This window comes from Gracilibacillus orientalis (assembly GCF_900114645.1).
GTDB classification, from domain to species: domain Bacteria; phylum Bacillota; class Bacilli; order Bacillales; family Amphibacillaceae; genus Gracilibacillus; species Gracilibacillus orientalis.
The window spans coordinates 631988-689658 of sequence record NZ_FOTR01000001.1; the positions used below are offsets into that span (position 1 = coordinate 631988).

Genomic DNA, 57671 nt, shown 5'->3' on the forward strand with positions numbered 1-57671 from the left:
ATGATTGACCGCTAATTCCATCCCTTTTGCCTCATCCGTTCGCACACTATGACAATGAAGACCATCAATTTTTCCGTTAATCATCATAACAGGCAATTTATCCAAAACTTGCGATACCTCACTTACCTCTACTGCATCAGGAAGTTTTTTATTAATTCTGCCACCCATTAAAATAATACCTTCTACCTGGCGTTCGGAAAGGATTTTTAAGTATTTGGATTCCATTTCACTAGTGTTCATCGAATTACATAATATAAGCGTATATCCCTTCGTCAATGCATATTTCTCAGCTTCGATAAATACTTGCGAAAAAAAAGGATTCGTTATATCTGGCAAAACGAATCCTATCATTTTTGTTTCCTTCTTTGTTAAACTTCTCGCTACCGCATTAGGCTGATAATCATATTTATCAATGAGATCAAGCACTTTTTTTCTAGTTTTTGCACTCACCGGATAATTTCTTGCTATCACCCTCGAAACTGTAGCGGAAGAAACTCCTGCTTCTTTTGCAATATCGTATATTGTAATTGATTTTTGTTTCATTTTATCTACTCTTTCTTTAAATATGAAATCGGTTTCTATAAAATTATATGAATGAAATAGAAAAAAATGAAATAATTTTATCTACGTACTCTTAAATCCTTTTTCTTTTTTCTAGTATCCTTTCACTTAATGTTTTATTTTCTTTCACTAATTTGTTATGTATACTGTGCAATAAATATAAACTTCTAATCAGTAAAGCTAAGATTAAACTAAAGGTAATTAATGGGAGAAATACACTAATGTCCAAAGAGGTAAAAATAAACCCTATAGTAAGTAATAACAAAAATAATAGTATTGTATACATTATATATCTCCTTTTTTGATATAAACTTCAAGACAATTATAACAAATTATTTCTTTTCCATCTTGTCAATTAAGTCTCTATCAATTCAATTTATATCAAAGATACAGCAGGGGCAATTCCTAATATTATCTTTTGACAGCAAGGCTTATCAGAAATCTCCGGATGTAAACGCTCGATTATTCAATTGTTAAATCATGGATCAACTGTTTCCTAAATACAATTAAACGATTATACTTACTATGTAGAAACAAGATTAACTTAAACAAGGAGAATAAAAAATGAAGAAGTTTAAATTAGCTAGTATCGGATTATTATTAGGGATAATGCTGATTGCTTGCAGCAACGATAAGGATAGTGGACATGAGGAAAATAACACTCCTGAAGAAACTATCTCTGCTGATCAATTTGCAAATGAATTTTTAGCAAATAATTTCGAAACCATTTACAACCAAACAAGTGAGTCGTTTCAAGAAATGGTATCAGTAGAAGAATTTAAAGAACTTGGAAGTGACTTTAACCAAGGGGTTAACAGCTATGAACTCGTATCCGAAATGCCTATTCAAGATCTAACAGAATATCGATGGATCAGTGACGGAGGAGATAAAGGAATTTCAAGTCACTTTGCAGATGATCAAACAATAGAAGCGATACAACTCACACCAGTCACTAGTCATCCGGAAAGTGATGAAGTCTATACCGAAAATACTTACCAGATACCAATGACTGGAGAATGGTTCACTTTTTGGGGTGGTACGAATGAGCTTGTTAATTATCATTATGCAGTTGAAAGTCAGAGATATGCGTATGATTGGGTTATTTTAGAGGAAGATTCCACTTATGAAGGGGATCCAACAAAGAATGAAAGCTATTATGCATTCGGAAAAGATGTTGTTGCACCGAGAGAAGGAACAGTTGTCTCAGTAGAAAATGACATACCAGACAATACACCAACAGTTGATACAAATGCTGAAGAACCACTTGGAAACCATGTTATCCTAGAACATGAAAATAATGAATACAGTTTTATTGCTCATTTCAAACAAGGATCCCTTGAGGTGGATCAAGGAGATCAGGTTACTGCCGGTGATTTATTAGGAAGCGTGGGAAACTCAGGTAATTCCAGTGAACCTCATATTCATTTTCATGTGGCGGACGGAGCTGATCTGGAAGCATCTACTTCTATCAGAATTAAGTTGAAAGATGGAGAAGAACCTGTTCGAGGAGATGTAATTGAAGGGTTTCAATCAGATAGTCCTTGGTGAATTTTGTTTTATAAAATTGGACTGGGTGTTTTTTGATTTGAGACGTAGAGCTTGATTTTCTTTACAAACAAACGCGTATAATCATCAGCACAAGAAAATGATTATAGACAAAATGTGATTAAGTATCTTAAAGCACCCAATCTAACAAGAAATCAGCTGGCCTTAATTTAGGAGCTAAATCTTTATCTTTTAAACTTTTTTAGTTTGTTTTACTTTAAAAAAATCTCCACCTTTTTGGTTTTCGTCATCAGTTCCTCTACTAATTTTTTTGTCGAATTGTTGTAGTTTTGGAATATGCTTGGAACAGTGAATATAAGCTTCATCAACTTTGATAATCACCCAATGTTCTGGTCTATTTCCTTCATTTTCTTTTATATCATTAATCATCTTCTGTGTCATTTTTAATGAATTCAATTCATTATTATCTATGATAGAAGCTTTACCATTGACATGTAACCCAATATGATACTCAAAAAAATCTATAAACATTAATCCGATATGAGGATTTTCATAAATGTTTCCTAAGCTTGCCATAACACCATTTCCCTTATATTCAGGATATATTAATGTTTTCTCATCAATAACTCGCATAAAACCTGCTGGTCCGGCTCTGAAAGAAGAGTCACAGTTTCCGCCAGAATCAGCAGTTGCTATAAATACCATACCTTGCTTTGATATAAACTCGGTCATTCCCTCATTTAAATAATGAAGCAGTTGATTTTTATAAAATGAGGCAGCTCTTTTTGTTGTACCATATAGTTCTTGAAGTTTTTTTTCACCTCTTGGCAATTATTTCCCAACCTTTCATTGATTCTTGTATTTTAAAACCTGTAAATGACTAGATTATTATTTAATTCTCTTATTAACCTGTCTCGTTCTTTAAATCAATTTCTTCACAATCAATAATTTAATTTTAACATGAATGAATATACAAATATAATACTCTTTATAAAAAATTAACCCAATTTATATGGGTTGTCCCTATGATGTTCTTACTATGTTTGTTTTCATCTCTTCGTCCTACCCAGGTTTAAAGTTTTTCTCTTACAAGGATATCTACGCCGATTTGCAGGATTTCCTTCTCCTTTATGGGATATTCTCAACCATTATTACTAAACCTCTGGCCACTAAAAGGAGCCAGAAGCACCAATTCTTCATATTGATAACATATCAACTAATAATCTATTTCTTTAAATAACACTTTTCTTTGACCACTTTCCATTTCTGTCACGCTTTGGATTACCAGCGTTTCACCCTCCACCTTAAGAATGTAGTCTACTAAACTCTCACGCAAATGTTCTTTTACCTTACTGTGAGATTTCAGTTCAATTAAATTGGTTAATTCATAAGGATCTGCTTCCAAATAGTATAAAAATTCTTCTTGATAAATAGATGCCTTATCATGTTCAACAGGATCGATAGACAAATTGGAGACACTGTACTTCCATCTCTTTGTACGAATAGCTCTACCTACTTGTGATTCACTGATTTGAATAAACACTTCATTCTTCCACTCCGTATCTTTATTATTTACCAAAGGCAAAAAAGATTGTCCCGACAGTTCATTAGGTACAGTGATTCCAGCTGCATCTAATAAAGTCGGTGCAAAGTCAATTAAACTCACCAATTCTTTTTTACGTCCACCTTGAACAAAACCAGTTTTTTTACTCGAGCGTTAGATATTAAAACCGTACCATCCAGCGCCACTTTACGCCAACGGATGGACCAAATGGCCAAAGTAGAAGGCTGGAATTCCATTTTAATGGAGGAGTCCGCCTTCCTTCTTAAGCAATTTGAACAACCCGTTACACCAATGATTCTAGAGGATACAAATGCTTATGTTCCTTTAGATTTAGATGTTTCGTCATTCGATAATTCAAACACAAAGAAAGAAGGTATTGGTCGTACTTATAAAGGGTGTGATGGCTATGCTCCAAACTTTTGTTACCTAGGTCAAGAAGGTTATGTTGTCAATGTTGAATTAAGAGAGGGACAAACACATGCCCAAAAAACACCGACCTCTTTCTTCGAGATGCTATTCACTATTCCAAGCAGATTACGGATCTTCCTCTTTTAATACGAATGGATGCAGGTAATGATAGTATCTATAATTTAAAAGTGTGTGAAAAGGAAGGCGCAGACCTTATTGTGAAGCGTAATCCAAGACGAGAAAAGCCAGGAGCCAGAAATGTGGTTTTAATGATTGCCGAACAACAAGGAAAGCAGCTACCATCTCGTGAAGGAAAAAGAGTATTTATTGGCTCTATTTCCGTTACACCTAAAGGGTTGGACAAACCATTACGCCAAGTGTATCGGGTTGTCGAACGCACCATCGATAAACATGGACAATTTCTATTGGTACTAGAGATCGAGTTTGAAAGCTACTGGACGAGTTTAGACATCGAACCAGAAGAAGTCATAGAACTTTATCATGCGCATGGAACCTGCGAACAGTTTCATAGTGAATTAAAAACAGATTCAGATTTGGAGCGCTTCCCGTCTGGTAAATTCGCAACCAATGATCTCATCTTGTACCTTGGTTGTATCTTACGAATCATTGGTCAAGAAAGCTTAAAAGGAAACGATGCACCAGTACATAAGAAAGTATTTCGCAGAAGAGTAAAGACAGTAATCCAGAACCTCATTACGCTTGCCTCAAAGATGGTCAGGCATGCTCGAAAACTGTACTTAAAGTTTGGGAATAACAGTCCATGGTTTCCTACTTTTAAACGAATTTATGATGCCTTCTCCTAAAAAAAAGCCTATAAAATTTACCCTTAGGCCTGTTTTAAAACAACAACGCAACAGGCTTTGTTAAGGTTTGCTTTAAATAACAAAATGGACCTTAACACCAACATTTTGCTTGCCTTAAAAGCGATTTTTAAAGCATATTGTTTCTATTGTAAGAAAAATATCAATTTAGAAACTTATCACGGATTCAGGTTATACATAATTGTTTTAGGCTTCTTTTAAAGAAAAGTGTGTCATCATTCATCAATTTTGACCATACAATTTATAGTGGGGGAGTGGTTTAGTGAAAGTTGCAATATTAACAATGTTTAATGGATTATCAAGTACTTACTCTTTAGTCAATGTGGTAGCTGAACAGGTACAAATGATGTTAGAAGCCAATATCGACTTTACGATATTTGTTTCAGAAAACTGTCCAGATAGTGATCGTTCAGGTATATTCCTTGATGAAAGAATACAATGGAAAAAGATAGTGAACCAACTCAACGGTACACAAATAAAATGGTATGACTATTCAAAGCCTTTTGGTAAAGTACATTCCACTTTCTATCAAGAGGTAGATGTAATAGCTGATGATTTAGAAGAAAAGTTACTAGGTTTTGATGTATGTATCATGCACGATATTCATTATCAAGGCTGGCATCTCCTTCATAATGTGGCGATACGAAAAGTGCAAAAAAAATTAACAGGCTTAAGGTTTATTGCATTTACTCACTCAGCACCAGTAAATCGTCCTACTAAATTAGAATGGCCATTTTCAGCGAGATATACGAAGATGCCTAACACAATATATGTATACCCCACGCAATCAGGTATTCCACATTTAGCTAAGCAATACGATATATCAGAAGGGATCTGTAAGGTTGTTAATAACAGCTTTGATTTATTGAACTTTTTAGATCCATCTGTTAAAAAAATAGCTCAGACAGTGGATCTGCTTTCACCAGAGATTCTGGTTATTTATCCTGCGCGTCTGACCACAGGTAAGAAATTTGAAAAAGTAGCTAGTCTTTGTGGAGTTATTAAAACGATATCTAATAAACAATTGAAACTTATATTTTGTGATTTTCCAAGTAGTGATATTCAACCAACTCGATATAAAAGACAAATAATTCGAGATGGTATGAAAAATGGGATGGACAAAAGTGATATAGTCTTTACAACAGATTTAGGTTACGAATTAGGCTTTCCACGTAAAGGAGTTTTGGATTTATTTACTGTCTCTAACTTGTTTATTTGTCCGTCCTATTCAGAATCATTTGGATTAACCGTCCTGGAAGCTGCTAGTAGAGGGAATTTTATCGTTGTTAATGAAGCGGTGCCTGCATTAAAGGAATTGGGTGAACAATTGAAAACATATTTTTTAAGATGGGATGCACGAAACTTTGGTTTTGACACAAAAGAAACGTATCATCCTACAGAAGAAGCCTATTTCCAAGAAAATGCTTCAAATATTTTGCAATTAATGACAGAAGATCAGACATTGTATAGTAAAACAATTACTAAACAACATTATTCACCTAATTGGATTTGGAAAAACCAATTAGAACCAATAATTTTCGAAAATGATAACTAAGCAAGGTGCCGCATGAATACAAATATAATGGACACCTATACTCAGTCTTTATGTTCCTGTACAAAACTCTATATCAGAGCTTGGGATATTAAACTCATAAGTAAAGTTTTGTAAGAGATAATCATACACTATATCAGTTGATACGCAAAACATCTCTTCATTCATGGTCTGAAGGGAAGAGTCTGCGTCAATACTTTGTAAATGTTCTCGGTTTAATGAACAAGAAGTCGGAAAATCTTCTCTTGGTAAACAGGGAGAGCCTGCAATCGTGACATTGCCTCTTGTTATGGACTGAATCTCAGCACAAAAAGATAAATGTACGGAAATTGATCCAAGATCTCCTTGATTATTGCACCCGAGTGTAACATCTCCAGAAAAAGAAGGAATTTTAACATCAATCGGTATATGACCTGGCGCGCATAAGATAAAGGACTGCGGGATTTTACAAGGAATTGGATTACTCACACATACATGATTATTTGAACTAATTCTAATGTTGATCAAACATTCAAAGAAGCCGTGTATCTGTTGTAAAATAACCTGTCTACCGTCGATTGTAATTGGTATATTTGTTCTTCGGGATTCGTGATAAGCTACGTCGGAACTATTTTGAATTTTTAATAAGTTATTAACGAGTTGGACTTGAATATCATTAGCGGAAGATGAACATGGATTACAGGGTAAACAAGGTGGATTTGTTGTAGTAGTAGAAGTAGAGGTTGTAGAGTTGGTTGTAAAAGTCATAGTTGATGTAGAAGTTGTCGTTGTCGTAGTAGTTGTCGTAGTAGTCGTTGTTGTGGTGGTTGGATCACAGACTTCAGGTAATTCACCTTGAAATAGAAAATTGTGCGTTTCAGTTGACCCTTCGAAGGAATCCGAAATTATGTTCCCTTCAATGTTACCACCTAGGCCATTATAATTTGATAATGGAGCGAGTATAGCACCTTTCACACTAATATTTTCTTGAAATAGATTCGTAGCTTCAGGAAAATTCCAAACGATAAATTCACCATCATCTCCAGTTGCCGCTACTCCATTTCTAAAAATAGAATAACTACCAAATCCAATGTTATCACCAAGAATATTTATTAAGATGGTAGATCCTACTGGTGAAATAATATTAATACCATTTAACTCATTAAGTGCTAATCCCGAACCAGCAATATTTGTTCCATCGATTGTAAAAATGTTTAAATTTGGATCAGTACCCGTTAAAACGAGTTGACCAAATTGAACTTCAGCTGATCCTGTCGGAGGTAACGCTCCCCATTCGGTTGCAGCACAAATTAAATAATCTTCTTCTGCTTCGAAATCAATAAGGTCTCCAATAAGAGGCTGGTCTGGTACACCGTTAACATTCGTCATGGTATATTGAATAACAGTACCGGTAGTGCTGATAAATGTGTTTCCATTATTTTGGCCTCCTGTAATATCAATGGATCCCCCGACAATTAAATCTGCCCGAATTGTAGAAATAGGTAATGAAGCACTGACAGCATAATTACTATAAATTGCATTTCCTCCAACAGCAACTCTTCCCTCAGAATCAGTATTATTCTGTATATGATCTCCAAACACAAATATGTTAAAGTCATTAGCTATTCCAAAATTTGTTGCCACTTCGCATTGCTCCTTTCCAATCGTTATAAAATCAAGTCATCTTAAACTCTAAGGAAGTATGTTAGCAGTTTATACATAATTGATATTTTTGTGTACAACTAGTGCCTATTTTGCTTGCTCAAGCGAAATTTGGTATATAAAACATTACCTAATCTGCATACAAGCTTACCTGCCCTGACATATGTTAAAATATTTGATTGCTAGAGATTTTTGGATAGAAAGGGTGCTAAAATGAAAATATTAATTGTTGGAGCAAGTGGAGTGATTGGTCAAGCAGTTGCGCAAGAGCTTGGAAAAAGACACGATATAATTCATGCAGGAAGAAATGGACGTGATGTAAGTGTGGATATTACGTCGATTGAAAGTATCAAAAAAATGTATGAACAGATTGGAAAAGTAGATGCAGTCATTAGTGCAACAGGCGGTGCCCATTTTGCTTCTGTTTCAGAATTAACACCAGAGTTAAATGATATAGCGATTGAAAGTAAACTGAAAGGACAAGTCAACTTGGTACTTTTAGGCATGAATTATGTGAATGATGGTGGAAGCTTTACATTAACAACAGGAATTATGATGGATGACCCTATCCCTCTAGGAGCATCAGCGGCGATGGCAAATGGTGCTGTTCGAGCATTTGTAAAATCATCATCTATTGAAATGCCAAGGGGAATCCGTATAAATAGTGTTAGTCCTAATGTATTGCAAGAGTCACTTGGAAAATATGGCGAATTCTTTAGAGGGTTTGAAGCAGTACCAGCAAGGCGCGTAGTTCTAGCATTCCAAAAAAGCGTTGAAGGCGCTCAGACTGGGCAAAGTTATCAAGTCTACTAATTCGCTAACTATATAAGTGAATAATGTAGTACCACAAAACAGAAGGAGTGTTCAGTCATGAATAAACGTTTAGCAATGTTAACGAATTGGTTAAATGAAGAGAATATTGACGTTCTATTTATCAATTCAATAGAAAATGTTTACTATCTATCAAATTTCTATACGGATCCACATTTTTGTTATAATGATAAAAAAAGGAAGTGATTATCGTTAGAAAAATTTTATTTTCATTTTTCATTCTAGGATGCCTTTTATTATTTGGGTGTAGTGAAGAAGATGAATTCGCTCGTAATTACACTCATTTAATGCCAAGTGAAAACAGTGATTATTCAATTTATTCAGTAGGTTATAAAATTAATCCAGAAGAACTAACAAACCAAGGGATAAATACTGATAATTATAAAATTATTTACGAAAGTTCGCTTGAAGGTGCAGATAATACGTATCCTAAATTAGAATTAAAAGAAGAGCCAGCATTTGTTGTTTTTGATAAAAATGGTCTAGTGTTAAAATCATATAATTTTGAATCTCTAATTAAACATTTAAAAGAATTTGATTCTGATAATTAGAAAAAGAATAAATTAAACATTGTGGTAGTTTAAGAAGGCGGCGTACCTCTGGTTGTTGGTAATTAAACGCTGTTCTTTCATTCACTTTTTATAAAATCTTATAATTCCTATTAAAACCCTTTATTAACGTAATAAAGGGTTTTTGCAATTCTACTAAAACAAGAGCTCTGGAGGTGATTAAGATCAAACCAAATAAAGTCTAGGAGCTTTATAAAGATATTGCTGCTAAGGTTTATCCACATTAATCCAAAACTAATGGGTCTGCCCCCTTTCTATGCGGATTTTGTCATAAGGATCATCTTCTTGTATTTCTTATTTGGCGGTAAATTTACACTTAATTAACAGAATAAGATAATGTCGTTTACAAATATCCATTATAATTATTATTGTCCGAAAGAAAGACATGCCATAAATTGTTCAAAAAAACAGGAGGTTATAACTATGAAGAATAAACTGAAGTCCTTAATTTGTGGCTCGCTCGCTGTAATCACACTATCACAGAGTATTATGGCCGTTTCAGCAGAGCCAAATAAACATAAAAGAGACGATGGCAGATGGATGACCGGCGAATATCATGTCCATACGGTACAGTCCAACGATGCGTCAGAGTCTTTCATGAACCTGGAAAATGTGCTGAATGCAGCCTTCCGCGAGAATCTTGACCAACTACCTCCTGGATCTGTAGCTAGTTTGACCTACGGAGATCCATTTGATTTTCTTGTCCTAACGGATCATTTGCGAAATTCACCAAGAGATCCAGATGGGAATGACAAGTCAACCGCACGGTGGGAAGCTATTCAAGATCAGCAAGCTAAGATTGACGAGCTAAAGGCATCTGGAAAATACGCTGGCAAGTTGATTTATCCTGGTTTTGAGTGGGACATGATGGGATTGGATCATGCTTCTGTCGCTATTATGGATTCCAAAAGTGATTCTGTCCCAATAGATGCGATTCATGAGTTTGAATGGAAATACAGCTATGATACAAGTGCGGATAGGTTTCATGCAAACGAAACCGAATTATGGGGAGCTCGACCGACAAAGGACGAGTTGAAGCCAAACAAGGAGAAAACCTTTGAAGCTATTCAATGGCTGAAGGACAACTATCCTGACAGCTTCGCATTGCCAAATCATCCGTCCAGACATAATGGAGGCGATGGAGAAGTGACGATAGAAGATCTCCGTAAAATGAATGACATTGCGCCAAACATCGCCTTTGGCATGGAGGGAATGCCGGGAAATCAGATGGCAGCAAGTCATAACCGAGCTGAGATGTCTGATATCTACGGTGGTGTGGATGCAATGGTCGCTCAGGTAGGAGGCGTATGGGATGCGTTGCTTGGTGAAGGTCGACATTTCTGGAATTTTTCTAATTCAGACTTCCACTTCAAAGTCAGCAGCAATCGTCAATACTCCAGCGGATACTGGCCAAGCGAGTACTCTAGAAACTATACATGGGTCGAGGGCGATGACTTCAAGGACGTCGTTGAGGGCATGCGTTCAGGTAAATCCTTCTCCGTATATGGGGATCTTATTAATGCACTAGATTTCACTGTAAAAAGTAAAAATAAGAAAGCTGAGATGGGAGAACATTTACAAGCAGATGACGGAAAAAAAACAACCATTTCCATTCGCTTTAAAAGTCCAGAGTACAACAACTATGTACCTATTAGCGACCACGAAACCTCCGTTACAAACAAGGTCAAGGTCGATCATATTGATTTAATCTCTGGTGAAGTAACGGGCAAGATTGATGAAAGCCAGTATGCCAGTAATAAAACGAATGATACGACTAAAGTCGTCAAGCGCTTTACTAAGGACGACTGGGGAAAACCTGATAAAAATGGTTATTATACTATTACTTACAAAGTAAAGGCTGATAAAGACCGATATTATCGTTTACGCGGCACAAACCTTGGTACCGATGTAGAAGGCTATACGAGTAACGGTGAACCATTGAAGGATCAATCTTTTGATTATGAGGGAACTCAAACACCAGAGCAGCATGAAGAGCGATTTAACAATATCAATGACCGTAACTACACAAGTATGTGGTTTTATTCAAACCCCATTTTTGTTGATGTAGTGGAGAAAAAGAACGCTCATTAAGTCTTTTAGGCTTTAGAATCAGGAAATAGGGAATGGTTTGATGTTACTGAAAATAGTTTAGCTTATTGGAAAAGGATGGTCCAAATGAAAGTTTGGGACCATCCTTTTTTCGAGTTTGCTGCTACTCTGCAATGTATAACCTTACCAAATCCAGGGTTCGCTTATTTAGTATTTATTCGATGGGCAAACATTGCAATGATACCGACTGAAATCCCAAAAACAATATACATAAATAAAACTGGAATTATTCCTTCGATTGTCATAGTATTATTTAGAATGATAACAGTAAGCATAAATAAAGTTATGAAAGTAAAGAACAAGCCTAATCCTATACTTTTTCTACGGAAAGCAGATATTCCAGACACTAACATATTTGCTGTTACCAAACCCAAAATTAATTGTATTAACGGAAGCAATAGTAACTCATCATTATGTGTAGTTAAAGCATAGCTTGAGAAAAATGTTGCGAATACTCCAATAATAATTGAAAAAAGTTTTTTTAATTCTTCTCATTTTTACTTTAAGTTTAAATCTTCACAATTTCTCTCTGTACGTCACAAAAAACGGAGTTAACAAAGAACCAATTATGAGCAGGGATAAACCTATGGCAAGTGTCACAAAGAAATTTTCGAAAGGTGAAAGAAAGTTAGTGAAAATTAACATCGGTACAATGATCAAAAATACACATGTGAACCGTCCAGAGATGGTTATTCTATGTTCTGTACCACATTTATTACACTCAATTGGTTTATATGACCAAACAAAAGAATTATAGATTTCCGCCCATCTAAAGTGCCTGTTGCATTTACTACATTTTTGCAAAATATCCCCCCTTTTTTTTATAAGAACTACCAAATCTTATAAGGACTTTATAAAAACTCCTCTAGTGAGACAAAGGAGCACATTTTCTTATTTCGGATAAGCACCCGTTTGCTTTACTTTTGCTTCCTTCTAGAACTTACACCAATAGTAGCTATGGAGCCACAATAGAAGTTTTCATCATATCAACTTCTTTTTCTTTTGACTCGTAAAATTATTTATGGCCCAATTGTTGAACAAACATTATTTTGCATTGCTATGTTTGCTGTCAATTTCTTTTGATATTTTCTCAGCCTGACCATTTAAGTAATTTATGCTAAAAAACCATAATACACTTATTCCTATATACCAAATTGCCAAAATACAAAGGTTATCTGTTATGTTATCCAATAAGGTCTTGGAAGTGAAAAAAAATCCCCAAGCAATTGATACTACTAAATAAATAATAGGTGCGATTATATGCACTAAAGCGTATAAAAATTTCTTAACTTTATACTTACTCAAAGACAACCCCCCCCTATTCATTATTACTGCCCTGTTACTTTAAGTGTCTCTTTTACAATCTCCGTTCATCTTACCATGAATTTTTACTCTTTTTTGAATTATTTACATTTTTGTCATAAAGTGAACCGCAAACTCTTAGGGTCTGTTTTATGTAACATAGCAGTTTCTCCATTCACTGTTATTTCTTCAACAGTTTGATTTTTGTAAAACAATTCAACTACTAATATATCTTTCTCATTTGTTGGAGCCATGCTCTTACATCTTTAACTTCTTGCGTTTAAATTTTAGGAACTCACTATTTCCTCTTTTTCAAAGATTCGATACAGTAGTAAGAAATTATTCTTCTCCAAAATGATTGATCAGTGGCGTTTTTTATCATTATTGAATATCTTCTTTTAACCCCAAAACAAGTTCCTGAAAATAACGAAATGGACTACTTATCCATAAATTACGATGATAGACAAAATGAATTTGTCTTTCTAAGTCTTGATTCTGGAATTCAATATATGATAAGTGATCCTCCTTTTCAATCAACCTTTTAGAAATAAGAGCAACTGCTTTACCGTAAGACAACATCTTAATTATCGTAGATACTGAGTCTAGTTGAATCATCTCCATTTTTAGCTTTTTCTCCTGTAACCACGATTTAGAGAAACGTCCTGTTGAACTGGATAGTCTGTGCACGAGTAGTGTTTGATCATATAAATCATTTTCTGCCAAAGCTGTCTTACCAGCAAACGAGTGGATCTTGCTAAAAGCTAATACAATCTTATCACTCGTGATTGGCTCATATACAAGGTCTGCCTCTTTATTACCCGTTTCCATCACTAAACCGCAATCCAGTTCTTGTAACAGCAGCCTCTTTTCTATTTCAGGGGCTGTTTTAACATCTAACGATACCTTTATTCTTGGGTAGCGTTCTGCCAGTTGATGAATAAGTTCTGGCATAAATAACTGAGCCGGTACACCACTTGCACCTAGTTTAATAGACCCTTTCTCTCCATTCTTATAATCTTCTACACTTTTTTCCAGTGCACTATTTGTTTGGCTTAACTGCTTGGCATAATGATAGAGCATTTCTCCCCCATCTGTGAGTCTGTATCCTCCAGCATTTGTGCGAAAAAGCTTAATGTCATAATCTTCTTCCAAAGATTTAACATGAAAAGAAACAGTAGGAGTAGATAAACCAAGTAATTTTGCTGTATCTGTCATTTTTCTCGTTTCTACCAATGTGATAAAAACATTTAATTTTTGAATATTCACTTTATCACCCTAAAGTATTTTAGATTTTATCTAACAATACATCAATTTTATCAGATTCTTTTTAATTTAATGTTAACAGTTAGTTAATATTTTCTAAACATTACTTCTCTACACTAAGAAGTGAGGAGAAAATGAGGAGAGGATAACATGATCATTCGCTTAAAAGACATCGAGAAGAAATATGACAATGTACAAGCAGTAAAGCCGATTGATGTAACGATAGAAGACACCTTTGTTACGATCCTCGGCCAATCAGGTTGTGGCAAAACGACCTTGTTAAAGATGTTAGCCGGGCTGACAGAACCTACATCTGGAGAAATCCTTTTTGATGACCAGACAATTTTTTCTAAATCACAGAAAATCAATGTGAAGCCGAACAAACGTGAAATTGCGATGGTATTTCAAGATTTCGGGCTTTGGCCCCACATGACTGTCTTTGAAAATGTCGCATTTGGTCTTCGAGGGAAGTTATCCAAGACAGAACGAGCTGATGTCGTTCGTGATGCATTGTTGAAAGTGAAGCTTGAGGCTAAAGCATCCATGAAACCAGGAGAATTATCAGGTGGCCAACAGCAACGAGTTGCATTGGCACGAGCTATCGCTGTTAATCCAAATCTTATCCTTTTCGATGAAGCTCTAAGTGCACTCGATGCGATTTTGCGTGAACAAATGCGTGAAGAGATTTTGACGATTGTACAATCGATTGGTTCACAAGCCATCTTTGTCACACACGATCAAACAGAAGCAATGGCTATGTCAGACAGCATGATTGTAATGGATACGGGAGATGTTGTACAAACAGGTTCACCTGAAGAAATCTATTACTCTCCAGCTAATCCATTTGTAGCTAACTTTATCGGAAAAACCAATTGGATAGAGGATAATGAGAGGATGATTCGTCCTGAAAACGTTCATCTCTATCCACAAAAAAATACGACATGTAGATCGGGGGTCATAAAAAAAAGCATGTATGCAGGAGACCGTTATGTAATCTTTGCCGAGACAAACGGCCAGTTGTGGAAGTTTTATGATAATCATCCTCATCAACAAGGAACTAACATTAAGCTTTATGTGCAAGAAAATAATATTCATTCTTTAACTAAACAGGAGGCATAACCATGAAAAAATTAAAATTAACTGCTATGGCAGGAATCTTTACATCCGCATTACTATTAAGTGCATGTGGTGCTGAATCCAATGAAGCTTCAGGCGCTGAAGATACTAATTCATCTGACGATAATACCATTACTGTTTATTCTGCCGGACCGGGTGGACTAGCAGAAAATATTCAAGAAGCCTTTGAAGAAGAAACGGGAATCCAAGTGGAAATGTTCCAAAGCACGACAGGAAAAATTTTATCCCGTTTAGAAGCGGAAGCAAATAACTCCGTTGCAGATGTTGTCGTACTTGCTTCTGTCCCATCTATGGAAGGATTAAAATCTGAAGATAAACTACAAGCATACCAATCTGAGAATGGCGACAGCATCAACTCGGAATGGAGCGATCCAGACAAACATTATTATGGATACAGTGCCGCTGCACTTGGTGTTGCTTATAACACAAGTCAAATCGAATCCCTTGATGCTGATTGGAATGAATTCAGTGAGCCAGAATGGCAAGGACGCGTAGCCATGCCTGATCCTACTTCTTCTGGATCTGCTGTTGACTTTCTATATGGTTTAACAAATGCAAATGAAGATGGTTGGGATACAGTTCAAAGCTGGATGGACAATGACTTGCTTATAGCCGGCGCTAACAAAGAAGCATTAAATACTGTCATTACTGGGGATAAAGATGTCGTCGTTTCCTCTGTAGATTATATGACATATAAAGCGAAAGATAGTGGTGAACCAATTGATATTTACTATCCTGAAAGTGGTACAGTGATCAGCCCTCGTGCTGCAGGAATTTTAGCGGATGCTCATAATGTGGATGGTGCACAAGCATTTATTGACTTCCTTTTATCTGACACTGCACAACAATTGGTTGCGGATGCTTATATTTTACCAGGCAATGATGCAATTGAATTAAATAATCGCGCTGCCTTAAGTGATATTCCAACGCTACCTTTAGAATTGGAAAATATTGAAGAGAAACAAACAAAAACATTAAATGAATTTTCAACTATGAATTAAGACTTCTATCACTATTAGTACACCTGTAGTGCTGAAGTAAACCATAATGGAGGAATTACGTATGATTGTACGTAGACATGCCCCTTTTACGGCTTTGTTTATCATACTTACTATATTAGCTATAGCACCACTTCTTGCGGTGCTGGGCTACACTTTTTTTGAAAATGGCACTTTGTCATTTGAATCATTACTATCCGTTTTACAAAACAATAGTATTGTAGAAACGATGCAAAACTCGTTATTACTCGGCCTTTATGTGATTGCCTTTACTACATGTATAGCACTCCCATTAGCCATCATTAGAACGAAAACTTTTCTAGTGAAAAGTGAATGGTTAGATATTGTATTTATCATTCCTTTTATGACACCACCGTATATCGGTTCAATGGGATGGATTTTGTTCATGCAGCACAATGGTTATTATGAGCAACTATTTTCTGCTGAAGCTCCTTTTTCCTTTTTTAGTGTAGCGGGAATGGTATTTATCATGAGCATGCACCTTTACCCATTTCTTTATTTAATGCTTAAAAACGCCTTAATGAGAATTGATGGTTCTTTCCAGGATGCAACATTGATTTATGGGGGTAACCCGGTTCTGAATTGGATTCGCGTCATATTGCCATTACTAATATCCAGTTATATCATGGCAGCCTTACTCGTCTTTATCAAAACATTAGCAGAATTCGGAACACCTGTCACTTTCGGTAAAAGAATCGGCTATGATGTCTTTACGACGGAGATCCATGCTTATTTATCACGTTGGCCAATTAATATTTCAGCCGCTACCAGCTTATCATTAGTATTGCTTACTGTCTGTATGGTGATCTGGTATATCCAGAACATTATCAGCCATAAATATACGTATGGCATTCATTCTGGTAAATCAGCAAGTTCGAGTCAACCGAAAGATTCGCTTTCTATTCGGATTTTCTCCACCGGATATGTACTTATCATATTAGGATTATCTATTGGAGTACCTTATTTTTCGATTATTGCTACCTCTTTGTTAAAAGTGCGTGGTGAGCCATTAAGTTTCAACAACTTAACAATCAGTCATTATGAAGAGCTTTTCACAATTGGCTCGTCTAGCTTCACAGCACTAATGAACAGCATTAACTTTGCCTTTGTAGCTTCTACTATAGCAGTTCTTATTGGATTTTGTATTGCACTATATGTGAGAGACGCCAAAAGGAAGCCACAACAGCTATTGGATTTTACCAGTCTGTTGTCCAATATTATTCCCGGTATTATCTTTGTCGTAGGTCTGATTCTATTCTGGAATGCAGCTTGGCTTCCAACGACGGTTTACAATACAAACTGGATGCCGATACTTACTTATATTGTGCTGTTCTTACCTTATTCTGTTCAATATACCAAATCAGCATTATCACAGCTTCACCCATCCATTCACCATTCCAATGCGGTGTTTGCCCAAAACAATAGGATGATTCTGTTAAAAGTATGGCTTCCACTATTAGGACAAGGGATTTTAGCCGGGTGGATGATGACCTTTATTATTTCTATGCGTGAGTTAGTTGGTTCCCTACTTATTCTTCCTCCATCAGTTGAAACTAGTGCCACCTTTATTTATAGCCAATTTGAACAAGGTGATGTATCAAAAGGAATGGCAATGGCGGTAATCACCGTACTGTTAACGGTACTCTGTATTTTTCTGATTGAACTTTTGCAACGAAAGGCATTACATACACAATAATGATTGATGTAACCGTCCTTGGAGGAGTAGGAGAATATGGTCGAAACTGCTTTTTAGTTACAGACCAAGCAACCAACACACGCATAATGCTTGATTGTGGCGTTCGAAATGGGAACCCGGAACTGTATCCACCAATCACTGAAGAAATAGCGCAATCCATTCAAGCTGTATTTATCTCACACGTTCATAACGATCACACCGGAGCACTACCATTATTAGCAGAAAAGGGCTTCACAGGTGACGTATGGATGAGTGAAGCAAGCTTAAAACAATTGCCAACCATCATTCCAAAATGGCAAGAAAAAGCACCTCATACATCGATAGACGATTTACATTTTCGCTCTTTTCCTCAAAATACAAGAGGAAAGCGAATGAAAATAACGGAGGATCTTTCTATTACTTGGGGCTATAGTGGGCACATGCTCGGAAGTGTATGGTATACCTTTTATCTAAGAGAACAATCTATCTTTTACTCTGGAGATATAGCACTTGCTTCTCCCCTGTTAGTTACGGATATGCCGGATAAGATTGCTTATGATATCGCATTGATAGACAGTGGACATGGCGCTCAAACGATGTCCTATGAAAATAGTATTACTAATATTGTGTCAGCGATGAAAGCTCCATCTGACAGATACCTAATTCCGATTACGATTTCAGGAAAAGCTTGTGATCTCTTATTCTCACTGTTTAAAGCACTTCCTGACCGAAACTTTTTTATCGATAATGCTTTATATGAACATTTACTTAGCTATCTGACGCACACAGATAACATATACAAAGAAACAATGGATCAATTAAAAGCAATGTTAGAAAGCAGACGTTTACAAATAAAGCAAGGAATGAAAAAAGCGGGTGTCTACTTATTATTAAGCAGTCCAAGTGGATTTCACGAAATAAAGACCAGTGTATATAAGGGTGAGCATTCCCCTTTTTATAAATCACATCCTGATCAGAAAGATGTAAAAGCATTAGTGAGAACAATCGATGCAAAGAAATATATTTTTTTCCATAGTAAACATCAAGATTTAGAAACTATTTTACATGCGTTACATTCAGAAAATTACTTTATTGGAGGGTTTGTACGATGAAAAAAATAATCGTTTTGTTTACCTTGTTGTTAGCTGTCATGGTTAGTGTTGCTACTCCATCCTATGCTGAAAGTGAAATTGAACCTGGTTATGAAGTGAAATTTAATCTTGATTTGGATTCTTTTCAAAGTACCAATGAAATGCTCGATATTTTCGACGCTGAACACGACGAAGATTTGATGGTCTATTATTTTGATACACCTGATCAGACATTTCGTGAGCTAGGATACATCCACCGTCTTCGTGTTTATGCAAGTGACAAGAAAACAAATATCACATACAAGAAAGTATTCCCAGGAGTGGCTATCACTGATGCGATTGAGGAAGCAAGTGCAAAAGATTTTCACGGTGATATGTCCAATTACAAATTTGAAAATGACCGAAAAGAGGGAATAGACACATTTTCAATAAGTCGCAAGGAGAAATTTGAGAAAAATGATTCATTACGCTTTGATCTAATTGATCCGCAGTACGCTGTTAACCTTTTCCAGGAAGAAGCTTCTAGAAAGTATAGGAATTGGGACGATGAAGACTGGTATCAAGAAACATTGGGCAACACTGTCCCTTATGGTCCAGCGTTAGCACACACCTACGAAGGTGATTTTCTTGATGTCGATGCAGATGTAGAGATTTGGTCTTATAAAGGCGAGAAAATCGTTGAGGTTTCAACGAAGACCTCCGAAAAAGATGAAGCAGATCAAATTGAAACAGCATGGTTCGAAGAGTTAACAGATTCAGGTTGGCTAAGTGATGAGCAATCCTCTAAAACCGGATTTGTAATGGATCGATAGTAATGTGACAGGGAGCCTCAAAACAGGCTCCCTTATTTACATCTAGGTACCATTATATTTTTCACTCATACCAAGCCTTTTTAGGCCTGTTTTCTGGAAACCCCACTTTTTTACGATAGGCTTTTCTTTCTTCAGTGAAATCAAACCATTGTTTATTACTCTTAGGATTATTTGCGTAGTTAACTACACAACGAATTTGGTCTTCAACACAACTATCTATCCATACACCTTGCTTTTGTTCTAATTGTTCAAAAAGTTCGGCACCATCCTTGTCCTTGATTTCTGATAATGAAATAATGTTTAACTGATAAACCAACCTTTCAGCTAATTTATATCCAACAGAAGGAACTTTTTGAAAAGCAGCTAACCCCTTTAAATTCTTAGCCTTTTCGACTGATATATTTAGCATCTGAGCAATTTGCTCTTTGTTAAAAGAATGTATTTCGCTAATTTTCACTTTTGCTCTTCTAAGTTTTAATCTTTCAACGTCTGTTAAAGGCAATTTAGTATTGGAACCCAATAATATCCCTCCTTTAGTATAAGTACATTTCCTCACACATTCTGTTAATCTATTCTATCATGATATGCAGTTAAACATCACAAAAAGCCACACCACCTCAAAATGGGAGTGGTGTGACTTTTTTTATGGTACATTTACTTTTTATAACCCGTTCTCTAGTTCAATATTAGTAAAAGTCGCCGTAGTGTAGTGGATTAACTGATTAGGGTTTTGTGAGCCATCGACTGCGAAGCCGATATAAATTTTGTTGGACATGTTAATTTGTTTCTGACCGACTTCCACCCAGTTTTCTCCGTCTTCAGAGGCATAACCTGTAATCTGATTGCCTTCCCGTTCTATTTTTAACCAATATGGAATGTCCGTATTTAAAAGTGATGGAATTCCATTCTCTTCCGGTCTGTCGTGTTCACCCGGAGCAACGATGTCAGTACCTTTCTCGTCTCTGGATGAGAAGTGGATAGCGTATAATGAATCTTGATTATCTGCTTTGATGACCGACGTACTAATCATTGCAGTTTCGGCATCCGGTGCTAGCTGATCCCTTACCATTAAACCGGAGATCGCATTATTGTTTAATTTGGTTATATCAGAAACTTTTGCGATTAAAGAACCATCACCTTTTAATTTCTGATAAGCAAATTGGAATTCATCTGTATCTCCCATTATACGGCCGGTACCTTTTACTGTTAAGGCATTATCTTCAAGACTGGCGTTACCTTTTACTTCCACATCCCCGATATCTTTCGATTTCCATTCACCACTTTGATTTTTCGTATTTACATAAATAGGTGCGGATGTTGTCTGGGTAGCATTACCATCTTTATCAATAGCTTTTGCAGAAACATACCAGGTCCCTTCTGGTGCATCTTCCCATGTAAAAGAGAAAGACCTTCCTGAACCTTCGCCAATTTTTTCATCATTTTGATAGTATTCCACTTTTTCAATATTTCCTTTGTTTGCCAAGTTCGCTTTAAATGTAATATCCTTACCTGCCTCATGTAAACTGTGCATAGCTGGAGACGCTAACTCAACCTCAGGATTTGCTGGTTCATGCTCCATATCTACTAATGAATTCAGATACAGTTCCAAATTAGAATATCCTGAATCAGTAATCTCTTTGCCATCTTCTGCATTTTCAGGATCAAGTCCATTTTCCAACTCCCATGCATCTGGCATTCCATCATGATCAGAATCTTGTGGCGCTTCCTCTGATTTCATTTCTGGGAAACCGCCTACCTCCCACTCATTATTAATGATACGACCAGTACCATCCTTAACATCATTCACGATTCTTGCATCTACTGGATCTCGTTTCGGCAAAGTTGCACCTGCTCTTTTTAACACAAGATCATATGCTTGTTCAGCAGGTTTTACATTTAATTCGTCCTGATAGGCGACAGGATAAGGTTCATCCCCAAACGTCACATCCTCTTTAATATCTTCTACCCCTAAATAATTATCAGCCGTTACTGCTTCATTATTATGCATCACATTACCTGCAATATAAAACCACCCTGGTTGACCATCTCGACCAGGACTGATAATACGTTGGCTGACATTGTCATACGTTGCCGGACCTGGTTTGTAGTAGTTATTGATAATGTTATTTTGCTGGTTTTCCCCGCCATACATCGAGTTAAATCCCCAATTATAAATAACGTTATTAACGAGCTCATCATTGGCTACCGGATTAATTGTATTTCCGCTATTACCAAGCGCGGGATTACGACTTATATGGGTTGCGATTAGATTATTACTGAACGTCGCATTGTGTCCGCCCCAGATCCCGCCATAGCCATGTCTGCCTTTTGAGTGTCCGGAGATGAGCAGGCTTTCACTAATCACACTCCATTGTACGGTTGTATTTTCATTTCGATATAAAGAAAAAGCTTCATCAATACCCCAACTTGCTGATACATGGTCAATAATCGCATCTTTTATATCCCGTCCACCAAATGCATCAAACTCTGTGTGAATATTGGCACTACCTGGACGAAATCTCATATATCTAATCACAAGATTTTCTGAATTACTTATATTGGTACCATATCCTGCAACTGTAATACCGTCACCTGGTGCAGTCTGACCTGCAATCGTCAGGTTTTTCCTGTTAATTCCTAGTGGCTGCTCCAAATGAATGGTACCGGATACTCGGAAAACTATTGTTCGATTATCCTCACTTACCGCATCCCGTAGTGACCCTTCAATCGGCTCTTCCTCTTCACCATAGTCTTCTGTTGTTGTTACTTCATACACATCATAACCTCTACCACCTGATGTATATTTCCCCCCGCCTTCTGCTCCAGGGAAAGCTAATACTTTCTCGTCCTCAGTTGCTTCTGCGTTTACAGCATCCACTTCCATCAAAGGGACAAGTAAAATCACGATGACACCAATCAACCAGATTTGTCGCATGTTTTTCAACTTTTTCATTCCACTATTCACCTCCATCATTTATTAGTTTAATTTTACCAATTGATAGATTACATTTTTTTACGCCTTGATAGTAAAACGCTTACAATTTTCTACTTCCTGTTCTCGATAGTTATTCGGTGACATACCAGTGAATTTCTTAAAAATTCTCCAGAAGTGGACATGATTGGTGTAACCGACTTTCTTTGTAATTTGATTGATTTTTAAATTAGTTTCCGTTAGTAATCTCTTCGCTTCCGTAATACGCACCGCATTCATGTATTCTGTGAAGCTACATCCAATAGATTGCTTGAATAACTTACTTATCGATTGCTCATGGAGAAAAAACTTGTCAGCAAGGATCGACAACGTGATGTCTTGATGGAAACGTTCATTTATATACGTAATCATACCATCTATTAATTCATGTTGATTACAAGTAGCCTTTGAATATTCCGACATGGACGTATGACTACAGATCAGACGTTTACATTCAATTAAAAATTGTGACAGGAGTAACTGTAAGTAACGATCACCACCAGTATTATCCATATGATATTCTTCTAACATTTTTTCTAGTATCATTTGAAATGTGGTCGGATTCTTAACTGAGAGCATAAGAGGGCCTCTTTTAAACAAAGTAGAAAGGAGGATTTGATCATCTTCCAAAAGGAAACAATCTCGGAAATTCAGAACAATTCGCTGATATTTATGATCATTGACGATCGTTTTATGTAGGATATTTTTATCAATCAGCATAATCGTATCTTTTATTGCTACAAATTTCTCACCGTTTATCAGGAAAACTTTCTCCCCTTCAAGTAAATAGAAAATCTCATAATCCTGATGAAGATGATAATTCTTCATATCGCGACTATTCTCATAACCACGGGAATAATCGATGTAAAAAGACCGGTTTCTTAAAGATACATTTACCTTCTCTGCCAAAACTATCCCTCCTCCAATTTTTCGGAAAGTAATTTCAGCATACCGAATTCCCACTCATATAGAAAGTGCAATAATACCTATGCCTAAGTAATTAATCCAATCAGAAAGACAAGGAAAATATCCCGCTTATTCTAATTAAAGCGGGACATTAAACTCATATAGTTACTCATTATATTCCTTAATCACGTCATTTCCTCCAGCCTCTTTCCACTTTTCAATTGCTTCGTCAAATCCTTTTTCATCAATTTCTCCCAAGATGTATTGATACGTAGCATCTTCGATAATTTGTTGTAATGAAGCAGCATTTTGATTGTACGTTTCAGAGTCCAGCCCGATTGTGAGATCATTGACAACATAGTTATCATTATCTTTGTATAATTTATTTGCTTTAGTGGCTGGCTCATAGTCGAAATAAGATTCATATCTGCCATTGGTAAGTGGTTCACCAATCTCAAATGGCGTATATGGCTTAATTTCGATATCAAATTTGTTCTGGTCAATTACTTTTGCCTGGTCATCCACTACTTCATAATGTACTCCTTCCTGTCCCCAAATGAGTAAATTAGCACCTTCTTCTGACATTAAATAATCAAAGAATTGAAGTACACTTTTCAGTTCATCTTCAGATTTTATGGAAGACTTTGGAAACAGGATAAGACTGCCATATCCAGGTATAGCACGGACGCCAAACTCCCCGTCTGGTCCTTCGATATAATTGTGTACATCAAATTCCACATCTGGATTGATGACCTTTGCATCCTGGTAAATGCCATGCACATCTTGCATGGATCCAATGTAAGCGCCTGCTGTTCCATTTTTCATCATTTCCTGTTGATCTGTCTTACTAGTTACCGGTGCATCTTTGTTCATATATCCATTGCTATGCAAATCTCTAAAGAAGTCCAATGTCTCTTTATATTCTGGAAACATAAATTCAGGTAACAACTGACCATCTTGTTCGCCCCATTTATTAGGTCCTCCAAGCCAGCTAGAAACCGTAACAAATGTTCCTAAATTCCCTCTATCCGTGAGACCAATTGTGTCATCTTCTCCATTACCATCCGGATCATCTTCCGTAAAAGCACGCAACATGTCATAAAATTCATTTGTAGTAGTAGGTGTGTCGATTCCTAAGTTGTCGGCCCAATCCTTTCTGTAAATAAGTCCTGAACGTGACAATGGACGCCCCATATATAAAGAGTATAATTTATTGTCCACTTTGGAGTTTTCCAATGTACTTTCTCGGAGCTTACTTAAATTTTCAAACTCCTCTAAGTACGGACCAATCTCCCAAAACTGTTCATCTCTAATTGCATCTTTAAATTGCGTAAATTGTTCTGTTTTGACTAGAACGGCGTGAGGTAACGAATTGGTGGAAAAAGCGGTGTTCACTCGTTCTTCATAGTTACCGTCTGGAATCCACTGAATCTCAAGTGCTGTATTCGTTTTTTCTTCTAGTAACTTCTCTAATTTATCTTGAGGTACCTCTGGTGTGTGGAGATTCAACATAATAGACAGTTCAAATGGTTCATCTGAATTGTTTGACTCATTACCATCAGAATTATTTTGTTCCTCTTTTGAAGTACTGTCATCACTACACGCTATTATAAATAAAAAGATGAATGATACCAGCAAAAGCATAATTAACTTTCTCATATTCCACTATCCTCTCCTATTTTGAATAAAGACTTCTATCCATTTGATTAACCCCGTGACACAAAATCTTGTGATGCAATTGACTACTCCCCTTTCCAATATCTCTTTGCAGTACTCTTGTTCCATTTAATATTGTTATTACTTTTATTTTACTAATTAAGAGGTTACATAATTTTATACTTTCATCGTATTTCGCTTACATTTCTAAATTTCTTTTTAAATTTTTAATAAAAATGATATAAATGAAGTGAATTGACATAATAATTATCTTATAATAGTATACCAATATATCATTTAATAACTATAAGATGGAGGGAAAAGAACATGTTTTGGACTGTTGAAAAACTAGACAAACAAGTAAGTGAATTACAACCTTATCGATACCGGAATATTAAAGCAATTACATCGTTTAACTGCCTATTAGATGAAGAAGGAAAAGTCGGAGAACGTCCTCCTGCTAATACAAATGATTGGCAAACCATAAACATTAATGACAAATGGGAAGGAAGAGATAAATACCTTTGGTTAAAAACAGATATCACTATCCCAAAAACCTGGAAAGATGCCAAAATAATTGGTGTTTTTGACTTTGGAAAAACTGGTGGAGGTCATAACTCTGGATTCGAATCGTTACTATATGTGAATGATCAGCCCTACCAAGGAGTGGATTCCAATCATCAAGAAGTATTTTTTAACCCACAACTAGCTGGCGATGACGTTACACTTTGCTTTCGTCTCTGGTCAGGGCTTGAAGGTGGTGGCCAGCCTACCATTCAGGAGCATCAGTTAAAAACTGCATTTCTAGCATGCTTAGATCCAAGATTAGATGATTTGTATTTTACGTCAAAAGCAACGATAGAAACCGTGAAATACTTAGAGCAAAATCAACCAGAAAGAGTAGAATTATTAAAGGCATTGGATATGTCTTTTCGTGAAATTGATTGGTCTAGTAATAATGAAAACGATTTCTACCAATCTACTTATCTTGCCTTATCTGTTTTAAAAGACAGACTAGAACAAATTCCAAATCACTATCCGGTAACCGTTAATGCCATAGGTCATACACATATAGACGTCGCTTGGTTATGGCGCTTAAAACATACTCGGGAGAAAGTGGCACGTTCTTTTTCTACTGTATTACGTTTAATGGAGCAATACCCAGACTATATCTTTTTGCAAACACAACCACAATTATATGAATATATAAAACACGACTATCCTGACATTTACCAACAAATGAAAACACGAATAAAAGAAGGACGCTGGGAGCCCGAAGGTGGTATGTGGCTAGAAGCGGACTGTAATTTAACGTCTGGGGAATCATTAGTTAGACAGCTTTTACACGGCACAAGATTTTTTAAAGAGGAATTCGGAAAAGACTGTGAATATTTATGGCTACCTGATGTATTTGGCTATAGCTGGGCATTACCACAAATATTGAAAAAATCGGGAATCCATACATTTATGACAACGAAAATAAGTTGGAGCCAGTACAATAAGATGCCGCATGATACATTCAAGTGGCGAGGTATTGACGGAACAGAAATTTTAACCCACTTTATTACAACGCCTGAAGATGATCGTTGGTTTTACACGTATAATGGAAAAATTAATCCTAAATCGGTGAAAGGTATATGGGAAGCATATCGAGACAAAGACGTAAACAACGAATTGATTTTATCTTATGGTTATGGTGATGGCGGTGGTGGTGTAAACCGTGAAATGCTGGAAATGATAGACCGATTAGATAAAATGCCTGGTTTACCGAATATCAAAACTGGCAGAGCTGATGACTATTTCAGAAAACTGCATGAAACGGTTGAAAATACAGATCAATATGTTCACACATGGGACGGAGAATTATACTTAGAATACCACCGTGGAACCTATACAAGCCAAGCCTATAATAAACGAATGAACCGTAAGATGGAATTGTTATTAAGAGAAGCAGAGTGGATAAACGTTTTTCATTCGGTTATAAATCAAGATTGGGAACAATATCCTCAAGCTAAGCTTAATGACAGTTGGAAGATTGTTTTAAGAAATCAGTTCCATGATATTATCCCTGGTTCATCGATAAGAGAAGTATACGAAGATAGCTACCAGGAGTATAATGAAGCTTATCAACTGGCACAAGAAGCTCATGATCAGGCATCTACTCGTCTGGTAGATAACCAACTCGATTTTTATACCGTTACGAACTCTGCATCCTTTATGAGAACTGATCTGGTCGAAATAACAAACCAAGAAGATGAGCTTCAATGGTATGACTATCAAGGAGAAAAGTTGGAATCTCAAAAAACAAAGGATGGCAACTGGATGGTGAAGGTAAATGACGTTCCCGCGTTAGGCAGTAAATCTATTTATGCCAAAAGGGAGAAAGACGTGTCATCTGCTGTCTTTTCCTATACTAGTGATAAACTATCAACACCTTTATTGGAAATCGCATGGAATGAAAATGGCCAACTCACCAAAATATTTGATAAAAAGGCAAAAAGAGATGTCCTCCCTTCCCAAGCGAAAGCCAATATCTTTCAAGTGTTTGAGGATAAGCCAATGCTATTTGATGCATGGGATATCGACATCTATTATCAACAAAAAATGAAAGAGATACAGAAGTTAATCTCTGTAGAGTTAATAGAAGATGGACCAATTCGATCTATTGTGCAATTTCAATGGGAATATGCTAATTCGACCATCAAACAGAATATGGTCGTCTATAGTGAAAATCCGCGTATTGATTTTGAGACATATATCGATTGGCATGAACGAGAGCAACTATTAAAAGCTGCATTTCCGGTCGATGTACGATCAACAGAAGCTACTTATGATATACAATACGGAAATGTTACACGCCCAACCCATTGGAATACAAGCTGGGATCTTGCCCGTTTTGAAACCGTTGGACATCAATGGGCAGATTTATCCGAAACAGGATATGGAGTCAGCTTACTAAATGACAGTAAATATGGTTACGATATCAAAGATAACATCATGAGACTAACACTATTGAAAAGCTCTACAGATCCTGATGTCAAGCAGGATCAAGGCGAGCATTATTTTCAATATGCCATTTACCCGCATCAAGGAGACTGGCGAAATGCGAAAACAGTTCAACAAGCATGGAACCTGAATAATCCACTCGTTGCTGTCGAGGGGAAGATGGATAACAAATCCTTATTTTCGATGGATACTGATCACGTCATGATTGATGCTGTGAAAAAAGCAGAAGACGACAATAAAATCATTGTTAGACTGCATGAATTTACAGGAGCCAGAGAAACGATTCATATCAACAGTGATTTCCCTATTCATTCCTGGCAAGAGTGTAATTTATTAGAGGAACCAATATCAGAAAAAGTGAAAGATGAACCATTGTATTTCACTATACATCCATATGAAATCAAAGCATTCATTATTGAACTAAAAAGTTAATTAGATTGTTTTTCCAGACCTTTTTGGTATGATTAATATATATAATCATATCAACTAGGTCTTAATGAAGGAGTATGCACAATGGAAGCACTGTATCAACAAGTATATCAATCCATAAAAGCTGATATCACAAACGGCAAATTCCAAGTAGGAGACCGTATCCCATCAGAGAAGGAATTATCTGAAAAATTCCAGGTCAGTAGAATTACCAGTAAAAAAGCACTAGAGATATTAATGAATGAAGGATATGTATATCGACAACGAGGACGAGGAACTTTCGTGGATGAATTCTCCACTAATCAAAAAAAGCAGCCATCTGATACCAAAAAGCCTCTATTCGGACTAATTGTGACGTCTCTTGATGCAAGTTTCGGAAATAATTTGGTAACAGCACTAACCGATGATACCGATGAAGGATTTTTCATCATTTTAAAAATATCTTTAGGGCTACCAGATAAAGAAGAACAATTAATGCAGGAGTTAATGGAATTAGGAGTAGACGGAATGATTGTAGCTCCAGCACATTCCGATCATTACAGTTCAGAAATATTAAAAATGGTTGTGAATAAATTTCCACTTGTTTTAATCGACAGATCCATAAAGGGAATCGGCGTAACCTCTGTTTCAACTGACAATCAAGAAGCTGCACAAACAGGTGTTAACTATTTATTTGAAATCGGTCATAAACATATTTCCGTACTTATGCCGTCTAACTATGAAACAACAACTATTGAAGACCGTATTGCTGGCATTGTACATGCATATGCAGAAAAAAATGTGATGGTAAATAAAAGTCAATGGCATGCTGATATTCACAGTACTTTGCCTTATCCGCTAGCTTCTAAAGAAGAAGATATTGAAAGGATTAAAAAACATATTCAAAAACACCCAGAAATAACCGCTATTTTTGCCTTAGAATATAACATTGCGTTATTAGCCAAAAAAGCCATAGAAGATTTAAATTTGAACGTTCCAGAAGATATATCTATTATTTGCTTTGATAGTCCACCTTATAATGACCTAGAATTAAACTTTACACATTTAAAACAAAATGAAAAAGAATTAGGACAAAAAACAATCAAACGACTAATGGATATGTACAAAGGGGAACTCCAAATCAAGAAGGATGAAATTAGCGCTACTCTTGTTGAAGGAGAGACACCTCGTACTCTTAAGCTATCCAAACAAAAAGAGGGACATTAATATGTCTCTCTTTCTGTATGAAATCTCCAATACCTCCTCATTCGGAACATATTCGTCATCAAAAAATATAATAATATGAATTTATTTTTTGTAATGAGGAGTGCTATGGTATGTCAGCAATAACAGGGGAAGAATACAAAAATCGAATAAAAAAACACCAAGTAGAATTGTGGCATAATGGAAAAAAGGTTAAAGACATCCTAGAACATCCTGCATTTAAAGGGGTTATTAATAGTCAGGCTTCCCTTTATGACCTACAGCATAAAAAAGACATCATGACCTATCCCTCACCTGTTACAGGAAGTTTAGTTGGAACCTCATACTTAAAGCCAATCACAATGGAAGACCTTATTAAACGAAGAAAAATGATTCAACATTGGGCGAAGATAAGCGGAGGCATGCTTGGTAGGAGTCCTGATTATATGAATACCATTTTAATGACCTTTGCTGCATCAGCTAAATTATTGAGTGGAAAAGAAAATTGCTTTCCACAACATTTGATTAACTTTTATGAGAAGGCCAGAGAAGAAGATCTATCCTTTACACATACGTTTATAAACCCACAAGTTAATCGTTCACAACTTTACTTTGAAGACTCCAAAGAACCGATCGCAGCGAAAATGGTTGCCGAAAAAGAAGAAGGAATAGTGATAAAAGGAGCTCGTTTACTAGCAACCCAGGGTGGCATTACCGATGAAATCATTGTATTTTCTCCTGGCGGCATCACTGATAAAGCTTTCGCATTTGCATTTGCCATTCCAAGTGATACAAAAGGATTGAAATTCATTAGCAGAGATTCCTTTGTTGGTGGTGAGTCAACTTATAATTATCCACTCAGCTCTAGGTTTGAAGAATCAGATAGTTTGGTGGTATTCGATAATGTGATCGTTCCGTGGGAAAGAGTATTCTTTTATAACAATTTAGAAGTATCCAATAACTTTAAAACTGCGAGTGCATTTGCGCCCTTTACCTTACACCAAATCGTTAGCCGACAGATTATCAAAACTGAATTTATGTTAGGACTGTCAGAGGCTATTGTAAATACCATTAATATTAATGAGTATCCAAATGTCCAAGAAATGATGGCTGAAATGATTTCAGCGCTAGAAACCATGAAAGCCCTATTAATAAAAGCAGAAACAAACGCAAAAATAGACGAGTTTGAGCTAATGCGCCCAGAACTCACTCCTCTACAAGTAGCGACCTCTACTTATCCCAAAGTATATGCTCGACTATCAGAAATTGTCCAACTATTAGGATCTAGTGGACTTGTGTCCATTCCAACCGAAGCTGATTTTGAGTCCGAGATTAAAGTAGACCTAGATCAATATTTACAAAGTGCAACACTAGAGGCACAAGACCGAATACAATTGTTTCGCCTGGCTTGGGACGCAACAATGAGTGCGTTTGGCAGTAGACAAACGCAATATGAACGTTTTTTCTTAGGAAGCCCAAATCGACTATCAAGCGAGCTATACAAACAATATGATTTTAAAAAACATACAAACTATATTAAAAAATTTTTGACATAGTTACGAGGATAGAAGAAGGACCGGACATAACCAGTCCGGTCCTTCTTCTAGTTATTTTGTAATGAAATAGGTAAAATCATTTTTTGAAAATTGTAGAAAATAAGAATAATTATAAAAAATTTTATATAAATATTTCAGTAGATAGGATGAAGGTGGAGGGGATTGAATTGATACTATTAAAGTCTCAAAAGATTTTTGTTTTATTGGTTGGATTACTTTATATGTTATTTCTCTCTATAGCATTTTTTATAAACGTAGAAAATCCTATGCCAAGGACACCATTTTTAGGTGATATTTAGAAAAAACAGGAAAGCCCACCCGGTCCTTATCTTTAACTCAGATGCTGTTCGTAAACTCCATGTAGTAATGTTGACATGTTTATCACGGTGCTAACCGTCTGTAAGCCCCCAGCTTCAAGTAACACAAGGAAGCTAAGTGGGGACTAACAGACGCTAACACCCTGATAAGTTTCGCTAATGATCAGTGGGGGTCAATACCCCCACTGATCATAGTCTCACTTTATACAGTAATCTCCCCCGCTTCGGCTGCCCACTCCCCTTTCCGTGGGGTTTTTCCCTCAGCTAACTTTTTCGCGCAAAAACCGCTCGAAAAAGTGGATCTTCAGGAAAAACGAGTCCCACAGGAGTTGAAGTGGGCGGCCTACGCTGAATCATGCTCTACAACATGTGTCAGACCTAGAATCTTGGGTTATTATCCCTGTGGAAGTGCAAAGCTATGGCGTTGAAAATCACGAATAATGGTTATAAAACCAATATGCTTTTTCTGATATTCGTTGTAGAAAAAGATATAGCGGAGGCCGACCGTTTTCGACTCCTGAGGGATTAGCATGATCTGAAGATCCACTTTTGCAGGAGCGAACTCCTCCTGCAAAAGTTAGCTGAAGAACATGCCCCTAGGAAAGCGAAACGGTCAGCCGCAGCGGTCGGCTTGCACAAGCTATCTTTCAAAATGACAAACAGGTGGTTTGATTGGGTTTTATTTATATTTTAATCACATAAAAAAATAGTATTGGTTTTAAAAGATAGATATGTGTTATTCTACTTACGAGGAAAAGAGATTGATATAGTTATTAAGGAGGACATGATGAAAAAACATACTCCATTCGGTAAAGTAATCTTTTGGTTAGGTTTTCTACTTTTCATTCTCGGATCAGCCTTTAATGAGACATTAGGTATAATTACGAATGCACCTGAAAGTTTCTATTCTTTCTCCATTTCTGCCATTATAATTGGCATAATTCTACTCATTATTTCTAATGTCTTTATAAAGGAGAAAGATTAGTTTGTTTCGATTTACACAACTCCTTTGTGCAATTAATCGGTTTGGTCAGTTATCTTCGGATTACCAACCTGTTAAATGTTATAATTTTCAATCGCTCTATACCTATTTTTTAAAAATCTATCCCCATCAAATTGGCCATGAATTATATTCTAAACACGACAAAAAGGATGGGGATATTTATTCTAATTTCTTTAGTTTTGACTGGCAATTTCCTGATCACGATAGGATGCTTTTATATTACCTTGTTTATCTGTTGCAAATAAAACAGATCGTTCTTTCTCTAGGGTGAATTGAAATACTTGACCAGTTACAGTATCTTTTACTTTTATATTGGTATCAACTGCATATTCGGAGACAAATGTATACAGATATCCATCTCGGAAAGTCAATTTCCTTCCATAAACCCCTGGAAGATCCCCACCTTCAATCCATTCCAGTTCCGCTTCTATGCCTGCCTGAGATATTGCTTTTTGATATAAAGCCGCTAGCACATCGGTACCTTCATTCAATTCAACAGGCAACGGGCACCATAGTAAGGTTCCTTTGCCCATCTCTACTTCTATTAAACTTGCATCATCCTTGCCAGCTATAATCTCTTTATTTACTTCGCCAATACGACGATCACCAAAAGAAACTGGATAATTTACACCATCAATCGTGACTAACTCTTCACGTAAAACATTAGATAGTTCATACTCTCCTAGTTGGTCTGTTAATTTCCGAGAATGCTCCCAATACGCATCCAAACCAATTGGACCTGTCCATAGAAGAGTCGCACCGGTCTTTTCAACATATTGGAATATTTTATCAGCCGCTTCCTTGCTAAAATTATGTGCACTAGGTACTATCAACAACTTTGGTGGCTGTTCTTCTATTGCCTGTAGGTGATATTCACCCATCGCTCGAAATGGCACATTCATTTGATAGGCGAGAACTCTTGTTAATTTACTGGTGGCATCAAAAGCAAATTTACGATTAGAAAAGTCATTTGAATATGGAAACACAACCGTAACCTCTTCTAATTGACGATCAACAAATAGATCACGAATTTCACCGATAAACTTTCCAAAATCATACGATACATCTGCTTCCGGTTTTTGCGTACCATCTGCTCGCAATGCACCAATATTAGATTCATTCGTATTATCCATGTAAAAATTAGTATTCCATAACCATTGGACTGCACCAGCTCCACCAGTTGAAAAGGCATATGCATACTTTCGTTCAAGAATATTACGTAATTCTTTTTCCGATCTTTTTGCTTTACTGTCTGCTGTTTCGACATACATAATACCAGTTTCCTGAATCAAATTTGGTTTATATGGTGCTTTGGTAAAAATACCATCCCATACAAGCTGATCCATCAACCACCATGAGTGGACAGTTGTATAATCAACTGCTTCCTCATAGAAGAACGGTGTGGGACGCTGACTGCTTAAAGCCTCGTCTTGACCGACAGTTACTAATTGTTTTTCATTGATGGACTTAATTGTTGCTGATAATTCTTTTGCCCACTGATTATGCATTTCCATCGTAAATAATGTATAATCCAGCCAGCGCAGTCCTTGTTTGGGTTGCTTCATATCCTGGATATCAAAATTAATTTCTTCTTGCTCAGGTAACGCCACTGACTCAAAGTCCGGTAATTCTCTAGGTGTCATGTCCCAACGCTCCTGAAGTATGGTAATGGACTCATGTCGCTTTTTTAGCCATTTTAAAAATGCGGCATGCTCAAAGCGATCCTGTGCAGATCGAGGACCTTGAAAATAGCGTTTCGGGTCAAACATAGATGGCTCATTAATTAAATCCCATTGCACATTGGTCGTTGTTGCATGTCTCGATACTAACGCGCTAATAAAACGTTTTTGTGCTTTTACACTACGCGGATCAAGATAAGGGTTCTCCCCCTCAAAAGCAATTGGTGTAAAAGCGAAAAAGTTAAAGGTTACTTCCATATCATACTTTTTTGCAGTAAGCAGAAAGGCATCAATTGCACGCAATACCTCTTCAGATGCCTGTCCATCGATAAACATCATATGACGCCATCCTGTCCAAAGTCCCGTACGAATTAAATTGATCCCTGCATCTTTCATTGTTGCCATATCTTGATCCCAAGCTGCTACGTTGGGCATAAAAATAAACTTACGTGCAACGTCAGAAGTCATATAGGTTTGACCAACAATCGGAAACGGCCGGCCGTCTTTCCAGAAGTAATCTCTCCCTGCTTCCATGACACTTCCTTGCTGTAATAAATCAGGATCATTTCCCCAGAAACCTTGTGTATAGATGCGCTTTTCTCCTGACTTAGAAGTAGCAAGACATTCCAATTGATATTGTCCTTTTTGAATAGCTATGTTTACCGGTATTCTTAAAAATTGCAACTCTGCTGTTGCGGTTAAATTATCATTCGCAGTCCAGACTATTTCCGATTCGTGCATAAGGGTAATGTCAAACTGCCACTCTTTTGGAAGCTGTTCATTTCTACCTATTTTTTCTGTCTGAATCGTAATGGTTGCCCTGTCGCCTGGTTCATATGTTGCGTAATTAGGCTTCACCCAGATTTCCGTCACACCTTCACCAATAAAAGCAGCCCACTCTGAAATAGCATCTAATCCGCCATTTTGCCAGAAATGATCGCTAACGGTTTGATTAATAAATAACCATCGACCACCAGCAAAGCTACCCTTCGTATTTTCAAGTAATACTGCTGGAGCAGCTACTTCCCGATCAGCTTTAGATATACCTTTTAGCAGCGGATAAACATGAGCATCCATTGGACCACTGGAGCCATTTTCTTCTGGGCGATCTCGATAGCGTGTTACGTGCAAAATCAGGTTATGAGTTGGTTCAATCGAAAACAGCGACTCTTTTCCTTCAAAAACCGGCAACTTTCTATCTGCCGTCAACTTTGTGATTGGCTCAGGATCAACCGGCAATATTTCATGGATTTGTAATTGTCGGTGATAAGCGGTTTGTGTTCTTTCTATTTGCCAATCCCCTTGTTTGGATTGATTAACCGGATTGCGAAAAGGAGCACCACCTATATGTAATAGACCATGTCCTTGTCTAAAGAAAGCGAACAAACTAGGCCATGCTTCTTTCGGAAAATAGGGGCCATGTAAATGCACATAACTACTAAAATCATGATTAGCTAAAGCTTCGGATAAGTGATTCGCATCTACCACCTCGTACTGATCCCTCATTTGATCTAGCCATTCTTGAGAGGGCCTTGTGCCCTCATAAGGAAATTTCTCATCATAAAAAATCAATGTTTTTGTCACAGATACCCCTCCTCTTAGCCTTTTACAGCACCTTGTGTCATACCATTCACGATTTGTTTTTCCATTACTAAATAAAACAAAATAGTTGGAATTAATACCATCGTTAACCCTGCCATTTGAGCCGTATAATTAGTAGAATACTGACCTGCAAAGTTTGCTAATCCTAATGGTAAAGTACTTAATGCATCATCATTAATTAGAACTAATGCAAATGAAAATTCATTCCAGTTATTAATGAAGTTTAATATTACTGCTGTCGCTAATGCTGGACGGCTCATCGGCAAAATAATTGACCAAAAGATCCGAAAAGGGCCACACCCATCCATAATAGCTGATTCTTCAATTTCTTTAGGAAAAGAACCCATAAAACTCGTTAACAAGAAAATCGTAATCGGCAAATTAAAGGCCACGTATGGAAAAATTAAGGCCAAATGGGTATTAATGAAACCGAGCTTTTGCATTAAAATAAACATCGGAACTAATGTGGCATGAATTGGCACAAGCAGACCTACTACGAAAAAACCGTATAATAAATTTCTGCCTTTGAATTGAAAGCGGGACAGAAAATAGGAAGCTAATGCGCCAACCAATATACAAATAAACAAAGCAACAATACCGACAAATAAACTATTTAAGAAATAAGATCCTATATTTGCCGTCACCCATGCTTCGACATAATTGACGAACACCCAATCATCTGGCAGGCCGAATGGATCAAAGGAAAATTCCTGACCTGTTTTAAAGGAATTCATAATCATCCAAAAGATAGGATAAGCATTGATAATGGTAAATACCAATAGTATCAAATAAATAGTACTTCGTTTGAACCTCTTTTTCTTGCGAGCATTTTTCGAAACGGTATCGTAGTTAACCACTGATTCACTCATTACCTACACCTCTTTTCTTCGTAGTAATTTAGTAGTTATTAAGATAAGCCCGATACTAAATAAAAAGATTAAGACAGAAATCGCACTACCGTACCCATAGCGAAGTCCTTCAAATGTTTTGCCATACATATAAGTAGCCATTACCTCCGTGGAATTCGCAGGACCACCAGATGTCATAACATAAATTAAATCAAACGTTTTCAAACTTCCACTAATACAAAGCACGACTGAAATTAGAATGATATTCCATATCGACGGTAGAACCACATAGCGCGTTTTTTGCCACTCTGAAGCCCCATCAAGATCTGCCGCTTCTAAAATTTCGCTCGGAACCGTTTGCAATGCGGATAAGAAAATAATAAAATAAAGCCCAACAAACTGCCAAATAATCGTAATACAAACTGCAATGATTGCCCAAGTTGGATCACCAAGCCAATTCTGCTGTAGAAAACCTAACCCTATTGCATCCAAAAAGTTATTGATCATACCATATTCCGAGTTATAAATCATACGCCAAGTTATCGAAATAACTACCGTTGAAATAACTACTGGCATAAAACCGATCGTACGGAAAAACTTAGCGCCCTTTATTTTTCGATTTAATAATAACGCTAGTCCCAAAGCAATCGGTATTTGTCCAAACACAGAAGCCAGAACTACTAAAATGTTGTTCCGTACCGATAACCAAAAAACAGAATCTTGAAGTACCTCTTTAAAGTTTTCCAGTCCAATAAACTGCATCTCAGAAAAACCATTCCAAGACATAAAAGAATAATAAAAAGAAATAAAAATTGGTAAAATACTAAAAATCAGATAGATTGTCAATGCGGGTATAACACCCACCGCTATAATCCACGGTTTTTTTAGTAAATGCATGTCATCACTCCCTACAACTGCTAACTTTCCTTTATTATAAAAGGGCTTACATATTTTCGAAATCCTATAAAGTTAACATTATATCTACTTTTCTATGGAATGAATCCGACGAAATTGAGTAGGCGTGATTCCAGCATAGTTTTTAAATACCTGAACAAAATATTTATATTCCCGGTATCCGACATACTCCGCTATTTCAAACACTTTGTTCGAGGTTCCTGTGAGCAATTCTTTCGCTTTATTAATACGTATTGTATTGAGATATTCAGAATAGCTGTAACCTGTCTCTTGTTTAAATAGCATACTAAAATAATTAGGTGTAATATAATGTTCTTCCGCTACTTCTACTGCTTTGATATCTTTTTGATAGTTTTTCTCGATATACTGTTTAGCGTGTTGAATAATCCAATGATTTTCGCTTGAATGCTGTAAAAAATTGATCATCAGCTCAAGATCATCCGACAGCACCGCTTGAAGAGCATCTATACTATTATAAATAAGTAAATCGAGTTCCTGCCCCAACGTAAATTCAAGGTTTTCGAAAGTTGAAGCCTGACCCCTTTCTTTAATTGAGTTAAGCAGAAAAATGGCCACACCTTTGATTTGTACCAACGTTAACTGATTTTGCTCCAAATCTATAAAGAGCTGGTTCACTACTTTATCCACTTCTAACTTATCCTGTTGAAAAACAGCATTACTTATTGAATCCACTATTTGTTTGTCCACATCGAAATGCTTTTCAGACGGCATATTTTCTTTATCAGTAATCACTTGTTTAGCTGAGCCTCGATAGAAACTGAGGCGCTGATTTAATTCCTGATAAAGCAGTGAAACATGATGTAAATCATGATAACTAGAAGATATAGCCAGGGAAACCTGGTTATCAAATGCTTCCGTGATCACGGTAATGAACTGATTAATATTGTCATTAGAAACATCCTGCTGATCATATAGAAATACCACCAATTGATTCTCATGTGTTTCGATACATATCGATGAAAGTTCACATGGTGCTATTACTTCTTTCAAATGGTTAGCCAATTCCATCTCTGTATCTTTTGAACAAACTGCCATATAGTTTTTTCTTTCGATCATCAATAAACGAAATGAATATGCTTGCATTTTAATTTTTTCCTCAAGATTATATGAATCCGGTAAATCGAATACTTGTTGAGATAAATAGTTGGTCAACATTGTCTCTTGCTGATCCTGCTCTTCTTTTCTTGTCTTTTCGATTTGCTGCTTTACATCTTTGATTAATGCAAACAATTCATCGATATCTACCGGCTTTAATAAATAATCTTCAACACCAATTCGAATCGCCTGGCGCGCGTATTCAAATTCCTCATATCCACTGATCATAATAATGGTCACTTCAGGAAAACCTTCAGCAAGTGCCTTTGATAAATGTATACCATCCATTTCCGGCATATACACATCGGTAATGACAATATCCACCGGCTCTTGTTGAATTATTTCCAATGCTTTTTTACCATTATTTGCAGATCCAACAATATCAATATCTATTTCCTCCCAAGGAATGGTGTTAGATAGTCCCTGGCATATTAATGGTTCATCATCAACGATCAACATCTTTAACGTCATTTGGCCTTTCATCTCCTTCTATCAGTCGGTTCAGCATCAATTCATCTTTAATCCATGGTAAATATACTCGGACACAGGCACCTTCCTTCACATCTATGATCTTAAGTCCATAATGATTGCCAAAAGCATTGGTAATACGATCATGAACATTTTTTAAGGCATAACTGTCTTGTTCTTCTGTCGAGTGCAACAATTGCTTTACTCTGTCGATATCCATTCCGATACCGTTATCCAATACATCAATAATGATTATTTCACCTTTAAGATAGCAGCGTATCGTAATCTGTTTCTTTTCTTGTAATTGCTGAAAGCCATGTTTAAAGCTATTCTCCACAAGTGGTTCCAACATTAGTTTTAGAACAACACTTTTGGATAATCCCGCTTCCATAAAAATCGCATACTGAAATGTTTCCCCTAACCGCTTTTTTTGCAGTTCCATATAGCTTTGGACGTACTTTATTTCATCCTTTAATGGAATCCATACCTTTCCTTGACTAAGGGTAATACGAAATAAAGTAGATAAATCTTCGATACTCTTACTTGTCTCCGGTGCATGTTCCAAACGAGCGGTCCAACGAATCATGTCTAGTGTATTATAAAGAAAATGGGGATTGATTTGACTTTGTAACGCCTTCAATTCTGAATGTTTATGTTGAATTTCCAACTTATATTTACTGTCAATTAATCTCTGAATCTGTTCAACCATCGAATTGAATCGATAGCCAAGTTGCCCGACTTCATCTTTCGATCGGATTTTAACTCTCGCTTTAAAGTCCCCGAGTTCTAACCGTTTTGTTTCTCTTGTTAATTCCAGTATGGGACGGACGACAAAGAAAACAAATCCTGCAAATGTCATTAATCCCATAAATACGGCGATCAAAATCATATATCCAAATGTTGATTGAGTATCCTTCATTTCAGATAAAACATACTTTTCACTGACAACTGATACTAAATGCATATCAATTTGCTCAATATATCTCGATACACCGTAATAAACATCTCCATCTGACTCCAGTTGAAAACTTTCTCCTTCTGAATGAATATTATCCATAAAGGTTTGGTAGCTAAAGTCCTTTGCTTCATCAGATCCAGTAATATCCTGTTCTTGGTTATGTACAAAAAAGGCTTGATGCTGTTCATTTGTAAAACCTGCCGTTACATGCTGATACAATGCCTGCTGATCAAGGCGAATACGAACAAGTCCAATTGGCTGCTTAATGTCATAGAGATGATTAATCACTCGGTAGAAGGTGATCACCTTTTCATCTTCATTGGTTGGTTGATTATGCATCTTATATGGTGTGCTCCACAGTATTTCCCCTTCCATCTCCATTGCTTTGTTAACCCACTTCTCTTCCTCCCCTTCAACAATCTCACCAACTGACAACACTTGCTGATTCTGTCCTTCGATTTGCACAGAATGAAAGTAATCTTTCTCTGATTGATGGAAGACAAAGAAACCATTTAAATTACTCCGGATTTGATTTAAATGGTTATAATCTTCACCAGTAACTGCTGGATAGGTCATAAAGTCACGGAATTCATTGCTGTAAATCATATATCGCGAGATCTCCTCAATTTCTTCGATAACGTTGTTTAGTTGTGACTCCATGTTATTGAGATTACGGTACGTAGTGTTAATAACTTGCTCTTTTAATATATTGTTAGATTGATAAATAACGATCGAACCGATTAAACCACTTGGAATCGTCACAAGCAAAAGGAAAATAATAACTGATTTCCATTTTAAGCTGTTTTTAATATATTGGATTAATTGCATGTTTAATTTCTCCCATACTTCATAATTAGTAGTAAGAAGATTATAACATTTTGCTTATGCGCAAAAAGTAGAGTATCCCGTAAGACACTCTACTTACCATTCATACTATGAACTACTCTAGTTCGGTTTCTGCAACACGTTGAATATTTTCAGCTGCTTCTTCAGGTGTTGAACCACCAACCGTTATCGATTGCAGCTCATTTTCTAATTGATCATTTACTGCTGGTGTTAACGTAGCATCATAAACTGGCGCTGGTTCAGATTCAGCAATAACTTCTAACATTTCTTCTGTTAATGGGTTAAGTTCTGCATCATCCGGTACTTCTACGTTTGCAATAATGGGACGACCTACTTTAATTAACTCTTCCCATAGTTCCTGATCGTAGACATATTGTAAAAATGTATGTGCTGCTTCGAGTTTTTCGCCCTCTAATTCACTATTAATAGCAACTCCCGTTCCTGCAACAGTGGATATCGTTTTCTTATCATTTAAAGGAATCATCGAAACACCAATATTTTTATCTTCCGGCTTATTTTCTAGAATGGAAGAAATCCCCCAGTTACCATCAATAACCATGGCTGTTCTTCCTTGAAGAAAATAATCAACCATTTGTGTACTATCAATGGTATTAAGATCTTCATTAAATGCTTCTTTCTTCACTAACTCATCAATCACTTCCAAGGACTGTACAAAGTCTGAATCTGTAAATGCTCTTTCTCCATTTGCAACATCTTCCAAGAAATCATTGCCAGTAAATCGATCAGCTATCGTTGAGATATAAACAGATTGCAATACCCAAGCATCTGAGTTACCTAATGCGATAGGTGTAATATCATTTCCTTTTAAATCATCGATCAGTTGTAAGAACTCATCATACGTTTCAGGAAACTCATCATATCCGGCATCTGCTAACATATCTTTGTCATAAAAGACCATGTTTGTTGGGTTCGTGTTAGCAGGTACAGCATAGGTATCACCCTCAACCGAAAAATCTTCAAAGTCTTCTTCATCTAATAAGCCAGTCTCCTCTGTCCAATGGCTGACAATATCATTGATTGGTTGTAAGACACCGCCATCTACTAGTGGTTCTAACTCTGCTCCAGGCCATACTTGGAATACATCAGGTAATTGTCCACCAGCTGCCTGTGTATTTAGCCGAGTTCGATAATCAGCATTTGGAGTTGTATCTACCTGAAGATCAATTTTCGGGTGCTCTTCATCAAATTTCTCTACCACATCCATAAATGCTTGGTAATCCGCTCGACCAACATCTTCTGATTTCCAGAATTTAAGCTCGACAGCATCATCATTTGTCGATTCTCCATTAGATGATGTTTCCTCTCCGTTATCACTTGAACATGCAACTAGTACACTAACCAGTAAAACAACTAAACCTAAAAATAAATTATTACTCCTCTTTCTCATAATCAACCCTCCACTTTGTTATCGCTTTCATTAAGGATTATCTCACAGAAGAATAAGCAAAAAAATCCAACAAAGTTAATATAATATCCAATATTTTATGCACCACGAAAATTATCCCCATAAAAATCTCACAGTATTTCTACATTGTGTATCTCCTTCTTTATAAGAAATGTATTGCTAAAACCTTCTCCAACCAGAAAGCTTCAGCAATACATTTTTGTTTCTAAATTTAATTTAAACCTTTGCTTCATCATAAGGTGAATTAACCTAATGCCACATCAAGAATCATCATTAATACAAAACCAATCATTAAACTCATGGAAGCCAAGTCTTTATTGCCTTTCTCTTGTGAACTCGGAATAACTTCTTCGACTACTACAAAAATCATCGCTCCAGCCGCAAAACTTAATGCATAAGGTAATAATGGTTCAATAAAGGATACTGCAATTGCTCCAATAACCGCAGCAATTGGTTCCACCATTCCGGAAAATTGCCCGTATTGGAAACTCTTACTTCGAGATATCCCTTCTGCTCTTAATGGCATAGAAACTGCAACTCCTTCTGGAAAGTTTTGTATGCCAATTCCAAGCGCTAATGTGATGGCTCCAGCTAAAGATGCTTCCGTTCCACCATTTGCAAGAGCACCAAAAGCAATTCCGACCGCTAACCCTTCTGGGATATTATGTAGAGTAATGGCGAGTACTAGTAGTGTACTTCTTTTTCTTTTTTCCTGATAGATTCCTTCTGCTTTATCAACAGGGGTATTTGGATGAAGGTGGGGTAAAACCTTATCTATTCCCCATAAGAAAATACCACCTAATAAAAATCCAAATGCTGACGGAAACCAAGTTCCGATGGCGTTATCACCCGATAATTCAATAGCTGGTCCTAGTAAAGACCAATAACTTGCTGCAATCATAACACCGCCAGCAAATCCCAACATACTATCCATTAGTCGCTGATTGATGGTTTTGGTTGCAAAAACGAGACTAGCGCCTAATGCAGTCATCCCCCAAGTGAATAAAGTAGCTATCAACGTTTGTGTTATAGGATTAAAATTCTGAAAAAAATCAAGCATAATGAAGAAAGATCACCTTCCTTAAAATAGGTTGCTATTACATTCTAACGCTAATTCTACTATTAACTAAATTTTACGTATTAAATTCTGAGATAAAATTCCGCAAAAAAATATACACTACAATAAATATCGGAAACATTGTAATCAGTTGATTATATACGGTAGCGACAAGGATAACAAACATATTATCATTTTCTATAATATTTATAATGATGGACAGAATTATTTTATTTTACGTAGTTTTGTCCTTCATCAGGCTTATGATAGACACTTTTTTCCGATTTGCTCTTCTTTTGTCCTTCATCCTACTTTTAAGAATAAGGGGACAACATGTATTTGGAAATCGAAATACTACTTTTACTACTATAGTTTACACTAGATTCTTACAAAATGTAATTTGTACATATATCTTCCCTAGATTACAATATTTCACCAGAAAACTTTTAATATATTTTAAAAAAGCCTGTCACAAATGGAGAAATGAGCAGAGAAACCATTGGCTCTGCCATGAAACCATGGGAGTAAGAAGGTAAAGAAGTTGTCCGGCATGAAGTTGATACATTTATTGTCAATCCTCTTCCGTCACAGCCGAAAGAAGTTAGTACTGTAAAAGGATTAGAAAAAGGGAGCAAGCGGTCGCCTACTCCCCTGTTTTCTATTTAGTTTATTTAATATAATTTAATTCAACTGCTCAGCGATAGCTTCTGCTTCTTCCACTAATGTTTCTTTTGCGTCCTCTGAAATATGCTTCTGCATCGATGATTTCTCGATTTGAGTCAAATATTTTTGGATAAACTTAAGTGCTTTAGCTTCTGACTTTTTCTCATAATGATGAACCACTTGTTTATACGTGTTTGACAATTGTGCCGCCAATGGGCCGTTTAAATCTTCAGATTCTATATAGCTATCCATTAATTCCTGGAATGCTGATGTATTGATTGGCAAAGCTTGAAATGTAAAGTAGTCAAAGTCAGCATTAATATCTCCAGCTAAAGTAGATGTACCATATAATCCAACTTTTATATTATCGAGTGAAACCGTCATTGGATCTGCCGCTTGAATCCATTCTGATCCATCCCAATAATATGAGGTCACTTGGTCATTAACTTTTGTCAACTTCAAATAAACGGTATCTGTTTCTGGATGTGCGACCATATTATCAGGTTTTGAATACGTACCATCTTCTTCTTTAGCTGTTTCTATGCTGTAACCATCAGTAGTACTAGTATCCCAAACATGACCTAGTCTTACATAGTTATCCTCATCTTCCCAAATATACAAACCTGCTTGTTGGTGATTTTGGCGGATTGGAGCTGTAAGCTTTGTAGTAATTTCAAAATCACCTTCAGGAGCATTTCTTAAAAATAGATTTTTCAAAGAGTTGGCTTCTTCGTGTGAATCTCCTTCAGATGTTAGAATTCTTAACTTGCCAGGTACTTCTGTTAAACTCCATCTTTCCTCTACTTCTCCATAAATGGACCATTCTTCTGATAATGAATCACTATCAAAATGATCAACATTTGCACCTAAAGCAATGGGCGGATTCACCTGATCTTTAAATTGATCAACTGCTTCTTCTAAAGCTTCTATTGCCTCTTGTAGCGATTTATTAGATGGATCATCCTGTTCCAAAACTTCCTGAGCACTAGCTATTGCTGAATGTAATGCATCTACAATATCTTGCTCATATTGCCCTGGTTTTTCACCTATTTCGGCATTATCAAGTAACTCTTGAGCTTCATTGATTAGCTTTTCTAAATCACTATTATCAACAAGGCCAATTAATTCTCTATGTGCTTTACGTAATCGTTCAAAATCAGCCTTTTCGATTTTCCTATCATAGCTTAACAAGCCATTAATTTCAGTCTCCACGTCAGTAATTTGTGTGTAAACGGCTGCACTTAGACCTGGATCTTCTTTTAGCTGTTTGATACCATCAATTAACCCTAGATAGCGGTTTGTTAATTCTTCCTTACTGCTTTGCATTTCATAATTAAAGACATTTCCACTCCATTCATTGCCAGGAACATGTAAGCCAAGACCACCATATTCTCCAAGTACGGCAATACGATCTTCCGTAGGTGTTGGTGAATCTGGACCTACATATGCATGGAAATCTATTACATCACCTTCACCCACATCAGTCCATCCACTTGCATTAGAGACAAGACGGGTTGGATCTAATTCTTCTACCCAATTGGTTATTCTTTCTGTATCATATTGACCCCATCCTTCATTAAACACTGTCCATAAAAATAATGAAGGGGAATTGTAATGCTCATCGATCATTTCTTCAAATTCATGTTCGAATTGTGCAGCATCTTCTGGAGATGGATTAGTATCAAACATGCTTGGCATATCTTGCCATACTAACATACCCATTTTATCCGCCCAATAGTGAAAACGTTGTGGCTCTAATTTGGCATGTTTACGGATCATGTTAAATCCAAGAGATTTTGCTTGTTCTATATCGAACTTTAACGCTTCATCTGTTGGTGCTGTATAAATACCAGCTGGCCAATATCCTTGGTCAAGCGGTCCCATTTGAAATACGAATTCGTCATTTAGTAAAGGGCGTAGCGTTCCATCAACCATACCCTTTGAAATCTCCCTCATACCAAAGTAACTAGACACTTCATCAACAGTCGTATTCCCATCTTTCAGGCGAACTTCTAAATCATACAAAAATGGATCTGTAGTTGACCACAATCTAGGATCTGGTATTGGAATTTGAATATTTTCTCCAACAGCACCTACCACTCTACCAACTTCTTCACCTTCTTTGTATGCAATTGCTTCCACTTCTTGATCGGCATGATTCGAAGCCTCTACCTGTAACTCTAAGTACTCGTCATGTATTTCCGGTGTCATTTTCAGGTTACTAACATGTGTGTTAGCAACAGGTTCTAACCATGGTGTTTGCCATATACCTGTAGCAGATGTATAAAAGATCCCACCAGGAATTAAACGTTGTTTGCCAAGTGCTTGACTTAATGACGTAGAGTCTTTTACTTCAACTATTAGTTCATTATCTCCTTCAACTAAATGCTCACTAATGTTAAAGCTAAATGCATCATAGCCACCTTTATGTGTACCTACTTCATTACCATTCACATAAACATTGGATTCCCAGTCCACAGCCCCGAAATGTAATAACACATCATTATTAGACCATCCTGAAGGAATCGTAAAACTACGTTTGTACCACATATGATCTTCATGTCTTTCAATACCTGATAATTTAGACTCAACAGCAAACGGTACAAGAATTGTTTCATCTAAGGTTTGACCAGTTGGAAGTGAATCATCACTTGATGCAGATTCAAACTGCCATTCACCATTTAAGTTCATCCAATCATCTCTAACCATCTGTGGTCTTGGGTATTCAGGTAATACATTATTTTTATCGAGATCTTCTGCCCACGGAGAGGCTATAATATATTCAGAATTATTAACAGCAAAAGTCGTAAAGCCTTCCAATGAATTTCCTTCTGTAGTAGTAATTGGACCATCACCATCATAAGATATATATAAATTGTCATTATCTTTTGCAGTAATTGGATAATCCAGATCCAAAAGAATGGTGGATGGGTCATCTGCTTTTAACTCCGCGTGAATCGGTTGCTTGTTACCTATTGTAGAAAAGTAACTGGCAGCATCATCTGGCAAACTATTTAAAACGCTTTCAAATGTCAGTGAAACCTTCATACCATCTGCTGAAACAGATGCATCAGTAGGACCAGTTACCGTATAGTCCTCTGGTAGATATAAGTTTTGACTTGGGATCACTTCTTTTGGCTGTGAGTCACTTGACCAGTTTAATTTTAAATTCGAACCACCCATGTCTTCAAAATACTCAATTTTAATATCATACATTTGTCCAGCTTCCAGTGAAATAGGGGTACTTTCCTGTTCATTATCCCAATCATTCACCCAGTGATCAATTATTAATTCATCATCTATCCATAAACGAAACCCGTTATCTCCTATCATCGAAAAAGTATAATCTTCGGAGAATTCAGGCTTTAGCTGACCCGTCCATCTAACAGATGCATCATCAGCTTGTCCCGTCAATTCTTCTAATAATGACTCTAAATCACTAAAGTTGATATTTGGTGAAACAACAGTTGCTTTCTTTTCATCGAAGTCAAATGCACCTGGACTTGAACTAGTATAAAAATCCCCTTTTAAACCATGTTGTCCATCATTCTCAGAATCTGCAATTAAAGTGGATAGTGGGAGCAAAAACATCATGATGATAAAAAAGGTAAAAATTCCTTTCCTTCTAATATTGATATTCATAGAATCCTCCTCTTAACATAGTTAATACAAACTTGACTATCGCGTACAAGAACTTCTTATTAAACATTACACTTACATCACCTCCTTCAATTCAATAACAAAGGTATATTGTTGACTAGATATACTTTTCGCTCGTCAAAAAGGGTTACGTATCTAACTGCTTTCTAGTAAACGTTTCCGTTTCAGGCTTGACATTTAATTCTTTGCTAAATTCCATCTCTTTCCTTCTCCTATTTATGACAACGAGTCTCTGAAGAACAATAAATATAAAAAGTAAAAATCCGACAGCTATTTTTGTCCACCATGAGCTAAGTGTACCTTGAAACATAATGATCGTCTGAATAACTCCCATGCTTAATACTCCAAGCATAGGTCCTATTAAATAGCCAAATCCACCTGTTAATAAGATCCCTCCTATTACACAAGCTGCAATTGCATCCATTTCCATCCCCAATAAATGCAAACCATATCCTGAAAGCATGTATATGGTAAAAACGAAACCACCTAGCGCAGAACAGAAACCTGAAAACATGTAAACTAAAATGGTGGTCCGCTTAACTGGAAGTCCCATTAATCTTGCAGAACTTACATTACCTCCAACAGCATAAACATTCCTTCCAAACTTGGTATATTTGGCTATAAATATAGCGATTATTACTAACAATAACGCAATAATTGCCCCAATAGATACATAGCCTCCTCCTATGATCGGCACTTTCGCACTAGACAGATAACTATATGTTTCGTTAGTAATTACGATACTCTCCGTATTAATTAGAAAACTAGTACCTCTCGCTAAGAACATGCCCGCTAATGTAACGATCCATGGGTGCAAATCAAATTGACTAATTAGATATCCCTGAAATCCACCGAAAAGAACACCGATTAAAAGTGTGAGTACGATAACTAAATATGCATTAAAGCCCATTTCTAAAAGAGTAGCTGAAATCATACTTATTAACGCCACAAAAGCTCCTACTGACAAATCAATGCCACCGGTAATAATTACAAAAGCCATCCCAGTTGCCACAATAATAAGATAAGCATTATCAATAAATAAATTCAAGAAAACTTGAGCACTAAAAAATCCAGTAAATGTAAAAGACCCATATCCGTATAACAATATAATTAATACAGTGGTTGCGAGAATGAAAACATGATTACCTTTCCATATAATGTCAACCATTTTCATGTGTATGACACCTTCTTTTTGCCCATATTTGCAAAGCTTCTTCTAAATGATTCTGATTGCATTAAACACACCAAAATTACTACCAACGCTTTAACTACCATTACAATTTGAGGATTGATTCCAATCGAATAAATAGTGGTAGATAATGTCTGAATAAACAATGCACCAACTACAGTGCCACCTAAAAAATATCTTCCTCCCCGCATAGACGTTCCACCAATGACTACCGCAAGTATTGCGTCCAGTTCTATCCATAATCCTGCATTATTTGCATCCGCACTACTGACATTTGCACTTACAATAATGCCGGCGATCGCAGCACAAAGCCCACAAATCGTGTATACGAGCAAAATTATTTTTTTTGGTTGAATGCCGGCAAATTTACTGGCAGTCATGTTATTACCAATAGATTCAAGAAACAACCCCATTGCTGTCCGTTTCTTTAAAAAAATCATCATCAAAAAAACAAATATACCAATGTAAATAGGGAAAGGAAAACCAAACAAAAATCCAGTTCCGATAAAACTGTAGATTTCGTTATCCATCGTTAAGATTTGTCCGCCAGTGATTAATTGAGCAATACCTCTGCCAACAACTAGCAAAATTAAAGTTGCTACCATCGGTTGAATTTCAAATACTGATACAAGTAAACCATTCCAAAAACCACAAACAATTCCAACGATTAAAGCTACAATCAAAGCAAGCCAAATGTTTTGATGCTCCATGATTGCTGCAGCTGTAGCACCTGATATGGCTAATACTGAACCAACTGAAATATCTATACCTTCTTTTGCAATAACTAACGTCATTCCAATAGAAATTATCACAAGTGGGATCGAACGATTTAAAATATCAATAAGACTGCCAAATAAGTGATTGTTTTTTATTTCAATTTCAAAAAAGCCAGGATCTATAAACAGATTTAAAACAAGAAACAAAGCTAATGCTGTTAAAGGCCAAAATATTTTTTGCCTAGTAAATTTAAGAAGGTATTGTTTCATCTATTTCATCTCCTTTTGCTATCATGTCCATAATCTTAGACTCTGTCATATCCTCTCCTTGTAGTTCTCCAATTTTTTGACGGTCCCGTAAGACAATGACTCGATCACAACAAGCTACTGTTTCTTCAAGTTCAGCAGATATGAATAAAATGGTAATTCCCTCTTTTGCTAAATCAAAAATTAATTGCCTAATTTCTTGCTTCGATCCTACATCAATACCTCTAGTTGGTTCATCTAAGATAAGTAAAGTTGGATTTGTAGCTAACCATCTAGCAAGAATGACCTTTTGTTGATTTCCACCACTAAGATTATCAATGCTTTGTTCTATACTCGGTGTTTTTATTCTTAATAATTTGATATATTTATTGGCTATCCTTTCTTGTTCTTTCATAGGAATGTATTTTAATAGGCCTTTTTTGGTTTGTAGTCCTAGAATAATATTTTCACGAATGGTTAAATCATTAATTATTCCTTCTACTTTGCGATCTTCCGGGCAGAAACTCACCCCTCTTTCAATCGATGATTTTGGGTTTAAAGATCCAATCTTTTCATTGTTTAAATAAAGAACCCCTTGATCTGGCTTATCAATCCCAAAAATTACTTTAGCCAATTCAGTTCTACCTGAACCTAACAGCCCAGCTAACCCTAATACTTCTCCCTTACGCATCTCTATATTTAATGGATTAATAGAGCCTTTTCTGGCTAGATTAGTTCCACTTAATAACAACTCAGATGATTTTAAATTTTTAAATTGTTTTTCTTTGTGATTAGAATTTTCATCCCATTCCCGTCCAATCATATTCGATACTAAATCTTTTCTAGGGAGTTGATTCGTTACGTAATCTCCGATATATTGGCCATTTCTTAAAACAGTAATTCGATCAGAAATTTCGTAGACTTGCTCCAAAAAATGACTAACAAATATAATCCCCATGCCTTCCTCTTTCAATGATTTCATTACCTTAAATAATTGTTTTACTTCATTTTTGTCCAGACTGGAAGTGGGTTCATCCAGAATAAGAACACCACTAGACATATCTACAGCTCTTGCTATGGCTATCATTTGCTGAATGGCAGTAGAATACGAAGAAAGAACTTTAGATACATCAATCTTTATATTTAATCTCGTTAAAAGTAATTGCTCAGCTCTTTTTTTAATTTCCTTCCAATTAATTCTTCCATTTTTTTTTGGTTCTCTACCAATAAAAATATTCTCTGCTACAGAGAGATTTTCGCATAAATTAACTTCCTGAAACACCGCACTAATTCCCTTGTTTTGAGCACTTTGCGGAGAATCAAGATCTATTTGTTCTTCTTTGAAAAATATTGAACCTTCATCCATTTTGTGAACTCCTGTGAACACCTTAATTAGAGTTGATTTACCAGCACCATTTTCACCCATTATGGAATGAATTTCACCTTGTTTTAAAGTGAAGCTAACGTTTGATAAAGCTTTGACACCTGGAAAAAATTTAGATATTCCTTCAGATCTTAGCAAATACTCAGAAACCATATAGAACACCCTCTTAATTCTGTGTTTTAACCTGTTGTATATAGTAAGAACAGGCTTATTTAAAGTATAATTTTTTGTTGAAATTTTGTATTTAAAAATAAAAGTCTTTTTTTGCACATTTCGGCTTTATAATTAAAAAAGCTATTAAAATATCCCCGCTTCACTTTGTGAAACGGGGATTGGATAGATTATAATATTATGCTGGCGTAATAGCTAACTCTAATAGTTTCTTTTTTTTATTTCTTTCTTTGCTTCTTCTTGTGTAAAGGTTTCCTCAGATGTAATAATTTTCATCGGTATTTCCGTACCGTTTTTTAATTCTTTAGCAGCTTGCATAATCTGTGGTCCTAACAACGGGTTACATTCCACCGTAAAATTTAATTTACCAGCACTTAGTGCTTTAAAAGCTTTATTTGTAGCATCTATTGAGATAATTTTTATATCAAATCCAGGTTGTAAACCGTATTCCTCAATTGCTTCAATTGCCCCAATTGCCATGTCATCATTGTGCGAATACACTATATCTATTTCACTGCCAAACTGTTGCAACGCCTTTTCCATCATTTCTTTACCTTTTCCCAATGTAAAATCGCCTGATAAAGAATCTATTATATGAAGATTGGGGTGATGTTCTGATACTTCTTTAAATCCTTGTTTTCTATCAGTTGCTGGTGCTGAACTCTTTGTGCCTTCTAATTCTATAATATTAACTGTTTCCGTATTAGATTCCTTATGATCTACTACCCATTGAGCAGCTCTTCTTCCTTCTTCAACAAAATCTGATCCAATAAAAGATGTCCAAAGTGAATCGTCTTGAACCTTTATTTCCCTATCACACAATATAACAGGGATTCCTGCATCTTTTGCTTCCTGTAATACTTCATCCCATCCATTCTCTACCATAGGGGAAAATGCAATGACATCTACACCTTGCTTAATAAAATCCCTGATTATTGCTATTTGTTTTTCTTGATTATTATTTGCATTTATTAATTGAAGATCTACATTTTCTTGCTCAGCTGCTTTTATAATAGATTCCGTATTCGCTGATCTCCATGCACTTTCATTACCTACTTGTGCAAATCCAAGGGTGACTTTCTCATCATTTTCTATATGGCTAGTTAAGTCATTTCTGTTATGATAAAAGTCCTCCACATTTTGAGAAGATACTTCATGATTTCTTAATATTATTTTTTTAGGAATTTCTGTATCTTCTTCTAGAATACGAATAGCATAGTGTATCGCTTGTTTACCTCCTGTAGGTGTTATAAATGTTGTATCTATTTTCTTTTGTTTTACAAGTTGCAGTCCTCCATTTGGTTTATCTACGCCATCACTTCCAATTATTTTAATATGATCTATATCTAGGGAATGAAGTGCTTTATACACACCTAAAGCCATCGCATCATTGTGGGCATATATGAGATCAGGTTGATCATTACTCTTTTTTAATAATGCTTTTAATTCATCCTCTGCTTTATCACGTTGCCAGTTAGCAACAAGTGTGTTTATAATTTTTATGTTTTTCATTTGATTTATATTTTCTCTAAAACCACGACTTCTCTCTTCTGCTTGTACTGCACTCGTTAAGCCTTGTACTTCAATTACGTTACCGCCTTGATTTCCCAACAAATTTGTAGTAGCTTCAGCAGCCATTTCACCTATTAAAAAATGATCAGTTCCAATATAAAGTGTATAATTGTAACCTTCTACACCTCTTCCTAGTACAATAACTGGAATTTCATTATATGCCTTTGATATAACGGGTGTCATTGCTATTGAATCTTCAACAGACACAATTAATAAATCAATATCATATCCCTTTAACGTTTTAATATCATCAATTTGCTTTTGCGTATTTTGAGCTGCGTCAGTGTAAATCACTCTTATATTATGATATTTTGATGCTTCCTCTTGTATTTCTTCATTCATTGAAATTTGCCAAGGTTCTAGGAGGTTAGGTTGTGAAACGCCAATAACATAGTCGACTTCCGTTTCTGTATGAGAATTTGATTGAAACAATATAACAAATACTAAGCATATCATAAGTGCTACAAACAACATGATAGTAGTGACGATTCTTTTATTCATATAGTTTTTCCCCTGTACGATATACAGTTGGTGAAATCCCGACTACTTTTTTAAAGGCATTGCAAAAATAATGTTGTGTACTATAACCAACCATTTCAGCTACTTCATATATCTTCAGATAAGGATCCTTCATTAAGATCAATGCTTTATTAATTCGCACATTTTTAAGATATTGAATAAATGAGACACCTAGTTCATTTTTTATTTGTTTACTTAGGTACGTAGGATTCACTTGCACATAACTTGCAACCTGTTGTAATGAAATAGATGGACTATAATAATGTTGATCAATATAATTTTTAGCCAATGCAACAATAGGCGTCATTTTATTCGCTGATTTTAAATCACTAACTACTTTTTTATATTCATTAGGAAATTCCAAAGATGAAGTTAATAAGGAATCCCTACAAGTGACAACTTTTCCTAGAAAACGCTCTAACTCTAGTACTATTTTTTGATTGATATCGAATAAAAATTCTGTGTCTATCTGTGGTAACAATAAAACAATGTGACCAGATTGATCCTCAAACATTTCTTTTGATTGATATCCACTTAAAAGATCACTAATAATATTTTTGATTGAAAAACTTAACAGAACATCACTCCAATTTTGTTCCATACTTCCTATGTTAATTTCTTTTATAACCTTAAATACCAATAATCCAGTGTTTTTCGTTAAACTGACTCCAAGTAGCTTTGCATGTTTTTTCATTTCGTCTTCTTGATAGTGTCCAAGACTCCAACTCAATAGAAATTTTTCCTTAAGAAGTTGTTTATTGCCTTCCAATTGTTTTTCACGAAGCCTATTCCTAGACCTTCTCGTCAAAATATCAACAGCATTCTCAATCGACTGTTCTAGCTCCGGTTTTTTTACGGGTTTTAATATATAGTCTATTGTTCCCATCTTTATTGCTTTTTGAGCATAAATAAATTCATTATAACCTGAAATAACAATAAAAACGGCATCAGGTAATATCGACCGTAATTTTTCCATTAATTCTAATCCATTTAAAAACGGCATGTTGATATCGATAAATAGAATATCCGGCCTCAATTCTATAGCCTTGTTTAACGCTTCTTCTCCATCCTCTGCTTCACCTATCACATTGATTGAATAACTTTCCCAATTTAATGATTTTTTTAACCCTCTTCTAATAATACTTTCATCTTCAGCAATAAATAATTTCCACATTAATTAACCCCCTTGAAAATAGCTTAGAATGGCTTAAGAGGAAGGATTGCATTAATTGTTGTACCTTTTTTAAATTCACTATACACTTCCAGCCCATAATCTGTTCCATAAGATAGTTTGATTCTTGCATTAACATTGAACAAACCATACCCCTTAGACACATTAGAATCAATTTTCTTTAGATAATTGTTAATTTCTCGTAATTTATCACTTTTCACTCCCATTCCAGTATCACGAACTGTAAATAGAAGCTTATCATCTTGAGTATCAATATTAATTATAATCTTTCCTTTACCTCTCTTATTTCTTATACCATGATATATTGCATTCTCTACTAAGGGTTGTAATATCAGTTTTAAGACTTGATAATCTTTTACACGCTCGTTCATATTTATCTCATACTCTAACTTTGATTCGTATCGAGTCATTTGTATAATGAGATAGCTTTTTACATGTTCAACTTCTTCTTCTACTGTGATGAATTCCTTTCCTTTATTCAAACCAATTCGGAAAAGGGTTGTTAACGCATTCACTAATTCAGTTATCTTTGTAGCATGATATTCATCAGCCATCCATTGAATAGTATCTAAAGTATTATATAGAAAATGAGGTTTGATTTGCGCTTGCAAGATCTCTAACTCTGCTTCTCGTTTACTTTTTTGTTCTTTGTATACTAATTCGATTAAACGTTCAATTTCATCGATCATTTTATTATAACTCTTACCTAATTGTCCTATTTCATCTCTGTATTTGGAATGAAATCGTAAATCAAATCTTCCTTCTTCTACATTACCCATTAGTGTTTTCAATTTGTTAACTGGTTTTGTTATCATACTTGCGAAAAATAATGAAAATACAGATCCGACCAACAAAGTAATTAAAGCGATTACAAAAGTGAGTTTCTGAACATCCGAAACCACTTTTGTCGTTTCATCTAGAGAAAAAACACCAGCTACTTTCCAACCGATATCAGAAATAGTGTTGTAAATAATTTGATAATTATTTCCTTTAATAGTTTGTTCAACAGGTGAAGAGCTTTCATTTTGTAGCCAACTTGGATGTATTCGATAAACGATATCATTTACTGGTGCATACACAACTTTACCGTTCTCGTCCGTTATAAACACAAAACCACTTTTTCCTAATTTAATTGATTCAATAATATTTTTGATAAAATCTAATTTTAGGTCTATCAAAATAACACCCATTACTTCATCTGTATTAGAGTTTTTCACAGCTTTTACAAGTGTGAGTACATTATTTACTTGATAATTTGAATTGTTTTTTATATTTCTTCCAATTGGATTACTAATTAAATGCATTTTTTCAGGTGACTTGATTGTCTCTACATACCACGGCTCCGTTGTGAGTGGATCTCTTGAAATACGTGATATCTCGTTACTAATAAATCTATCATGCTTATTTAGGATTAAAATTCCCGCAATCTCCGGATGTCTATCTTTGTAAACTTGCATTTTGTTTTTTATTGACTGTTCATCAGAACTATTACTCTCTTGTTCCAACATGAATTCTTTCACTAATTCCTCTTGAGAGAGATAATACATGATATTTTCGTTTTCTTCTATCAGTGTTTTTATATTGCTCCATACTTGATTAATCATTTGATCAGTATGCATATTCGCTTCTTCTTCTAGCGAATCTTTGTAGATATTTCCGCCAAAAAAACTTAATGTAGACACACATAAAATGATAATAATAAAAAAATAAAATAAGAGCTTAAATCGAATACTTTTGTTATTAAAATATAACACTACTTTTTTTACATTGATTGTTCTCCCCCCTTTGTAAACTTATTATTCATTACAAAGAACTATTTATCAAGAGGAACTGAAATATGAATAAAAATCGAGATTGAAAATTCAATCTCGATTTTTCATTTCCATTTAATACTTGCGATCAGGTAAGGCTTCTTCTGCTGCTTCTGCACCTACAAACACCGTTTCTTCTGTTTTAATCCATCGCTCAATTTCTTTTTCTTCCTTTAAATCCTTTGCTGCTTGTGCAAGCTGTGGTCCCAATAATGGATTACATTCTACAATAATATTTGCTTTTCCTGCAATAACTGCCTCGAATATATCGCTAATTCCATCTACAGATACAATTTTTATATCTTCCCCAGGATTCAAGCCATATTCCTCAATCGCCTGTATCGCCCCTAATGCCATATCATCATTATGGGCATAAACTACATCTATATTCTCACCATCAGATTTTAAGAATGCCTCCATAACTTCCTTACCTTTTGACCTTGTAAATTCACCAGTTTGGGATTTAATAATATTATACTTATCGTTCTCATTTATAATATTCGCAAATCCTTCCATCCGGTCATTTGCTGCACTAGCACCGACAGTCCCTTGAAGTTCTACAATGTTCGTTTCTACGTCCTCTCCAACAAGGTTAATTAATTCTTTTGCTGCATTCTCACCTTCAAGAATAAAATCAGATCCTATAAAGCTTGTGTACAATGACTCATCTTCTACTTCAATACGACGGTCTAATAAAATTACTGGAATATCTGCATCCTTTGCCT

General features: G+C 35.9%; 43 protein-coding genes and 2 pseudogenes (2 of these 45 running past the window's edge). 18 read left to right on the forward strand and 27 right to left on the reverse strand.

The genetic code is table 11. The features are described from left to right. Positions 1 to 543 carry the 5' portion of a LacI family DNA-binding transcriptional regulator gene (locus BM121_RS03010; RefSeq protein ID WP_091480936.1) on the reverse strand. It extends 489 nt beyond the left edge of the window, so only the first 543 of its 1032 coding nucleotides appear in the window; its start codon is at positions 541 to 543; its stop codon lies off the left edge, out of view. Between the two features lie 582 nt (positions 544 to 1125). Between BM121_RS03010 and BM121_RS03020 the strand changes: the two genes are divergently transcribed. Next, complete coding sequence (locus BM121_RS03020) at positions 1126 to 2109, forward strand: peptidoglycan DD-metalloendopeptidase family protein (protein ID WP_091480941.1); 984 nt, start codon at positions 1126 to 1128, stop codon at positions 2107 to 2109. Between the two features lie 189 nt (positions 2110 to 2298). On the opposite strand, the gene BM121_RS03025 is transcribed toward BM121_RS03020, so the two are convergent. Together BM121_RS03025 and BM121_RS03030 are read right to left on the reverse strand one after the other, a co-directional pair. Further along, a complete protein-coding gene (locus tag BM121_RS03025) occupies positions 2299 to 2898 on the reverse strand; it encodes a pyridoxamine 5'-phosphate oxidase family protein (RefSeq protein WP_245780710.1) in 600 nt (199 codons plus the stop codon). A gap of 385 nt (positions 2899 to 3283) precedes the next feature. Then, a pseudogene (locus BM121_RS03030) lies at positions 3284 to 3745 on the reverse strand (sulfatase/phosphatase domain-containing protein); the annotation flags it as partial. A 93-nt stretch (positions 3746 to 3838) separates the two neighbouring features. On the opposite strand from BM121_RS03030, the gene BM121_RS03035 reads away from it, so the two are divergent. The 3 genes from BM121_RS03035 (at position 3839) to BM121_RS03045 (ending at position 6436) form a co-directional block, all read left to right on the forward strand. Continuing rightward, positions 3839 to 4186 (forward strand): hypothetical protein, encoded by a 348-nt coding sequence (locus BM121_RS03035; protein WP_091480943.1) that lies wholly within the window; start codon positions 3839 to 3841, stop codon positions 4184 to 4186. 5 nt (positions 4187 to 4191) lie between these two features. Then, entirely contained in the window at positions 4192 to 4863 is a 672-nt protein-coding gene (locus BM121_RS03040; RefSeq protein WP_245780711.1) for a transposase, read from the forward strand. Between the two features lie 280 nt (positions 4864 to 5143). Then, a complete protein-coding gene (locus tag BM121_RS03045; protein ID WP_091480948.1) occupies positions 5144 to 6436 on the forward strand; it encodes a glycosyltransferase in 1293 nt (430 codons plus the stop codon). Between the two features lie 48 nt (positions 6437 to 6484). Here BM121_RS03045 and BM121_RS21945 read toward each other — a convergent pair whose 3' ends face one another. Continuing rightward, positions 6485 to 8056, reverse strand: a complete 1572-nt coding sequence (locus BM121_RS21945; protein ID WP_175495300.1) for a BMQ_0737 family morphogenetic spore coat protein — start codon at positions 8054 to 8056, stop codon at positions 6485 to 6487. Positions 8057 to 8287: 231 nt separating this feature from the next. Here BM121_RS21945 and BM121_RS03055 point away from each other — a divergent pair, with 231 nt between their 5' ends. The 5 genes and pseudogenes from BM121_RS03055 (at position 8288) to BM121_RS22245 (ending at position 12015) form a co-directional block, all read left to right on the forward strand. Further along, entirely contained in the window at positions 8288 to 8887 is a 600-nt protein-coding gene (locus BM121_RS03055) for a short chain dehydrogenase (protein WP_091480952.1), read from the forward strand. Between the two features lie 57 nt (positions 8888 to 8944). Next, positions 8945 to 9061: pseudogene (locus BM121_RS03060) on the forward strand (aminopeptidase P family N-terminal domain-containing protein); the annotation flags it as partial. 26 nt (positions 9062 to 9087) lie between these two features. Continuing rightward, positions 9088 to 9456 carry a hypothetical protein gene (locus BM121_RS03065; protein ID WP_139220237.1) on the forward strand — a complete coding sequence of 123 codons (369 nt, stop codon included), beginning with the start codon at positions 9088 to 9090 and terminating at the stop codon, positions 9454 to 9456. A gap of 690 nt (positions 9457 to 10146) precedes the next feature. Next, entirely contained in the window at positions 10147 to 11565 is a 1419-nt protein-coding gene (locus BM121_RS03070) for a CehA/McbA family metallohydrolase domain-containing protein (RefSeq protein ID WP_245780712.1), read from the forward strand. Positions 11566 to 11649: 84 nt separating this feature from the next. After that, positions 11650 to 12015: a hypothetical protein gene (locus tag BM121_RS22245; protein WP_091480960.1), complete on the forward strand. Its 366-nt coding sequence runs from the start codon at positions 11650 to 11652 to the stop codon at positions 12013 to 12015. Positions 12016 to 12099: 84 nt separating this feature from the next. On the opposite strand, the gene BM121_RS22640 is transcribed toward BM121_RS22245, so the two are convergent. The 4 genes from BM121_RS22640 to BM121_RS03090 form a co-directional block, all read right to left on the reverse strand. After that, positions 12100 to 12420 carry a TIGR04104 family putative zinc finger protein gene (locus BM121_RS22640; RefSeq protein WP_091480962.1) on the reverse strand — a complete coding sequence of 107 codons (321 nt, stop codon included), beginning with the start codon at positions 12418 to 12420 and terminating at the stop codon, positions 12100 to 12102. 207 nt (positions 12421 to 12627) lie between these two features. Then, positions 12628 to 12888, reverse strand: a complete 261-nt coding sequence (locus BM121_RS03085; protein WP_091480964.1) for a hypothetical protein — start codon at positions 12886 to 12888, stop codon at positions 12628 to 12630. A 113-nt stretch (positions 12889 to 13001) separates the two neighbouring features. Further along, positions 13002 to 13139 carry a hypothetical protein gene (locus BM121_RS21950; RefSeq protein WP_175495302.1) on the reverse strand — a complete coding sequence of 46 codons (138 nt, stop codon included), beginning with the start codon at positions 13137 to 13139 and terminating at the stop codon, positions 13002 to 13004. A gap of 127 nt (positions 13140 to 13266) precedes the next feature. Next, entirely contained in the window at positions 13267 to 14151 is an 885-nt protein-coding gene (locus BM121_RS03090; RefSeq protein ID WP_091480966.1) for a LysR family transcriptional regulator, read from the reverse strand. A gap of 147 nt (positions 14152 to 14298) precedes the next feature. On the opposite strand from BM121_RS03090, the gene BM121_RS03095 reads away from it, so the two are divergent. From BM121_RS03095 to BM121_RS03115, 5 genes are all read left to right on the forward strand, one after another. Beyond that, positions 14299 to 15267, forward strand: a complete 969-nt coding sequence (locus BM121_RS03095; protein ID WP_091480969.1) for an ABC transporter ATP-binding protein — start codon at positions 14299 to 14301, stop codon at positions 15265 to 15267. A 2-nt stretch (positions 15268 to 15269) separates the two neighbouring features. Further along, on the forward strand, positions 15270 to 16286 hold the full coding sequence (locus BM121_RS03100; RefSeq protein ID WP_091480971.1) for an ABC transporter substrate-binding protein: 1017 nt from the start codon (positions 15270 to 15272) through the stop codon (positions 16284 to 16286). A 61-nt stretch (positions 16287 to 16347) separates the two neighbouring features. Beyond that, positions 16348 to 18000, forward strand: coding sequence for an ABC transporter permease (locus tag BM121_RS03105; protein WP_091480972.1), 1653 nt, complete (start codon positions 16348 to 16350; stop codon positions 17998 to 18000). Further along, positions 18000 to 19091: an MBL fold metallo-hydrolase gene (locus BM121_RS03110; protein ID WP_091480973.1), complete on the forward strand. Its 1092-nt coding sequence runs from the start codon at positions 18000 to 18002 to the stop codon at positions 19089 to 19091. The genes BM121_RS03105 and BM121_RS03110 overlap by 1 nt, the downstream gene beginning before the upstream one ends. Beyond that, a complete protein-coding gene (locus tag BM121_RS03115; RefSeq protein ID WP_091480974.1) occupies positions 19088 to 19882 on the forward strand; it encodes a hypothetical protein in 795 nt (264 codons plus the stop codon). The genes BM121_RS03110 and BM121_RS03115 overlap by 4 nt, the downstream gene beginning before the upstream one ends. Before the next feature lie 61 nt (positions 19883 to 19943). On the opposite strand, the gene BM121_RS03120 is transcribed toward BM121_RS03115, so the two are convergent. The 4 genes from BM121_RS03120 to BM121_RS03135 form a co-directional block, all read right to left on the reverse strand. After that, positions 19944 to 20402 carry a helix-hairpin-helix domain-containing protein gene (locus BM121_RS03120; RefSeq protein ID WP_091480977.1) on the reverse strand — a complete coding sequence of 153 codons (459 nt, stop codon included), beginning with the start codon at positions 20400 to 20402 and terminating at the stop codon, positions 19944 to 19946. 141 nt (positions 20403 to 20543) lie between these two features. Continuing rightward, entirely contained in the window at positions 20544 to 22835 is a 2292-nt protein-coding gene (locus BM121_RS03125) for an Ig-like domain-containing protein (RefSeq protein ID WP_091480979.1), read from the reverse strand. 60 nt (positions 22836 to 22895) lie between these two features. Continuing rightward, on the reverse strand, positions 22896 to 23762 hold the full coding sequence (locus BM121_RS03130) for an AraC family transcriptional regulator (RefSeq protein ID WP_091480982.1): 867 nt from the start codon (positions 23760 to 23762) through the stop codon (positions 22896 to 22898). Between the two features lie 162 nt (positions 23763 to 23924). Then, positions 23925 to 25418: an extracellular solute-binding protein gene (locus BM121_RS03135; RefSeq protein WP_091480985.1), complete on the reverse strand. Its 1494-nt coding sequence runs from the start codon at positions 25416 to 25418 to the stop codon at positions 23925 to 23927. A 324-nt stretch (positions 25419 to 25742) separates the two neighbouring features. Here BM121_RS03135 and BM121_RS03140 point away from each other — a divergent pair, with 324 nt between their 5' ends. From BM121_RS03140 to BM121_RS03160, 4 genes are all read left to right on the forward strand, one after another. After that, positions 25743 to 28853, forward strand: a complete 3111-nt coding sequence (locus tag BM121_RS03140) for an alpha-mannosidase (protein WP_091480988.1) — start codon at positions 25743 to 25745, stop codon at positions 28851 to 28853. Positions 28854 to 28934: 81 nt separating this feature from the next. Further along, entirely contained in the window at positions 28935 to 30056 is a 1122-nt protein-coding gene (locus BM121_RS03145) for a GntR family transcriptional regulator (protein ID WP_091480990.1), read from the forward strand. 110 nt (positions 30057 to 30166) lie between these two features. Continuing rightward, positions 30167 to 31588, forward strand: a complete 1422-nt coding sequence (gene hpaB, locus BM121_RS03150; protein WP_091480993.1) for a 4-hydroxyphenylacetate 3-monooxygenase, oxygenase component — start codon at positions 30167 to 30169, stop codon at positions 31586 to 31588. Positions 31589 to 32692: 1104 nt separating this feature from the next. Beyond that, positions 32693 to 32890: a hypothetical protein gene (locus tag BM121_RS03160; protein WP_091480999.1), complete on the forward strand. Its 198-nt coding sequence runs from the start codon at positions 32693 to 32695 to the stop codon at positions 32888 to 32890. A gap of 191 nt (positions 32891 to 33081) precedes the next feature. Here the strand turns inward: BM121_RS03160 and BM121_RS03165 are convergent, their stop codons facing one another. From BM121_RS03165 to BM121_RS03235, 15 genes are all read right to left on the reverse strand, one after another. After that, positions 33082 to 36171 (reverse strand): beta-galactosidase, encoded by a 3090-nt coding sequence (locus BM121_RS03165; protein WP_091481002.1) that lies wholly within the window; start codon positions 36169 to 36171, stop codon positions 33082 to 33084. A 14-nt stretch (positions 36172 to 36185) separates the two neighbouring features. After that, positions 36186 to 37058, reverse strand: a complete 873-nt coding sequence (locus BM121_RS03170; RefSeq protein WP_091481004.1) for a carbohydrate ABC transporter permease — start codon at positions 37056 to 37058, stop codon at positions 36186 to 36188. 3 nt (positions 37059 to 37061) lie between these two features. Next, on the reverse strand, positions 37062 to 37934 hold the full coding sequence (locus BM121_RS03175; protein WP_091481007.1) for a carbohydrate ABC transporter permease: 873 nt from the start codon (positions 37932 to 37934) through the stop codon (positions 37062 to 37064). Positions 37935 to 38018: 84 nt separating this feature from the next. Next, positions 38019 to 39539, reverse strand: a complete 1521-nt coding sequence (locus BM121_RS03180; RefSeq protein ID WP_175495303.1) for a response regulator — start codon at positions 39537 to 39539, stop codon at positions 38019 to 38021. Then, entirely contained in the window at positions 39514 to 41322 is a 1809-nt protein-coding gene (locus BM121_RS03185) for a cache domain-containing sensor histidine kinase (RefSeq protein ID WP_091481012.1), read from the reverse strand. Before BM121_RS03185 ends, BM121_RS03180 begins: the two co-directional genes overlap by 26 nt. Positions 41323 to 41434: 112 nt before the next feature. Beyond that, positions 41435 to 42748, reverse strand: coding sequence for an extracellular solute-binding protein (locus tag BM121_RS03190; RefSeq protein ID WP_091481015.1), 1314 nt, complete (start codon positions 42746 to 42748; stop codon positions 41435 to 41437). A gap of 262 nt (positions 42749 to 43010) precedes the next feature. After that, the gene (locus tag BM121_RS03195) at positions 43011 to 43826 is read right to left on the reverse strand and encodes a ZIP family metal transporter (RefSeq protein WP_091481018.1); all 816 of its coding nucleotides are present in this window, start codon (positions 43824 to 43826) and stop codon (positions 43011 to 43013) included. Positions 43827 to 44504: 678 nt separating this feature from the next. Next, a complete protein-coding gene (locus BM121_RS03200; protein WP_091481020.1) occupies positions 44505 to 48128 on the reverse strand; it encodes a PA14 domain-containing protein in 3624 nt (1207 codons plus the stop codon). A 145-nt stretch (positions 48129 to 48273) separates the two neighbouring features. Further along, positions 48274 to 49320 carry a galactofuranose ABC transporter, permease protein YjfF gene (gene yjfF / locus BM121_RS03205; protein ID WP_091481023.1) on the reverse strand — a complete coding sequence of 349 codons (1047 nt, stop codon included), beginning with the start codon at positions 49318 to 49320 and terminating at the stop codon, positions 48274 to 48276. Continuing rightward, positions 49317 to 50321, reverse strand: a complete 1005-nt coding sequence (locus tag BM121_RS03210; RefSeq protein ID WP_091481025.1) for an ABC transporter permease — start codon at positions 50319 to 50321, stop codon at positions 49317 to 49319. Before BM121_RS03210 ends, yjfF begins: the two co-directional genes overlap by 4 nt. After that, positions 50302 to 51951 carry a sugar ABC transporter ATP-binding protein gene (locus tag BM121_RS03215; protein WP_342714389.1) on the reverse strand — a complete coding sequence of 550 codons (1650 nt, stop codon included), beginning with the start codon at positions 51949 to 51951 and terminating at the stop codon, positions 50302 to 50304. Before BM121_RS03215 ends, BM121_RS03210 begins: the two co-directional genes overlap by 20 nt. Before the next feature lie 102 nt (positions 51952 to 52053). Then, on the reverse strand, positions 52054 to 53925 hold the full coding sequence (locus BM121_RS03220) for a substrate-binding domain-containing protein (RefSeq protein WP_091481031.1): 1872 nt from the start codon (positions 53923 to 53925) through the stop codon (positions 52054 to 52056). Next, positions 53918 to 55117 carry a response regulator transcription factor gene (locus tag BM121_RS03225; protein ID WP_091481034.1) on the reverse strand — a complete coding sequence of 400 codons (1200 nt, stop codon included), beginning with the start codon at positions 55115 to 55117 and terminating at the stop codon, positions 53918 to 53920. Before BM121_RS03225 ends, BM121_RS03220 begins: the two co-directional genes overlap by 8 nt. A gap of 23 nt (positions 55118 to 55140) precedes the next feature. Beyond that, a complete protein-coding gene (locus BM121_RS03230) occupies positions 55141 to 56889 on the reverse strand; it encodes a sensor histidine kinase (protein WP_091481036.1) in 1749 nt (582 codons plus the stop codon). A gap of 132 nt (positions 56890 to 57021) precedes the next feature. After that, positions 57022 to 57671: the 3' portion of an ABC transporter substrate-binding protein gene (locus BM121_RS03235; RefSeq protein WP_091481039.1), read on the reverse strand. 388 nt of this gene lie beyond the right edge of the window; only the last 650 of its 1038 coding nucleotides appear in the window; its start codon lies off the right edge, out of view; it ends in the stop codon at positions 57022 to 57024.

Excerpts from the sequence above, each read along its gene's own strand:
- BM121_RS03200 (WP_091481020.1), bottom strand. The coding sequence starts at position 48,128 with ATGAATATCAATATTAGAAGGAAAGGAATTTTTACCTTTTTTATCATC.
- BM121_RS03110 (WP_091480973.1), top strand. The coding sequence starts at position 18,000 with ATGATTGATGTAACCGTCCTTGGAGGAGTAGGAGAATATGGTCGAAAC.
- BM121_RS03185 (WP_091481012.1), bottom strand. The coding sequence starts at position 41,322 with ATGCAATTAATCCAATATATTAAAAACAGCTTAAAATGGAAATCAGTT.
- BM121_RS03055 (WP_091480952.1), top strand. The coding sequence starts at position 8,288 with ATGAAAATATTAATTGTTGGAGCAAGTGGAGTGATTGGTCAAGCAGTT.
- BM121_RS03105 (WP_091480972.1), top strand. The coding sequence starts at position 16,348 with ATGATTGTACGTAGACATGCCCCTTTTACGGCTTTGTTTATCATACTT.
- BM121_RS03135 (WP_091480985.1), bottom strand. The coding sequence starts at position 25,418 with ATGAGAAAGTTAATTATGCTTTTGCTGGTATCATTCATCTTTTTATTT.
- yjfF (WP_091481023.1), bottom strand. The coding sequence starts at position 49,320 with ATGAAAATGGTTGACATTATATGGAAAGGTAATCATGTTTTCATTCTC.
- BM121_RS03140 (WP_091480988.1), top strand. The coding sequence starts at position 25,743 with ATGTTTTGGACTGTTGAAAAACTAGACAAACAAGTAAGTGAATTACAA.
- BM121_RS03170 (WP_091481004.1), bottom strand. The coding sequence starts at position 37,058 with ATGAGTGAATCAGTGGTTAACTACGATACCGTTTCGAAAAATGCTCGC.
- BM121_RS03175 (WP_091481007.1), bottom strand. The coding sequence starts at position 37,934 with ATGCATTTACTAAAAAAACCGTGGATTATAGCGGTGGGTGTTATACCC.
- BM121_RS03100 (WP_091480971.1), top strand. The coding sequence starts at position 15,270 with ATGAAAAAATTAAAATTAACTGCTATGGCAGGAATCTTTACATCCGCA.
- BM121_RS03160 (WP_091480999.1), top strand. The coding sequence starts at position 32,693 with ATGAAAAAACATACTCCATTCGGTAAAGTAATCTTTTGGTTAGGTTTT.
- BM121_RS03190 (WP_091481015.1), bottom strand. The coding sequence starts at position 42,748 with ATGAGAAAGAGGAGTAATAATTTATTTTTAGGTTTAGTTGTTTTACTG.
- BM121_RS03115 (WP_091480974.1), top strand. The coding sequence starts at position 19,088 with ATGAAAAAAATAATCGTTTTGTTTACCTTGTTGTTAGCTGTCATGGTT.
- BM121_RS03035 (WP_091480943.1), top strand. The coding sequence starts at position 3,839 with ATGGCCAAAGTAGAAGGCTGGAATTCCATTTTAATGGAGGAGTCCGCC.
- BM121_RS03125 (WP_091480979.1), bottom strand. The coding sequence starts at position 22,835 with ATGAAAAAGTTGAAAAACATGCGACAAATCTGGTTGATTGGTGTCATC.
- BM121_RS22245 (WP_091480960.1), top strand. The coding sequence starts at position 11,650 with ATGAAAGTTTGGGACCATCCTTTTTTCGAGTTTGCTGCTACTCTGCAA.
- BM121_RS03095 (WP_091480969.1), top strand. The coding sequence starts at position 14,299 with ATGATCATTCGCTTAAAAGACATCGAGAAGAAATATGACAATGTACAA.
- BM121_RS03020 (WP_091480941.1), top strand. The coding sequence starts at position 1,126 with ATGAAGAAGTTTAAATTAGCTAGTATCGGATTATTATTAGGGATAATG.
- BM121_RS21950 (WP_175495302.1), bottom strand. The coding sequence starts at position 13,139 with ATGGCTCCAACAAATGAGAAAGATATATTAGTAGTTGAATTGTTTTAC.
- BM121_RS03180 (WP_175495303.1), bottom strand. The coding sequence starts at position 39,539 with ATGACGTTAAAGATGTTGATCGTTGATGATGAACCATTAATATGCCAG.
- BM121_RS03195 (WP_091481018.1), bottom strand. The coding sequence starts at position 43,826 with ATGCTTGATTTTTTTCAGAATTTTAATCCTATAACACAAACGTTGATA.
- BM121_RS03145 (WP_091480990.1), top strand. The coding sequence starts at position 28,935 with ATGGAAGCACTGTATCAACAAGTATATCAATCCATAAAAGCTGATATC.
- BM121_RS03040 (WP_245780711.1), top strand. The coding sequence starts at position 4,192 with ATGGATGCAGGTAATGATAGTATCTATAATTTAAAAGTGTGTGAAAAG.
- hpaB (WP_091480993.1), top strand. The coding sequence starts at position 30,167 with ATGTCAGCAATAACAGGGGAAGAATACAAAAATCGAATAAAAAAACAC.
- BM121_RS03210 (WP_091481025.1), bottom strand. The coding sequence starts at position 50,321 with ATGAAACAATACCTTCTTAAATTTACTAGGCAAAAAATATTTTGGCCT.
- BM121_RS03220 (WP_091481031.1), bottom strand. The coding sequence starts at position 53,925 with ATGAATAAAAGAATCGTCACTACTATCATGTTGTTTGTAGCACTTATG.
- BM121_RS03225 (WP_091481034.1), bottom strand. The coding sequence starts at position 55,117 with ATGTGGAAATTATTTATTGCTGAAGATGAAAGTATTATTAGAAGAGGG.